Origin of the sequence: Lunatimonas sp., assembly GCF_020832325.1 — a bacterium.
Classification (GTDB): Bacteria; Bacteroidota; Bacteroidia; order Cytophagales; family Cyclobacteriaceae; genus Lunatimonas.
The window spans coordinates 173,015-230,685 of the sequence record NZ_JAFIEU010000045.1 but is presented as its reverse complement, the minus strand read 5'-3'; the positions used below and the strand labels follow the sequence as shown (position 1 = coordinate 230,685).

The 57,671-nt window shown below is 47.1% G+C and carries 48 protein-coding genes and 1 tRNA gene (2 of these 49 running past the window's edge); 30 read left to right on the top strand and 19 right to left on the bottom strand.

Annotation, left to right across the window (positions count from 1 at the left end; all coding sequences use genetic code 11):
* Positions 1 to 1,778, bottom strand: partial view of a DUF5686 and carboxypeptidase regulatory-like domain-containing protein gene (locus JJU34_RS17700; protein ID WP_228693739.1) — the 5' portion only. 835 nt of this gene lie to the left of the window's left edge; only the first 1,778 of its 2,613 coding nucleotides appear in the window; it begins with the start codon at positions 1,776 to 1,778; its stop codon lies off the left edge, out of view.
* A 380-nt stretch (positions 1,779 to 2,158) separates the two neighbouring features.
* On the opposite strand from JJU34_RS17700, the gene JJU34_RS17695 reads away from it, so the two are divergent.
* On the top strand, positions 2,159 to 2,611 hold the full coding sequence (locus JJU34_RS17695) for a fasciclin domain-containing protein (RefSeq protein ID WP_228693759.1): 453 nt from the start codon (positions 2,159 to 2,161) through the stop codon (positions 2,609 to 2,611).
* 38 nt (positions 2,612 to 2,649) lie between these two features.
* On the opposite strand, the gene JJU34_RS17690 is transcribed toward JJU34_RS17695, so the two are convergent.
* The 3 genes from JJU34_RS17690 to JJU34_RS17680 all read right to left on the bottom strand — a co-directional run bounded on the left by JJU34_RS17690 (position 2,650) and on the right by JJU34_RS17680 (position 4,976).
* Positions 2,650 to 3,369: a 2-phosphosulfolactate phosphatase gene (locus JJU34_RS17690; protein ID WP_228693738.1), complete on the bottom strand. Its 720-nt coding sequence runs from the start codon at positions 3,367 to 3,369 to the stop codon at positions 2,650 to 2,652.
* 17 nt (positions 3,370 to 3,386) lie between these two features.
* Positions 3,387 to 4,481, bottom strand: coding sequence for a glycine cleavage system aminomethyltransferase GcvT (gene gcvT, locus JJU34_RS17685; RefSeq protein WP_228693737.1), 1,095 nt, complete (start codon positions 4,479 to 4,481; stop codon positions 3,387 to 3,389).
* Positions 4,482 to 4,649: 168 nt separating this feature from the next.
* Positions 4,650 to 4,976, bottom strand: a complete 327-nt coding sequence (locus JJU34_RS17680; RefSeq protein WP_228693736.1) for an iron-sulfur cluster assembly accessory protein — start codon at positions 4,974 to 4,976, stop codon at positions 4,650 to 4,652.
* A 272-nt stretch (positions 4,977 to 5,248) separates the two neighbouring features.
* On the opposite strand from JJU34_RS17680, the gene JJU34_RS17675 reads away from it, so the two are divergent.
* From JJU34_RS17675 to thiL, 3 genes are all read left to right on the top strand, one after another.
* Entirely contained in the window at positions 5,249 to 6,634 is a 1,386-nt protein-coding gene (locus tag JJU34_RS17675) for an SEC-C metal-binding domain-containing protein (protein ID WP_228693735.1), read from the top strand.
* A gap of 374 nt (positions 6,635 to 7,008) precedes the next feature.
* The gene (gene mce, locus JJU34_RS17670; protein ID WP_228693734.1) at positions 7,009 to 7,425 is read left to right on the top strand and encodes a methylmalonyl-CoA epimerase; all 417 of its coding nucleotides are present in this window, start codon (positions 7,009 to 7,011) and stop codon (positions 7,423 to 7,425) included.
* Positions 7,418 to 8,443 (top strand): thiamine-phosphate kinase, encoded by a 1,026-nt coding sequence (gene thiL, locus JJU34_RS17665; protein WP_228693733.1) that lies wholly within the window; start codon positions 7,418 to 7,420, stop codon positions 8,441 to 8,443. Before mce ends, thiL begins: the two co-directional genes overlap by 8 nt.
* Before the next feature lie 26 nt (positions 8,444 to 8,469).
* On the opposite strand, the gene JJU34_RS17660 is transcribed toward thiL, so the two are convergent.
* Positions 8,470 to 8,844, bottom strand: a complete 375-nt coding sequence (locus tag JJU34_RS17660; protein ID WP_228693732.1) for a hypothetical protein — start codon at positions 8,842 to 8,844, stop codon at positions 8,470 to 8,472.
* On the bottom strand, positions 8,841 to 10,253 hold the full coding sequence (gene rlmD, locus JJU34_RS17655) for a 23S rRNA (uracil(1939)-C(5))-methyltransferase RlmD (RefSeq protein ID WP_228693731.1): 1,413 nt from the start codon (positions 10,251 to 10,253) through the stop codon (positions 8,841 to 8,843). The genes JJU34_RS17660 and rlmD overlap by 4 nt, the downstream gene beginning before the upstream one ends.
* 105 nt (positions 10,254 to 10,358) lie before the next feature.
* On the opposite strand from rlmD, the gene JJU34_RS17650 reads away from it, so the two are divergent.
* From JJU34_RS17650 to JJU34_RS17640, 3 genes are all read left to right on the top strand, one after another.
* On the top strand, positions 10,359 to 10,535 hold the full coding sequence (locus tag JJU34_RS17650; protein ID WP_228693730.1) for a hypothetical protein: 177 nt from the start codon (positions 10,359 to 10,361) through the stop codon (positions 10,533 to 10,535).
* Positions 10,536 to 10,698: 163 nt separating this feature from the next.
* Positions 10,699 to 11,511, top strand: a complete 813-nt coding sequence (locus JJU34_RS17645) for an SDR family oxidoreductase (protein ID WP_228693729.1) — start codon at positions 10,699 to 10,701, stop codon at positions 11,509 to 11,511.
* A gap of 6 nt (positions 11,512 to 11,517) precedes the next feature.
* Positions 11,518 to 15,489, top strand: a complete 3,972-nt coding sequence (locus tag JJU34_RS17640; RefSeq protein ID WP_228693728.1) for an AAA domain-containing protein — start codon at positions 11,518 to 11,520, stop codon at positions 15,487 to 15,489.
* A 19-nt stretch (positions 15,490 to 15,508) separates the two neighbouring features.
* On the opposite strand, the gene JJU34_RS17635 is transcribed toward JJU34_RS17640, so the two are convergent.
* The 4 genes from JJU34_RS17635 to recQ are packed head-to-tail and all read right to left on the bottom strand — an operon-like array spanning position 15,509 to position 20,882.
* Positions 15,509 to 15,985 carry a gliding motility lipoprotein GldH gene (locus JJU34_RS17635; protein ID WP_228693727.1) on the bottom strand — a complete coding sequence of 159 codons (477 nt, stop codon included), beginning with the start codon at positions 15,983 to 15,985 and terminating at the stop codon, positions 15,509 to 15,511.
* A complete protein-coding gene (ricT, locus tag JJU34_RS17630; RefSeq protein WP_228693726.1) occupies positions 15,978 to 17,351 on the bottom strand; it encodes a regulatory iron-sulfur-containing complex subunit RicT in 1,374 nt (457 codons plus the stop codon). The genes JJU34_RS17635 and ricT overlap by 8 nt, the downstream gene beginning before the upstream one ends.
* Before the next feature lie 43 nt (positions 17,352 to 17,394).
* Complete coding sequence (gene purD, locus JJU34_RS17625; protein ID WP_228693725.1) at positions 17,395 to 18,693, bottom strand: phosphoribosylamine--glycine ligase; 1,299 nt, start codon at positions 18,691 to 18,693, stop codon at positions 17,395 to 17,397.
* 11 nt (positions 18,694 to 18,704) lie between these two features.
* A complete protein-coding gene (gene recQ, locus JJU34_RS17620) occupies positions 18,705 to 20,882 on the bottom strand; it encodes a DNA helicase RecQ (protein ID WP_228693758.1) in 2,178 nt (725 codons plus the stop codon).
* Between the two features lie 98 nt (positions 20,883 to 20,980).
* Between recQ and JJU34_RS17615 the strand changes: the two genes are divergently transcribed.
* On the top strand, positions 20,981 to 21,949 hold the full coding sequence (locus JJU34_RS17615; protein ID WP_228693724.1) for a KpsF/GutQ family sugar-phosphate isomerase: 969 nt from the start codon (positions 20,981 to 20,983) through the stop codon (positions 21,947 to 21,949).
* Between the two features lie 4 nt (positions 21,950 to 21,953).
* Positions 21,954 to 23,027, top strand: a complete 1,074-nt coding sequence (locus tag JJU34_RS17610; protein ID WP_228693723.1) for a mannose-1-phosphate guanylyltransferase — start codon at positions 21,954 to 21,956, stop codon at positions 23,025 to 23,027.
* Between the two features lie 16 nt (positions 23,028 to 23,043).
* Here JJU34_RS17610 and rmuC read toward each other — a convergent pair whose 3' ends face one another.
* The 3 genes from rmuC to JJU34_RS17595 are packed head-to-tail and all read right to left on the bottom strand — an operon-like array spanning position 23,044 to position 26,276.
* On the bottom strand, positions 23,044 to 24,294 hold the full coding sequence (gene rmuC, locus JJU34_RS17605; RefSeq protein ID WP_228693722.1) for a DNA recombination protein RmuC: 1,251 nt from the start codon (positions 24,292 to 24,294) through the stop codon (positions 23,044 to 23,046).
* 12 nt (positions 24,295 to 24,306) lie between these two features.
* Complete coding sequence (rlmB, locus tag JJU34_RS17600) at positions 24,307 to 25,080, bottom strand: 23S rRNA (guanosine(2251)-2'-O)-methyltransferase RlmB (protein ID WP_228693721.1); 774 nt, start codon at positions 25,078 to 25,080, stop codon at positions 24,307 to 24,309.
* On the bottom strand, positions 25,053 to 26,276 hold the full coding sequence (locus JJU34_RS17595; RefSeq protein WP_228693720.1) for a GWxTD domain-containing protein: 1,224 nt from the start codon (positions 26,274 to 26,276) through the stop codon (positions 25,053 to 25,055). Before JJU34_RS17595 ends, rlmB begins: the two co-directional genes overlap by 28 nt.
* 74 nt (positions 26,277 to 26,350) lie before the next feature.
* Here JJU34_RS17595 and JJU34_RS17590 point away from each other — a divergent pair, with 74 nt between their 5' ends.
* On the top strand, positions 26,351 to 27,124 hold the full coding sequence (locus JJU34_RS17590) for a class I SAM-dependent methyltransferase (protein ID WP_228693719.1): 774 nt from the start codon (positions 26,351 to 26,353) through the stop codon (positions 27,122 to 27,124).
* 60 nt (positions 27,125 to 27,184) lie between these two features.
* Here JJU34_RS17590 and JJU34_RS17585 read toward each other — a convergent pair whose 3' ends face one another.
* Positions 27,185 to 30,160 (bottom strand): DUF2723 domain-containing protein, encoded by a 2,976-nt coding sequence (locus JJU34_RS17585; protein ID WP_228693718.1) that lies wholly within the window; start codon positions 30,158 to 30,160, stop codon positions 27,185 to 27,187.
* A gap of 425 nt (positions 30,161 to 30,585) precedes the next feature.
* On the opposite strand from JJU34_RS17585, the gene JJU34_RS17580 reads away from it, so the two are divergent.
* The 6 genes from JJU34_RS17580 to JJU34_RS17555 all read left to right on the top strand — a co-directional run bounded on the left by JJU34_RS17580 (position 30,586) and on the right by JJU34_RS17555 (position 36,795).
* The gene (locus JJU34_RS17580; protein ID WP_228693717.1) at positions 30,586 to 31,776 is read left to right on the top strand and encodes an NAD(P)-dependent oxidoreductase; all 1,191 of its coding nucleotides are present in this window, start codon (positions 30,586 to 30,588) and stop codon (positions 31,774 to 31,776) included.
* 332 nt (positions 31,777 to 32,108) lie between these two features.
* On the top strand, positions 32,109 to 33,242 hold the full coding sequence (locus JJU34_RS17575) for a tol-pal system protein YbgF (RefSeq protein ID WP_228693757.1): 1,134 nt from the start codon (positions 32,109 to 32,111) through the stop codon (positions 33,240 to 33,242).
* Between the two features lie 210 nt (positions 33,243 to 33,452).
* Positions 33,453 to 33,935, top strand: a complete 483-nt coding sequence (locus tag JJU34_RS17570; protein WP_209330476.1) for an Lrp/AsnC family transcriptional regulator — start codon at positions 33,453 to 33,455, stop codon at positions 33,933 to 33,935.
* Between the two features lie 130 nt (positions 33,936 to 34,065).
* On the top strand, positions 34,066 to 34,617 hold the full coding sequence (locus JJU34_RS17565; RefSeq protein WP_228693716.1) for an NUDIX hydrolase: 552 nt from the start codon (positions 34,066 to 34,068) through the stop codon (positions 34,615 to 34,617).
* A 19-nt stretch (positions 34,618 to 34,636) separates the two neighbouring features.
* Positions 34,637 to 36,025 carry an MATE family efflux transporter gene (locus JJU34_RS17560; RefSeq protein WP_228693715.1) on the top strand — a complete coding sequence of 463 codons (1,389 nt, stop codon included), beginning with the start codon at positions 34,637 to 34,639 and terminating at the stop codon, positions 36,023 to 36,025.
* A gap of 41 nt (positions 36,026 to 36,066) precedes the next feature.
* Positions 36,067 to 36,795: an SDR family NAD(P)-dependent oxidoreductase gene (locus JJU34_RS17555; protein ID WP_228693714.1), complete on the top strand. Its 729-nt coding sequence runs from the start codon at positions 36,067 to 36,069 to the stop codon at positions 36,793 to 36,795.
* Here JJU34_RS17555 and JJU34_RS17550 read toward each other — a convergent pair.
* Complete coding sequence (locus tag JJU34_RS17550) at positions 36,775 to 37,275, bottom strand: histidine phosphatase family protein (RefSeq protein ID WP_228693713.1); 501 nt, start codon at positions 37,273 to 37,275, stop codon at positions 36,775 to 36,777. The genes JJU34_RS17555 and JJU34_RS17550 overlap by 21 nt on opposite strands.
* Before the next feature lie 188 nt (positions 37,276 to 37,463).
* On the opposite strand from JJU34_RS17550, the gene JJU34_RS17545 reads away from it, so the two are divergent.
* The 3 genes from JJU34_RS17545 (at position 37,464) to pgi (ending at position 42,910) form a co-directional block, all read left to right on the top strand.
* Positions 37,464 to 39,602, top strand: coding sequence for a PQQ-binding-like beta-propeller repeat protein (locus JJU34_RS17545; protein ID WP_228693712.1), 2,139 nt, complete (start codon positions 37,464 to 37,466; stop codon positions 39,600 to 39,602).
* A gap of 16 nt (positions 39,603 to 39,618) precedes the next feature.
* Entirely contained in the window at positions 39,619 to 40,974 is a 1,356-nt protein-coding gene (locus JJU34_RS17540) for an HTTM domain-containing protein (protein WP_228693711.1), read from the top strand.
* Between the two features lie 289 nt (positions 40,975 to 41,263).
* Positions 41,264 to 42,910, top strand: a complete 1,647-nt coding sequence (gene pgi, locus JJU34_RS17535) for a glucose-6-phosphate isomerase (RefSeq protein WP_228693710.1) — start codon at positions 41,264 to 41,266, stop codon at positions 42,908 to 42,910.
* Positions 42,911 to 42,971: 61 nt separating this feature from the next.
* Here pgi and JJU34_RS17530 read toward each other — a convergent pair whose 3' ends face one another.
* The 4 genes from JJU34_RS17530 to JJU34_RS17515 form a co-directional block, all read right to left on the bottom strand.
* Positions 42,972 to 43,664 carry a LytTR family DNA-binding domain-containing protein gene (locus JJU34_RS17530; RefSeq protein ID WP_228693709.1) on the bottom strand — a complete coding sequence of 231 codons (693 nt, stop codon included), beginning with the start codon at positions 43,662 to 43,664 and terminating at the stop codon, positions 42,972 to 42,974.
* Positions 43,665 to 43,678: 14 nt separating this feature from the next.
* On the bottom strand, positions 43,679 to 45,085 hold the full coding sequence (locus tag JJU34_RS17525; RefSeq protein WP_228693708.1) for a histidine kinase: 1,407 nt from the start codon (positions 45,083 to 45,085) through the stop codon (positions 43,679 to 43,681).
* A gap of 841 nt (positions 45,086 to 45,926) precedes the next feature.
* Positions 45,927 to 46,010 (bottom strand) — tRNA-Leu (locus tag JJU34_RS17520).
* A 215-nt stretch (positions 46,011 to 46,225) separates the two neighbouring features.
* A complete protein-coding gene (locus JJU34_RS17515; RefSeq protein WP_228693707.1) occupies positions 46,226 to 46,996 on the bottom strand; it encodes an SAM-dependent chlorinase/fluorinase in 771 nt (256 codons plus the stop codon).
* A gap of 105 nt (positions 46,997 to 47,101) precedes the next feature.
* On the opposite strand from JJU34_RS17515, the gene JJU34_RS17510 reads away from it, so the two are divergent.
* The 11 genes from JJU34_RS17510 to gldA form a co-directional block, all read left to right on the top strand.
* Positions 47,102 to 48,094: a PhoH family protein gene (locus tag JJU34_RS17510; RefSeq protein WP_228693706.1), complete on the top strand. Its 993-nt coding sequence runs from the start codon at positions 47,102 to 47,104 to the stop codon at positions 48,092 to 48,094.
* A complete protein-coding gene (locus JJU34_RS17505; RefSeq protein WP_228693705.1) occupies positions 48,066 to 48,515 on the top strand; it encodes a GNAT family N-acetyltransferase in 450 nt (149 codons plus the stop codon). The genes JJU34_RS17510 and JJU34_RS17505 overlap by 29 nt, the downstream gene beginning before the upstream one ends.
* Before the next feature lie 64 nt (positions 48,516 to 48,579).
* On the top strand, positions 48,580 to 49,128 hold the full coding sequence (locus tag JJU34_RS17500; RefSeq protein ID WP_228693704.1) for a DUF3575 domain-containing protein: 549 nt from the start codon (positions 48,580 to 48,582) through the stop codon (positions 49,126 to 49,128).
* Between the two features lie 145 nt (positions 49,129 to 49,273).
* Positions 49,274 to 51,208: a ComEC/Rec2 family competence protein gene (locus tag JJU34_RS17495; protein WP_228693703.1), complete on the top strand. Its 1,935-nt coding sequence runs from the start codon at positions 49,274 to 49,276 to the stop codon at positions 51,206 to 51,208.
* A 95-nt stretch (positions 51,209 to 51,303) separates the two neighbouring features.
* Complete coding sequence (locus tag JJU34_RS17490) at positions 51,304 to 53,232, top strand: ATP-dependent DNA helicase RecQ (protein WP_228693702.1); 1,929 nt, start codon at positions 51,304 to 51,306, stop codon at positions 53,230 to 53,232.
* On the top strand, positions 53,229 to 53,813 hold the full coding sequence (locus tag JJU34_RS17485) for a hypothetical protein (protein WP_228693701.1): 585 nt from the start codon (positions 53,229 to 53,231) through the stop codon (positions 53,811 to 53,813). The genes JJU34_RS17490 and JJU34_RS17485 overlap by 4 nt, the downstream gene beginning before the upstream one ends.
* A gap of 7 nt (positions 53,814 to 53,820) precedes the next feature.
* Positions 53,821 to 54,372, top strand: a complete 552-nt coding sequence (locus tag JJU34_RS17480) for an NUDIX hydrolase (protein ID WP_228693700.1) — start codon at positions 53,821 to 53,823, stop codon at positions 54,370 to 54,372.
* An 81-nt stretch (positions 54,373 to 54,453) separates the two neighbouring features.
* Complete coding sequence (locus JJU34_RS17475; RefSeq protein ID WP_228693699.1) at positions 54,454 to 55,167, top strand: tetratricopeptide repeat protein; 714 nt, start codon at positions 54,454 to 54,456, stop codon at positions 55,165 to 55,167.
* Positions 55,167 to 56,129, top strand: coding sequence for an L-threonylcarbamoyladenylate synthase (locus JJU34_RS17470; RefSeq protein ID WP_228693698.1), 963 nt, complete (start codon positions 55,167 to 55,169; stop codon positions 56,127 to 56,129). The genes JJU34_RS17475 and JJU34_RS17470 overlap by 1 nt, the downstream gene beginning before the upstream one ends.
* 35 nt (positions 56,130 to 56,164) lie before the next feature.
* Positions 56,165 to 57,364: a phosphoglycerate kinase gene (locus JJU34_RS17465; RefSeq protein WP_228693697.1), complete on the top strand. Its 1,200-nt coding sequence runs from the start codon at positions 56,165 to 56,167 to the stop codon at positions 57,362 to 57,364.
* Between the two features lie 138 nt (positions 57,365 to 57,502).
* On the top strand, positions 57,503 to 57,671 hold the 5' portion of the coding sequence (gene gldA, locus JJU34_RS17460) for a gliding motility-associated ABC transporter ATP-binding subunit GldA (RefSeq protein ID WP_228693696.1). Its footprint extends 746 nt past the window's final position; the window shows 169 of its 915 coding nt (coding positions 1–169); it begins with the start codon at positions 57,503 to 57,505; its stop codon lies off the right edge, out of view.

Genomic DNA, 57,671 nt, shown 5'->3' with positions numbered 1-57,671 from the left:
GCGTAAAGTTTCATATAGTTCTGCCGTAAAAGCAAGGAATATGCCATATTCACGTGTTCGGAAATGGGGTTGTCCCTGTTGAATTGGAACACATAGGAACCACCCGTGATCCCAAATGTCATTCCCTTTCGTCCCTGTGTGATCGCCCTACGCACGTCTAACGTACCGTATAGCTGTTCGCTGCCAAACCCGTATCGGATTTCAGGGCGGAAATTCCAGGATTTTCGAAGTACCGTGGTGGAGTCAGCCATTTTTTCTGATTTTTCCATACGGTAAAAGCCAGCCAAGCCCACCTTAAATCCTTCTACGGTGTTGAAGGAAAACCGGGAGATATTGTTGTGAAATCCAGCGGAACGCCCATTGCCGAAATGGTATCGTCCACCGCTCAGGATGTCAAAGGGGGAAAATTTACGCTTGGCTTTGGCCGAAACCGAGTCTTCTTTGGCCAGCTTGGCGGCCTCGATCACTGCCAGGCTATCATCCCTCCGGTAACCCCTGATTTCGGCTTCAGTAAGTTTTACCGGGCGTATGCTGTCCCAGTAGGTCAGGCTTCGTTTGGAGGCAAGCGAGTCAATGGAGTAATGCCGTTCTGTAGTGACCTCGGGGTTTTCCTGCTCCTTTAAACTTTCCTTTTCGTAGGCGTTGACCAGTTTTCGGAATTCCTTTCTGGTCATCTTGTCCGCTTCGGCGAGTTGATCGATGGCAGACGCTTTCCGGTCCATTTTTTGGATGTCATCGGGGACCTGATCGATTTTTTCATCGATCAGGGTGGGTTCCGTCGCCAAATCCGGATTCAGTGTCACTTCGTAATCACTCGTCGAAGCCAGGTAGTGATACTCTCCGGCAAACCCGAAGAATTTACCGGAAAAGCGGTAGGTATGGGTAGCGGGCATCCACACCCCTTCGGCTACCGGTCTATAGAGCTGCTTCACGTCGATCTGGAATCCCAGCAGGGAGGTGCGGAGGTCTAGGCTATGAATGGACCATACGTCTTCGATAATGTGTATATATCCCTCAAAAACCCGCTCACCGCGGGATCTGGGAGTGACCCGGATGCGGTTGACAACCACGCCCTCTTCCAGATAAGATCCCTCGTACCGAAACCGGTAATAGGCAAAAGCCGCAGGAGCTAAAGGGGAAATGGCCTCGTTGATCTTAGGTTGGTAAAAGCTTGCCCCGATATAGGGTGCAGGAGAGGTTTGGTTGCTTTCTCCCTGAGATCGTATGCTGATTACCGTTTCCTCCACGTAATTTGGCTGGCGAAAGGTCAGCCGCGATACGGACTCACTGGTATAGGCTTCGTTTGCCTTGATACCGTCTTTTTCCATCTCTTTTTTCAGTAGGAACGGTATGTTGGTAAGTTGTCCAGTGCCTTTGATGTACGCAATGAATGTGTACTCTTGGACCTGCAAGCGGTGAAATTTTGCCTTGGCTATTGCCTTGCGCATGATAGTCAGTGCCGGATCTTCCTGTTTATTACTGACCACCACTTCTCGCAGCGCATAGGTTTGTTCCGCTAGAGAAAAATCGACAGTTGCCCAACCCGAAGGAGGGACTTCGACAGTTTTGACCTCTGTGGCATACCCAAGAAACTGCGCCACGATGTCGTAACGCCCCGGTGCGAGCCGGATTTCAAAGATGCCCAGTTCATTTGCGGGTGCCCCCTCCCCGGTATTACGAATCAGTAGCGAGGCAAAGGGGAGGGGCGACCCTTGCTCAGAAACTACGCTGCCCCGAACACCCTGCGCTTGCAGGTACTGGGTAGCGTTTGGCTCCATCCAAAAAATGATTAAAACGACGAAAAGACCTGTTCGCATGTAATCGTAGAAAACGTTATTCCCTAGTACGCATTTTGGAGTCAAAAGGATTTTTCCAAATTATGGAAAACGCACTGGAAAGGAGATTTTGTTGTTTAACTAACAAATAGAAATCTCTAAACAATTTATATTTTTTTTCGGTTAAAACATACATCAACAGGTCTATAAGCGGGTCTAATGTTTTAATTTTGTTAAACAAATAATTAATTGTGTTTTGGTATTTTTTTAAATCAAACAATTGAATATTACGGTTGTTTAAGGTATTGTAACTATCCAAAACCAATACCATGATAAAATTACTGAGTACATTCGTAGTGGCCTTGTTTACAAGTGTAACATTGATGGCCAATGACGGCATTGACAAGCCCGTCAAAGAAAAACCAGACATGGACATCGTTGACTTGGCAGCAAGTACCGATTTCCTGTCTACGCTAGTAGCTGCCGTCAAGGCAGGCGATTTGGTAGACGTACTGAAAGGCGACGGCCCATTTACCGTCTTTGCGCCAACCAACGAAGCATTTGCAAAACTGCCTGCCGGAACGGTGGAATCGCTGTTAAAGCCTGAAAACAAAGATAAGTTGATAGCCGTTCTGACGTACCATGTGGTGCCAGGGATTGTGAAGTCAACGGACCTGAAAGATGGACAAAAAGCCAAAACGGTGCAGGGTCAAGAAATTACGGTTTCTTTGAGTGGAGGAAAAGCTATGATCGATAACGCCACCGTGACAGCTGCCGATATAGAAGCTACCAATGGAATCGTCCATGTAATCGACTCGGTCATATTGCCGAAGTGATTAGTGATCTAATAAAGTGTCAAAAGCCCTCACCGTGTTTAATTAGCGGTGAGGGTTTTTTTTATACCTATTTCTTCACCAATCAGTTTGGCAACCAAGGGGTATTTGTTCAGGGTAAGGCAAAAGTCAATATCGGCCTCAATTTCGTAATTTTGGAGTCGTTTGGCGTGGGAGGCTTTTTTTAGGAATCCCGACAGGTCATCTTGCACATGTTGGTACAAAGCCTCCATCGCTAGGGTACCGTCACAATCGTACGGAAACCGAAGCAACGAGGCCAAGGCCCCTGCATAGAGTGAATCTTCCAAGTTAAACTTCCCCTTCCAGCCTGCACAAAGGATCAATACCGGCTTTTTTAGTTCGATTAGGTAGGAAGCAGTAGCTTGCAGGTTTAAGAAGGCGCCGATAAGGACCTCGTCGGCGTCGGTTTTGGATCGCTCGATGGCTACAGTGCCATTGGTCGTGGTCATAGCGACCCGTTGACCCTCAAATGCTCGGTTCAAGTAACTGAGAGGCGAATTGCCTAGGTGGAAGCCTTCCGTTTTTTGTCCGTTACGCTCCCCTGCTGTCAGGTATCCTGCATGCCCCAAGGCACGGCAGGTTTCCAAATCTTCTACCGGACGGATACTGCGCACCCCATTGGCCAAGGCGGTGACCATGGTGGAGGTTGCCCTGAAAATGTCAACGACGACCACGGCTTTTCCACGGAGGTCGTGCAGGTGTACCAGTTCGGGGCTGAAACAGATTTCCAATAAATTCATTTTTGCAGCAGAGGTGTTTAGTTTGATAATAGAGGCAGTTTTTGAACGGTGGCTCCGATGGTTTTATTCCGTATGCCAATGGCTACTTGGGTGCCCGGTTTGGCGTAGGCCGTTTCCACATACCCCAATCCAATGCCTATGCCCATGCTGGGGGATTGTGTTCCGGAAGTCACCTCTCCGATTACCTGCCCCTCGGTGTTCAGAATGGGGTAGTGGGAGCGGGGGATTCCTTTTTCGGTTAATTTGAATCCGACTAGTTTTCTGCCGACACCGGATTCCTTTTGCTTTTTGAGTTGATCGGCGTTGATAAAATCTTTGGTGAATTTGGTAATCCATCCCAAACCTGCCTCTATAGGGGATGTCTCGTCCGTAATATCGTTTCCGTAGAGGCAGTATCCCATTTCCAAGCGTAGGGTGTCCCTGGCTCCTAGTCCAATAGGTTTAATTCCTACCTGTTCTCCGGCTGCGAAGACGGCATTCCAGACATCCAACGCGTCCTGATTTTTCACATACAGCTCGAATCCACCCGCGCCAGTATAGCCCGTGGCGGAGATGATGACATCCGTTTTTCCAGCGAGGGTGCCTACAGCGAAATGGTAAAAGGGAATAGCGTTTAGATCCACATCCGTTAGTGGCTGCAGTACTTCCTTGGCCAGGGGCCCTTGCACGGCAAACAGGGAGATTTCGTCCGAGATATTCTCCAGTTGCGCACCCATGGTATTGTGCTTATTGATCCAATCCCAGTCCTTTTCAATGTTAGACGCGTTTACGACAAGCATATAGCTTTCTTCGGCCATTTTATAAACCAGCAAATCATCCACTATGCCGCCGGTTTCATTGGGAAAGCAGGAATATTGGGCTTGGCCGATACGAAGCGTAGAGGCATCATTGGAGGTTACCCGTTGGATGAGGGTCAGGGCTTGGGGACCTGTGACCAAAAACTCTCCCATGTGGGATACATCAAAGACACCTACCTTCTCCCTGACGGTCTTGTGTTCTTCTATGTCAGAGCTATAGCGTACAGGCATATCAAAGCCTGCAAAAGGAACCATTTTAGCTCCCAGTGAGCAATGGGTCTCGTGGAGTGTGATTTTTTTTATTTCTTCTGGCATGTGGATTGGGTGGTTTTTTAAAGTGTGGTAAATGGGAAACGGTGTTGGCATACAAGGAAAAAGGCCAGAATGCCGAAAAAATGGCAAACAGTCTGGCCTTTAACATATACATGCTTGAATATGGGATGGATGTCGCCACGAAATTAGGAAGCGTGGCACGCCGATGTGTCAAACGGAAAAACTCTCGCCACAGCCACAGGTTCGGCTGGCGTTGGGGTTTACGAATTGAAACCCTTTTCCGTTCAAGCCATCTGAAAATTCCAGGATAGTGCCTGCCAAATACAAAAGGCTTTTTCTGTCTACAATGATCTTAACGCCTTTGTCTTCAAATACCTGATCGGTGTCGGAAAGCTGACTGTCAAAACCCAAATCATACATCAGCCCGGAACAGCCACCGCCTTTCACAGACACTCGGATATTGTCTTGGTCGGCTCTATTCTCGATTTGTTTTAATTCCAAGATACGCTCTTTGGCTTTTTCTGAAACGGTAATCATAGATGAGTTGATTGGTTATGTAACACAAAGTTAACGGTTACGCTCCTTTTTAACCGAAATACCGGTTGAAAAATTCATTTCATCCAAGTGGAATCGGTTTTTTTTTCTGGATAGACCTCCCTGAGCGGTTTGGAATTCTCACCTTCTCTTGTAGCGTAATTGCAAAGTAGTAGATTTGTAAAAGGGATGAAGGAGTACGGGTGCGGAATACCTGAAAAGACTTTTCTTCGATGGCATTTGTGCAAAATAACAGGGAAAAAATAAATTCGAATATGAAATCCTATGAAGCGATAAATTGGTATGAAAAAGATACTGATGAGGTCTATGACTACCTATTTGAAGAACTTGAAGAGAATGAACAGTACCCTTTCTTCTCTTGGCTGACACAGCATTTTCCGGATTTGGAAATTGATTGGCTTGAAACCTTTGAGGATTTGAAAGAAGCATTGATCCTAAATGAGCAGATTGACGAGGTCCTTTCTTTTGTAGCATGGTATAGGCAAAAATACCCCGAAGATTACAGCGAACGATATGAATTCATTGAAAAGGATTTATGCGACTATTTTTTCTTCAAGAAAGATATAAATAGATTGCAGGAAAGGATTGCCTTTATACAGCAACATCCTGTGCCTGCCATAGATACCTTAACGGTTAGGCTGCTTTTTCAACTGATTTATCATGGTTACTATGATCTGGCAGTGAGTTATGCCGAAGCTGTTTGGAAGCCTGTTGATGAATCAGAAGAACTGATTGGGTTTGCAGCATACCCTTTTATACATACCATTTATGTAAGCCAACTTCAAATATATCATGAGGCACACCTCAATGGAATTAATTTGGATGAAAACAAACTGTTTACTCAAATGGTATCCATGGGTTATAGTGAGGATAGGGCCATTTTTAACGAGGTAATGCGGGCTTTGAAGGGAGATTTTTCCAGAGAAGAGGTTGAGGAGAGTATTAACAATGGAAAGGATGGCCACATGTTGGCACTAAATATCCATTTTTTAAAGTACATGCTACATACCTATCAGCTTCCTTTTGTTTTTTCTGAATGGATATGGGATTTTATTTCCACTACAGAAATATTCGGCAAGCAAAAGGGCGTTGAAAACTGGTTTTATATAGAGGCGATAACGTTGGACAAGTATATTGCAAAGAAATATGATGCCTTCATGGGTTCGAACGAGTTGGAGGTATTTGGAAAAGTTTGGGGACTCGATTTTGTCTTTGATTTTTTCCATCAGCGGAATTTACTGTCAACCCAGCATTATACCAATGGAATAGAAAACCTGGCCTATTTCAGAAATGAATTGATGCGCATTGCAAATGAAAGTCTTTGGCAAATGACGTTTGTATTTGAGTGGCCTAGGACCGACACCGTTGTTGTTGACCCATCGGAGAAACTCCTCTTTAGTCAAACCTTTGGCAAGTACCCTTCAGAGGCAAGGGAAATCGTGGGTCGATACGTGTCTATGTATCAAACTCCTTTTCGGATAAGAAAGGAATTGAAGTTAAATGATGCCAGGAAAAACAAGCCTACATCCATATGGTCGGAATATGCATCTTACGTGAAAGAGGAGCCCAAAGTCGGTAGAAACGATTTGTGTCCATGTGGTAGTGGCAAGAAATTTAAAAAATGTTGCATGGATACATAAGGCACAAACGAAGTAACCCGCAAAAATGGAACTCAAAAATAGGAGACCTTCGGATCGGCAATTCTATTTTCGCAGGGATGAACATATCATCCACAATATTGGGGGTAAAGGTGGGGTTTTAAATGAACCTATTTGCGGTATTGTTTTGGTCAATAGTGCTTATGTGGTCCATGATCAGGTGAAACTCATTTTCTCACCCTTTTAGACCGAAAATCCAAAACTCCCACGAAGCAAAGCCATTTGGGTGTTAACTTAAACACGGAAATTCCAAAATCAACTTTTGAAATGCTAAGTTAAACCTCTGGTCCCGTTTTAGGGGAGTATTAAAACAATGAATAATCCTTTACCTTTAAAGATCATAACGTTCCGAACGCATGCAAATTGAACATATCGGTATCGCCGTAAAGGACCTCGAGGCCTCCAATGCATTATTTGAGAAGTTGCTCGGGGAAGGCCCCTACAAGCAGGAAACCGTGGAGGCCGAAGGGGTGATCACCTCGTTTTTTCGGGTGGGAGAGAGCAAGGTGGAACTGCTGCAGGCTACCCGTGAAGACAGCCCCATCGCCAAGTTTCTTCAGCGTAGTAAGGAGGGAATGCATCACATAGCCTTTGCCGTGGAAGATATTTATGCGGAAATGGAGCGCTTGCGGAAAGAGGGCTTTACCTTGCTTTCAGAGCAGCCCAAGAGAGGTGCCGATAATAAATTAGTTGTATTTTTGCACCCAGCCAGTGCCAATGGCGTGCTGGTGGAGCTATGTCAAGAGATAAAATCGAGCGAAGAAGATGTCTAAACGTACAGAAATCAGTGAATTGGGGGAATTTGGTTTGATCGAAAAGCTGCAGCAGCAGATCGAAATTTACCATGACACGACGATCTTGGGAGTAGGCGATGACGCCGCTGTCATAGACTGTGGAGCAAATTATCGGGTGGTTACCACCGATCTCTTGGTAGAAGGGGTGCATTTTGATCTTTCGTACTGTCCATTAAAGCATTTGGGATTCAAAGCAGTGGCGGTAAACGTGAGCGATGTAGCTGCCATGAATGCCCTACCCAAAGAGATCACGGTCAGCATAGCCCTTTCCAACCGGTTTTCTGTGGAGGCTGTCGAGGAACTGTATGAAGGGATTCAATTGGCGGCCAAACATTACAACGTGGATTTGGTGGGAGGTGATACCACAGCCTCCCGGTCAGGATTGGTTATTTCTGTCACTGCGTTGGGCGAAACCACCAAAGATAGGGTAGTCTATCGCTCTGGCGCAAAGGTCAACGACATCATTTGCGTTACCGGGGATTTGGGAGGGGCTTTGATGGGATTGCAGGTGCTGGAACGGGAGAAGCAGGTTTTTTTGGCCAATCCGGAAATGCGCCCAGACCTGGAGAAGTATGCCTACATCACCAGCCGGCAACTAAGACCGGATGCGCGTATGGACATCGTCCACGAATTGAGGGACTTGGATGTAGTGCCCAGCAGCATGATGGATATTTCTGATGGTCTGGCATCCGAACTATTTCACATTTCAAAAGCATCCGGGGTGGGAGTCACCATTTACGAGGACAAACTTCCTATAGACAAGGAAACCTACGATGTGGCGGTGGAATTCAATATGGATCCCGTCACTGCGGTGCTTAACGGGGGCGAGGATTACGAATTACTGTTTACCATTTCCCAAAGCGACTATGCGAAACTGGAAAAACACCCGGACATTCACTTCATCGGCCACGTGAATGCCGCTGAAGAAGGAAAACACTTGGTCACCAAAAGCGGTACGGCTGTACCCCTGAAGGCCCAGGGCTGGAAGCACTTTTGATGGCATTGCCTCCGGACCCGTGAGGCTTAGTCGTTGGGATAGGGTATATAGAGAAAACTCGTAAATTCTTCGTCTACTACAAAAAGGCAACAATATTCATCCGGATCCTTGTAAGTGCTTTTAAAATGTTCCAAGGCGTCCTCTTTGATCAGTTTTCGCTGCACAAACTCATCCACGTACGTGATGTAATAGTTCCACACGGTTTTTGCCTGTTGTTGATCCAGCAAGAGCTGCCCAATGGGTTGGGCGACTTTGCTGATCGGAAAAATGGGGTAGTCGGAAAATTTCCGGGACCTCACCTGATAGGAGGCCTCCTTGAGCGTGTCGCAAATTTTCACAAAGTCGGAACTGATCGTACCAAGGTATTTGCCATTTAGTTCGGGATCGTTTTCGTCTCTCATAGATTAGGCTTTTTAGTTAAAAGGACAACGTTTTCCACGTGATAGGTTTGTGGAAACATATCCACAGGTTGTACAGCGCGCACATCGTATTTTTCCGATAGCAGGGCTACGTCCCTTGCCTGTGTAGCAGGGTTGCAGCTTACATACACGATCTTAGGAGCGGCTAATTGCAGCAGGGTTTGGATCACATCATTGTGCATACCGGCTCTAGGTGGATCTGTGATCACCACATCCGGAGCCGCATGTCGCTCCATAAAATCCGCGGTTAACAAGTCTTTCATGTCGCCGCCATAAAACAAGGTGTTTGTCAACCCGTTTTCGGCGGCGTTGATTTTCGCATCAGCGATTGCCTCTTCCACGTACTCGATACCAATTACCTGCTTGGCCTTTCTGGCTACAAAATTCGCGATGGTTCCCGTACCGGTATACAAGTCGTACACGATCTCATCACCACTTAGCCCTGCAAACTCTCGCGCGACTTCATAAAGCCGATGTGCTTGGGCAGGATTGGTCTGGTAAAAGGATTTGGGACCTACCCGAAAGGTCAATCCCTCCATCTCTTCCTCGATGTAGGGCTTACCCGCAAAGGTATGCACCTCCAAATCATGAAAGGTTTCGTTCTTTTTCTGGTTGATGATGTATAAGAGCGAGGTGATTTCCGGAAACTCCTCTTGTAGAAAAGTCATCACTTCCCGAATGGCTTCCGGGTTTTCCTCGCCGAATTGAACAATCACCATCGTTTGACCGCTCAAGGTATTGCGGATGATCAGGTTTCGGAGCAGTCCTTGTTGCTGAATAAGGTCGTAAAAGCTGAACTCTTTTTCCAGGGCATAATCCCGGAGTTTGTTACGCACCTCATTGGAGATTCCTCCCTGTAGGTAGCAATGGTCGATGTCAACGATTTTGTCAAAACGCTTGGGAACGTGGAAACCCAAGGCATAACGCTCAAATTCCTCGCCACTGGCGATTTCCTCGCTGGTAAGCCAACGGTTACTGGAAAAGGTGAAATCGAGCTTGTTTCGGTAATAGGTACTTTCGGAGGCACCGATGATGGGCAAGACATCCGGAATGGGTACTTTGGCTATGCGTTGAAATTGATCGATGACCTGCTGCCTTTTGTAACTAAGCTGCAGTGGGTAAGAAATATGCTGCCACTTGCAGCCCCCGCACACACCAAAATGACTGCAAAAGGGTTCGGACCTATCAGGGGAATAGTGCTGTATGTGGATGGCTTCCCCTTCGAGGTAGCTGTTTCGTCCTTTGGTTACCCGCACATCTACAATGTCTCCCGGTGCCACTTGGGGTACGAAAACCACTTTGCCCTCATAGTGTGCCACACATTTGCCCTCGGCTGCAATCCGTTCAATAGTCAGGCCTTTGAGGACCTGGTTTTTCATTTTTCGCGACATAGGCTGCAAAATTATGGAATTTAGGCGAGGGGGTACGTGCTGTTCCAGATAAATTCTTATTTTTGACGGGATAGAGATCTCTTTTTTCAATTTTTAAGTCTGCTTATGAAGCTAATTTTGATTGCGAATTTTGGTGAAACGGAAAGTGTAATTGCGGAGGAGGCAACTTTGGCAGAGGTTGAAGCTTTGATGGATTCCCTTGATTGGCAGAATTTTCATCAGGTGGTGTTACAGAGAAATCCGGAACTTAATGCCTACAAAGCACGGATAGTGAAGAAGTAGCGGTTCGGACAACTATTCACTGATACGATCATTGGAATACCTACAGTTTATCGCCGATACCAAAATATAGGCAAGTTGAGGCGGTCCTTTCCTAAATGGGAAGCTGAAAAGGGTATCTTTCCACTGATTTTTTCCTACTTTAGCTATATACTCGAACGCGTTTATGAAATTAAAAGACAAAGTAGTCATTGTGACAGGGGCCACCTCCGGTATTGGCAAGGCATGTGCTTTTGCCTTTGGCAAGGCAGGGGCCAAAGTGGTTATTACGGGTAGAAGCCAAGCTCGGCTAGATAATTCCTTGATTCAGCTGCAGCAGGCAGGAATAGACGTGTATGGTGTAATGGCCGATGCAGCAAAGAGGGAGGAAAATGAGCGCGTGGCACAAGAGGCAATCCACCACTTTGGTCGGATCGATGTACTGATCAACAATGCAGGAATCTCCATGCGAGCCTTGTTTGAGGAGCTGGATTTAAGCGTATTTCATCAAGTGATGGACACAAATTTTTGGAGTTCGGTGTACCTGACAAAGGCCTGTTTACCGGAGATTTTGAAACGCAAAGGCTCCATCATTGCGGTTTCCTCCATCAATGGGTTTCGGGGAACCCCTGCTAGAACGGCCTATACGGCCAGTAAATTTGCGATGAACGGCTTTTTTGAGTCGCTTCGTACGGAGGTGATGAAAAGGGGAGTGCACGTGCTCGTAGCTTGCCCGGGCTTCACAGCTTCCAATATCCGAAACAAGGCATTGACCGCAGACGGATCCGCCCAGCAGGAATCCCCCCGCGATGAAACCAAAATGATGAGTGCAGAAGAAGTGGCCCAAGCCATCCTAGCAGCCACTCTAAAACGAAAGAGGGACCTGGTATTGACCAAGGAAGGAAAGTTGGCACATTTTCTGAACAAATGGGTTCCAGGTATCATGGACACCGTCGTCTATAACCACATGGCTAAGGAAAAGGACTCCCCGTTTAAGTAATTGCCCATGTTGCAGGATATTTTTCAGGTATACAAAAACAGACTGATTGACCTCTCGTCAAACAACCGCTCTATTTTTTTACCCCGGTTGGTACAGCAACAAATGATAGATCTAAAGGATTTTCATTTTCTGAACAATCACCCTGCATTCTATTACATTGCCGAGCTCCTCGGACGGAAGCGAAACATCCCGTTGATCTTGGGAGTTGACGCCCGTGACCAAAACGTGAACCGGCTTTCCCAAAGGCTAAAGCGCCTGTACCATCAGGTGAAGTTTATGGAGGAGGAAAGTGGTGAGCGTAGCCTGTTTGTTGGCTGGCCCTTTGTGGAGGGAAAGTTTTCGAATGACCAATTGGTGCGCTGTCCGCTTATTTTCTTCCCGGTCACATTAGAGATGGAGGATGGTGTATGGTACATGCGGAAGCATGTGGGCGAGCAACCCTTCATCAATCCGGCATTTTTGTTGGCCTACAGCCAGGCAGAAGGCAAGGCCTTGGATAAGGATTGGTTGGACCAGTCGCTGGAGGACTTCTCCAAAGATCCCAGAGGGTTCCGGACAGACCTGTATCACCACCTACACAAGGAACTTGTTTTAAACTTCAACCGGGAGATCTACCAGGATAAGTTGGAGATCTTTCTAGAAGAGTCGCGGTCCTTCTTCGAAGGGATTTTTCAAACAGGAATGCTCAAATTACAGCCCTATGCGGTATTGGGTCAGTTTTCCCAGAAGAGCTCCTTTTTGATGGATGATTATGCACAACTCATCGCGAGTACGGTACACCACAGTTTAGATGCTTTGTTGGAGGATCGGTTTGGTAGGGTGGAGGGCGCACCTATCCCGGTTAGGGAAGATACCACCTACAACACACTACCCTTGGACGCTTCCCAAGAGCAGGTCCTGCTTGCGGTTAAACAGGGGGAATCCTGTGTCGTTCAAGGTCCACCGGGAACGGGCAAGTCCCAACTTATCTGTAATCTGGTGGCTGATTTTGCGTCCAGAGGAAAGAAGGTGCTCGTAGTATCCCAAAAGCGAGCAGCGTTAGATGTGGTCTACGCCCGACTGGCAGGCCAAGGCTTTGGCAATTTTGCGGCCTTGATCCACGATTTTAGGGGGGACCGAAAGGCTCTTTACAAGAAGATTGCGCATCAGATTGGTTCCCTGGATAATTACCAGGAGCTTAACCGTTCGATAAACGCCATTCACTTGGAGCGGGGTTTTAGCCAGCATGCTCGCATGATCGAGAAGCATCGGGAGTTCTTTGATGAATACAGAGAAGCATTGTACGACATGCAGGAATGTGGGGTCCCCATAAAGGAATTGTATATACATTCTTCACCGGATCGGGAAACCATTGGTTTGGGGGCTCATTTTCGGGGGTTTACCTTTGACGATTTGGACGGTTTCCTGCGAGACTTCCGCGTCTTTCATCCGAGCTACAAGAAATATGACTACCATTCATCCTTTTGGTTTCATCGGGTAGACTTTGCGGGGGTTAAGCTGGCAGATCTTGGGGCTTTTCAAACGACACTTCAGGAAATCATCGAGGTGAAGCGGGCGGCGGAGCGAGATTTGTTTGAATTGTTGGGAGAGCGCTTCGATTTCAGCTTGATTTATCAGTCATTTGAGCATCGGGAGCGTCTGGTAGAACTGACAAAGCTTCTCGAAGATAAGGAAGTCTTCGATCGGATGCAGCAGCTTCTGGAATTTCCGAAAACGGATTTTGATTTGCTTTGGTTGGACAATAAATCAGATACGATACATAAGCTGTTTCAGTCTACCGGCATCGAATGGCACAGTAGAGACGGGGAGGTGGAAGCCATATTCCGGAGGGCCATACAGCTGCAAGCGCTGATGGCTAACTGGTGGGGGCGCGTACGGATCCGGTGGGAGTCGAAGAAATTTTGGGATATATTAAGCCTGTTGGAGCTCAACGACCTCAAGAAGAATCAAGAGGGGATAGGTGTTTTGGTGGAAATGCTGGAAACCCGCCTAAACCTCAATCACCAATATACCTTGTTGCAGCAAAAGCCCTGGATCAACCTTCCAAATAAACCGTTTACACTCAAAGCCTTCGATGCTGAGATTCATTTATTGGTTCGTGCAGTAAAAGCCAGGTTTCTGATGGCGGACCTAGGAATACTGCCTTCCTACATACATAGTCCACGTACCAGCTACGGTCGGTTTTATTCCACGCTGAAGGAGCTGGTTCGACTGAATGAGTGGGGTTTGCAGCAGGTTCCCAAGTGGAGGGCTTATTTTTCGGATGTGCAATTGAAGCATTTGCTGGGCACGCCGGATGAGGATAGGCTACTGCCATTGACGGGAAGTCTTCGACAGGATTTGGATGCCCTTACTCGGTACGACCTGTTGAAAAGCCGGCTTTCTACGAGCCATCTGGAACTGATGAAAAGGCTGGTTGACACTTTTCCGGACTATTCGGCGGAAAAGCTGGAAGCTGTTTTTGTAGACAGCCTTAAGATTGCGTGGATAGATTATATAGAAACCAAGTTTCCCCTGCTAAAGGAAATCAACGGACCCCATGGGAGGAGCTTCATTGAGGAGTTTCAGCAGGCGGTAGAGGAAAAAGATAAGATTGCCCGCTTCATCGTCGAGTTGAGGCTGAGGGAGGAAGTTTGTAGAAATCTGGAGTATAACCGGCTCAATAACCTCGTCACCTATCGGGACCTGAACCATCAGGTAACCAAGAAAAAAGCTGTTTGGCCGGTCAAAAAATTGGTAGAGGCATACCACACCGAGTTGTTTAAATTGATGCCCTGTTGGTTAACTTCTCCCGAGACTGCGTCTGCCTTATTTCCGATGCGGCAGTATTTTGACTTGGTAATCTTTGACGAAGCTTCTCAGTGTTATTTTGAACGTGCCCTGCCAGCTATGCTGCGTGGACGGCAGGTGGTGATTGCAGGAGATAACAAGCAGCTTCAGCCGATCGACTTGTATAAGGTACGGCTGGAAGCAGAGGAGGACCTTCCGGAATTGGAGCTGGATTCTCTGTTGGAAATGGCAGAGCGTTACTTTCCAGCGTATTGGCTCACCACCCATTATCGCAGCAAATATTTGCCTTTGATATATTTTTCCAATCAAGCCTTTTACGAAGATAAGCTGGCCATGATTCCTGAAATGGAATCGCTGAATACACCGGAACTTCCTTTTCGCTTGGTAAGGTGCCAAGGTGTATGGCAAAACCAAACCAACCGGATGGAAGCAGAGGAGGTGGTCGTGCAGGTCAGACACCTCATAGACGAACAGTCCGGTAGCCGCATTGGAGTGATTACGTTCAATTATTTCCAGATGGTACTCATCTTGGAATTGCTGGAGGAGGAGGGATTGTTGGGAGAGATGGTGACAGTGCGAAACATTGAAAATGTGCAGGGGGATGAGTTCGATTACGTCGTTTTTTCGGTCGGATATGCAGTGAATCCCCAAGGAAAGTTCACGGCGAATTTTGGACTGTTGGCTAGGAAGGGTGGAGAAAATCGGCTAAATGTAGCGATTACGCGGGCAAGGAAACAAATCATCCTGATCACTAGCATCGATTCCTCGGACTTCAAGGAGAGTCAAGTGGCCAATCGCGGTATTGGGTTGCTCCGTGATTACATTCGGTATGTGGAGTTACGCTGCGAAGCAGGCAGCTTGGAGGTTTCTCCGCTGTCCCCCCCGCAGTTCAACATGCGCTGGGCATTGAAAGATCAGCTAAAGGGGCATTATGGTAGCCACACGGTTAAAGAGAATCACTATCCCAAAGTAATGGATTTGGAGGTGGCAGATGGGGGGCGGGTAAATGCCGCCATCCTGACCGATGATCAGCGGTTTTTTGATGCCATAGGTGCGAAGGAATCCCTGGTATACCAGCCCCGTCTACTTCGTGAAAAAGGCTGGAATCTTATCTACCTGTTCAGTAGACAGTACTGGGTGGATAGGGAGGATGTATTGCAGACCAAATTGGGCCACCGATCTTCCTGAGGGCATATGAACAACGATCCTAATTGGGTATACGGATCAACTTCAACCCAATCGATTCGATACCCTCAATGGATTCCTGCCGCATGTACTGAATGAATTGGACTTTTCTGGCATTCGTCAAAGCAGGATCGGCGCTAGTTAACGTATCGTATTTGGTAAAGCGGTTGCCAAAACCTTTTCCCAGTGGCTTTCCGCTTTTCGAGTCAAATAGGTTTATATTAACCAGTGTGTCCTTGATCAACTGCTCGGTGCTGTCTTTGATTACCATCTTTAGGTACAAATTGTGGAACTCATAGCGATCGGTAAATCGGACCGAAACGACCTGATGGAACGGGGATTCCGGCAGCCGATCAAGCTGAAAAGTCACCGAGTCTTCCAAGTGCCAGTTTGGATTGGGGAAATCGTGGTAGGACTCGTACAGACGGTCGCTGTCGCACCCTACCAACCCTCCTGTCACCAGTAGGAACAATCCTAAAAGAAAAAACCTGTCAATCATTCGCATTGTCTTTGCTAGACGGACCGGAGTTGCCCCGCTTTCGGTTCGGATTGTTTCTTCGTTTCTTACGCCGCGCCTCACCCCCCTGCGGAGCAGCACCTGCGGGTGTCTGTGGAGAGCCTGCTTGGACGTTGTCGGGCTTGGGTCTGTTTTGGTTTCGACCTGGTTTTCTAGATCGTGGAGGTCGTTCCCGGGGTTGGGTTTTGTCGCTAGGAACAGGGGCAGTTTTGGCTTGGGCAGGTTCACCGGTGCCGGCTTTTTTAGGTTTTCGTTTTTTCTTCTTTTTGGGCTGGCTAAATTTTTTGTCTAGCATCTCCAGATCTTTGTTGGAGTTCTCGTAGGTATCTGCGCTTTCCGTGGCTGTGTCCTGCTTTAGGCTGAAGGGTGTTTTACCCTGAGCGTTCATTTCGATAATTACGGCTACGCGTTCACAATCGATGGAATGCCAGTTGTTTTCGTCGTTGTAGCTGAACCACATGAGTTTCCGGAAGATATCCGTTTTTTGGAGCTTTGCGTTGCCTGATTCGGTTAGAAGGGGTTTATCTACCTGTGGGATATCTTTCAGGGCGCTCATGTAGCTGTCTAGCTCATAGTTAAGGCAACACTTCAGCCGACCGCATTGTCCGGAGAGTTTGCTGGGATTCAGCGAAAGGTTTTGGTACCTCGCGGCGGCGGTGGTGACACTTTTAAAATCATGTATCCAAGTAGAGCAGCAAAGTTCCCTGCCACAGACACCGATGCCTCCCAGTCTGCCAGCCTCTTGCCTAAGGCTGATTTGGCGCATTTCCACGCGAATTTTAAATTCCGATGCTAGCATTTTTATTAATTCGCGGAAATCCACCCGATCTTCGGCGGAATAATAGAAGGTAGCTTTGGAGTTGTCTGCCTGATACTCCACATCCGAAAGTTTCATTTTCAGGCCCAGCTCATCGATGATCTGTTTGCTACGGTACAACGTGGGCAGTTCGCGGTTTTTCGCCTCCTGCCATTTGTCTATATCTTTTTGATTAGCTACGCGGTAGATTCGAAGGATATTGTCGTCGTTTTTTATTTTTCGCTTTTGCATCTGCAACCGTACCAGTTCACCCTGAAGCGACACATAACCGATGTGGTGCCCATTCGGGACGTCCACTACTACCGGGTCGCCCGTAGTCATGTGCAGGTAATCTACATTCCGAAAATATTCCTTTCTGCCGCCTTTAAACTTTACCTCTACGATATCAAATCGATCAACTTCCGGCAGTCCCATGTGAGAAAGCCAGTCGAATGAGTTCATTTTATTGCATTCGCTCGTACCGCAGGAGCCGTTGTTTTGACAGCCTCCCACTTTATCAGTTCCGGTAGAGCAGTTACTACATCCTGCCATATATCTATGTTTTGGGGATTCTTCCCCGATTACTCGTTTATATTCATTTTTCTCCCCACTTGAGGATATCCTGACCGATATCCCGTCGGAAGGTTACACCCTCCCAGTGGATCTGATTCACGCGCCGATAAGCGCAGTCCAACGCTTCGTTTAGGTGCTTGCCCTTGCCGGTGATACCCAATACCCGTCCACCATTGCTAATGACCTCGCCCGAATCGCTTAGGGCTGTGCCCGCATGAAATACCAAGGCCCCTTCTAGCGTTTTGTCCTCCAGTCCGGTAATTGTCCTTCCTTTTTCGTAGGTGCCAGGGTATCCACCTGCCACCATCACAACTGTGGATGTAACGTAGTCCTCAAGCTCGAGCGAATAGGCAGCGAGCTTAGAATTTGCGATGCCGTCCAGCAAGGCTACAAAGTCACTTTTGATCCGAGGCAACACGGCTTGGGTTTCGGGATCACCCATCCGTACATTGTATTCAATGACAAATGGATCTCCGTCCTGATTCATCAGACCGATGAAGATAAATCCTTTATAATCAATACCTTCTTTTTTCAAACCCGAAAGTGTCGGGGATACGATCCTTTCGGATACTTTTTGCATAAATGCAGCGTCTGCAAAAGGTACAGGACTTACTGCACCCATACCGCCGGTATTTGGTCCAGTGTCGCCATCGCCAATGCGCTTGTAGTCCTTTGCTTCCGGAAGGATGACATAATCGGAGCCGTCCAAGGCTACAAATACCGACAGTTCAATGCCGCTAAGAAACGCTTCGACGACAACCTTATGCGAGGCAGCCCCAAATTTTTCTTCCAACAGCATGGATTTGAACTCAGATTCCGCTTCTTCGTGACTGGGGCAGATCAAAACGCCTTTTCCTGCTGCCAGGCCGTCTGCTTTGAGCACCACGGGTAGCTGTTGCTTACGGATATAGGACACCCCCTCTTCCACCGTTTCTTTGGTAAAGGTTTCGTAAGCTGCTGTGGGAATGCCATATTTTTTCATGAACTTTTTAGAAAAGTCCTTGCTGCCTTCCAATTCCGCTCCGGCCTTACCGGGGCCAACTATGCCGATGTGCTTGGTTCTGTCGTCTGCTTGGAACAAATCCCGGAGACCTTTTACCAAGGGCTCTTCCGGTCCCACCACTACCAAATCCACTCGATTTGTCAAGCAAAAATCCTGCATTTTCGCAAAATCACTGACTTGAATCGCAATGTTTTCGCCGAAGGCTTGTGTACCGGCATTGCCGGGCGCAATGTATAATTTTTCGCAAAGGGGACTTTGCGCAATCTTCCAAGCAAAGGTGTGTTCTCTTCCACCGCTGCCAATCAGTAAAATGTTCATGTTTCTTTGGTTTAGTTTGCGTGGTCAGAGATGAATTTGATCCGATAGACCCTGATTTCCTCTTCGGAAAAATCTTCGTCTTCTAACTCTCTCAACGCTTCCTTGATGTGGTCTGACTCAGCCGTCATAAAATAATCATGGAGAATATCCTCTCGTTCATCGTCCATGATGTTGTGTATGTAGTAGTTAATGTTGAGCTTGGTGCCACTGTAGATAATTTGCTCTACCTCATGCAGCAACTCTCCCATTCCAATGTTCAGGTTGTTGGCGATTTCATCTAGGTCGATTTTACGGTCAATCTGCTGGATGATGGATATCTTTACTTTCGATCGTGTGCCGGACGATTTTACCACCACGTCAGAGGCAGTGATGATTTCATTTTCGTCCACGTAATTTTCAATCAGCTTTAAAAAGCTTGCCCCAAACTTGGTGACCTTGCCCATGCCCACGCCATTGATCTGTGCAAGTTCCTCGCGGGTAGTCGGATATACCGTAGCCATTTCCTCCAAGGAGGGGTCTTGAAATATCACATAGGGTGGCAAGCCCTTTTGCTTGGCTACCTTTTTTCGTTCAGCCTTCAGCAGTTCAAACAGCTTCTCGTCATAGGCTTTGCCCAGATTACTCATCTCTTCCGAAGATACCGTTTCTGCAATTTCCTCGAAATTATGATTCTTGCTGATCATCACAGGATAGGGCTTTTTATAAAAAGCCTCACTCTCTGGTGAAAGCAGGATAACACCGTAATTTTCGATGTCTTTTTCCAACAGACCAAAGATCATCGCTTGCCGGATGACCGTCTTGAGGTGTATGTCATCCTTTTCTTTTCCCTGACCAAATACAGCCAGTTTATCGTGTCCGTAGCTACGTACATAGTCGTTCAGTTCACCCCGAAGTACACTCACGATGTGATCCAAACTGAAGCGTTGCTGTGTTTCGCGCACGGCTTCGATGACCATCAGGATATCCTCTTGTCCATCAAAGGTTTCCTTAGGTTTTTTACAGTTGTCGCAGAATCCACAGTCTTTGTCAAGCTTCTCTCCAAAGTAATGAAGGAGAAAACGTCTACGGCACACCGAACTTTCGGCGTAGGCGGCCATTTCTTGTAGGAGGATTTTTGCATTTTCCCGTTCGTTGACCGGTTTGTCTTTGTTAAATTTCTCCAGCTTCACGATGTCTTCGTACCGGTAGAACATCAAACAATGCCCCTCCAGACCATCTCTTCCTGCTCTTCCCGTTTCTTGGTAGTATCCTTCCAGGGATTTGGGAACGTCGTAGTGGATCACGTACCTGACATCCGGTTTGTCTATACCCATTCCAAACGCAATGGTGGCCACGATGACATCCACTTCCTCATTCAGGAAGTCGTCTTGATTTTTTATGCGCACATGTCCATCCAATCCCGCGTGATAAGGAGCGGCATTGATGCCGTTTACCTTCAGCAGTTCTGCGATTTCCTCTACTTTTTTGCGGCTTAGGCAGTAGATGATGCCGGACTTACCTTTGTGCGATTTGATGTACTTGATGATAGCCTTTTTGGTCTCATTCTTTATTTTCGGCTTCACCTCGTAGTAGAGGTTGGTCCTGTTGAACGAGGACTTAAATAGGTCAGCTTCCTCCATCTGCAGGTTTTTTTGGATGTCCTGCTGTACTTTAGGTGTAGCTGTTGCCGTGAGGGCAATCACGGGTAGGTTATCACCTACTTGGCTAATGATAGATTTGATCTTGCGGTATTCCGGACGAAAGTCATGGCCCCACTCCGAGATACAGTGGGCCTCATCAATGGCAACAAAACTGATGTTTGAATTGCTCAAAAACTGGATGTTCTCCTCTTTGGTTAGCGATTCGGGAGCCACATAGAGTAGCTTGGTTTTGCCGGCGGTGACTTCACTCTTTACTTTGTTAGTTTCCGATTTACTCAGCGTGGAGTTTAGGAAATGGGCGTTGATGCCAAATGAATTCAGTTGGTCAACTTGATTTTTCATCAAAGCAATCAGCGGGGATATCACGATAGCCGTGCCTCCTTTGATTACTGCGGGAAGTTGGTAGCATAGCGATTTGCCTGCCCCAGTGGGCATTATCACAAAAGTGTTGTTCCCTTTCAGGATATTATCGACGATAGCTTCTTGGTTTCCCCTAAACTGGTTAAAACCAAAAATCTTCTTTAAATTTTCTTTTACAGTAGAATCCACTCCATCACTCATTTAAGGATTTGCACCGTTATTACCATGTCGGCATGTAGGAATTCTTTCCTACTTTTGTACAAATTTAATGATAAACAACAGCAAAATTGAAGTTAACAAAAAATATTAAATTTAGTGCTATAAAAGTTCTTCAAAACGAGGCAGAGGCAATCAATGGGCTGATTGACCACATCGACGAGCAGTTTGAGGAAGTGATTGGCGTGCTTTTGGGAAGTTCCGGGAGGGTAGTAGTCACCGGAATTGGTAAAAGTGCCATCATCGCCAGTAAGATTGTCGCCACGCTGAATTCTACAGGAACGCCTTCTTTATTTTTACATGCTGCAGATGCCATCCATGGAGATTTGGGTATGATAAAACAGGAAGATGTTGTAATTTGTATTTCGAAAAGTGGTAACACACCTGAAATAAAGGTTTTGGTACCACTTTTGAAGCAGTTAGGTTCTAAATTGATTGCATTGGTATCTCAACGGGAGAGTTATTTGGCCGAACATGCCGATTACGTCCTCTTTGCTGGCTTTAAGCAGGAAGCATGCCCCAATAACCTAGCCCCTACTACCAGCACAGCGGTGCATATGGCCCTGGGGGATGCATTGGCCGTTTGCTTGCTGGAAGCCAGGGGATTTACCGCAGATGATTTTGCCAGGTATCATCCAGGTGGCTCCTTAGGAAAGCAGCTATACATGACGGTGGGAGATTTGGTGGCTAAAAACCAACGTCCCTCGGTAGGGCTCGAGGCAGATCTGAGGGAGGTGATTGTAGAAATCAGCAGTAAGCTTCTGGGAGCTACTGTGGTAGTAGATCAGGAAAATACGGTAAGAGGAATCATCACGGATGGCGATCTCAGGCGTATGTTAGTTCAGAACCCGGACTTGCGGAATGTGAAGGCGAAAGATATCATGACCATAAACCCAAAAACCATAGCCGTGTCGGATTACGCTATCCGGTCATTGAACAAGATGAAAGATTTTAATATTACTCAATTGGTCGCATTGGAAGACGGTAACTACAAAGGGTTCGTACATATTCATGATCTGATGAAAGAGGGCATTGTTTAAACCTATGGATAGGCAGCCATATATCGTTATTCTAGCCGGAGGGTTGGGCGTTAAGCTTTGGCCTCAAAGCCGACACAATAAACCTAAGCAGTTTTTGGATCTACTGGGAACGGGGAGAACTCTTCTACAGATGACCTATGACAGGTATGCGGTAAAGTTTTCCAAGGACCGCTTTCTAGTGGTAACCAGCAAAAAATATTCTCAGCTTGTGCAGGAGCAGCTGCCTGATCTGGAAGAGCAGCAAATCATTTCGGAGCCCATCCGGAGGAATACTGCTGCATCTTTGTGTTTGGCCAGTTATATCATACAGCAGCTAGATGCTGAGGCAACGGTAATTGTAAGTCCTTCAGACCAGGTGATATTCAACGAGGCAGCGTTTTTTGAGGTGCTGGATGTGGCCCTTGAAGCATCGGTACTGGATCACAGGCTGGTAACGGTGGGAATTCAACCGCACAGTCCAGATACTGGATTTGGTTATATTCAGTACATAGATGGGACTCCGGATCGGGTTAAGAAGGTGAAGACATTTACCGAAAAGCCGGATTTGGCCCTAGCCCAGACGTTTTTGGAGAGCGGAGATTTTCTGTGGAATTCCGGGATTTTTGTTTGGAAAAACCAGAGCTTTATTCGTGCCTTGGAGACTCACCAGCCCGAGATGTCGGAAGTGTTTGAAGAAGGAGATGCGTACTACGGTACTTCGGAAGAAGCAGGGTTTTTGCGGAAGGCCTACAGCATGATCAAAAACGTGTCTGTCAATGCGGGGGTCTTGGTGAAATCAGACGCCGTGTATGTGGTGTTGGGCAACTTTGGTTGGTCAGATTTGGGGTCTTGGCGTACGCTGTATGATTTTAAGAACAAAACTACGTTCGGCAATGTAACTGAGGGCAACGCCTTGTTATTTGAGGCCGAAAACTGCTATGTGAAGAGTAGTCCCGAACGCCTTGTTGTCATTCAAGGACTGAAGGATTATCTTATTGCAGATAATGAGAATGTGCTCCTGATCTGCAAACTTGGTGATGAGCATAAGTTCAGGGAGTTTCTGAATGGAGCAAAGGAAAAAGGGACGGAGTTTTTGTAAACCAGCGCACGCTGGTTCAGGTGTCTCCTTCTTGGTTTCCGTGAAACTTCTCCGGAAGGGGTGTTTTGGAGGAAACTCCCAGCTTGCGTAATTTCTCTGCTTGGCTGATTAGATTTCCTTTGCCCGATCCCAATTGCTTCATGGCTTGTTCGTAGGCATCGGAAGACCGTTCGAGATTCTTGCCCAGGTCTTCCAGGGTTCCCAAGAAATTTGAAAATTTATCGTAGAGCAGCCCGCCCCGTCGGGCAATTTCCAAGGCATTTTTCGTTTGATCGTCCCGCACCCACAGGTCTTTGATCATTTTTAACACGGCTATTAAGTTGCTGCTGCTGATCATCAATACCCGCTTTTTGTAGGCATATTCCCACAGCTGGGGATCTGCCTGTACTGCTGTCATGTAGGCTGCCTCCATGGGAATAAACATGATCACAAAGTCCAACACCTTGGAGTACGATTCGTATTGTTTTCCAGACAGCTGGTCTATGTGGGTTTTAACGGCCCGAAGGTGGCCCCGCAAAGCTTGGTCTCTATCACTGTCCTTTTCCGCACTGAAATACCGCTCGTAGTCTACTAGAGACACTTTGGAGTCGATTAGCACTTTCCGTTGATCTGGATACACGATGGTGACGTCGGGTTGCATGCGTTTGCCATCCGGGCCCAGCAGGTAGCTTCCTGCGTCGTCTTTCAAGAATTCTTGGAGGAAGTAATGCCTGCCAGGCTCTAGCCCGGAATTTTGAAGGATGGTTTCCAGAATAGCTTCGCCCCAATTGCCGCGGACTTTGGCGTTCCCTTTCAGCGCGTTGGTAAGATTTCGGGCTTCATCGCTGATCTGCTGGTTCAGTTCCGCCAATTCTTTCACCTTTCGCTCGAGAGAAAAGCGCTCTTTGGATTCCTTATCGTAGGTCTCTTGTACTTTGTTACGAAAAGATTCTAGTTCCTTGCCAAAGGGTTGTAGGATGCGCTCCATGTTTTCTTGGTTTTGCAAGGAAAATTTTCGGGATTTCTCCTCCAGTATTCGGTTGGCCAAGTGTTCAAAAGCAAGCGCGTTTTTTTCGTTCAGCCGAAGGGATTCTGCCTGCTGCGTACGCAACTTTTCTTCAAGTTGTCTTTTTTCCTGATCCAAGATGGAGTTTTGTACCAGTAATTCCTGCACTTGGGCTTGTAACCGATCTGCTTTTGCCCATTGCTGCCGTTGCGATCTAACTAGCCAAAGAACAATCCCTAGCAGCAGTAAAAAGGACATGACGGCCAAGTACTCCATGTGCATCTGGGGAAACGGCTATTTTCGTTGCCTCATGGCTTCGTAAATTACAACACCGGTAGCCACTGATACATTCAGACTATCTACACGGCCCTGCATGGGGATTTTGACAAATTCGTCGCTGATGCTCATCAAATCCTGAGAAATGCCATCTTCCTCGGAGCCCATCACCAATGCAGTGGGCGCAGAAAAATCCGCCTGATACATCTCACGGTCGGTTTTTTCGGTGACACTTACCACGTTTAACCCCATTTTTTTAAGGTCCTTCACCGTGTAGTAGAGGTTTCTGGACCTACAGACGGGTAGGAAATTCAATGCCCCCGCAGAGGTCTTTACTGCATCGGAGTTAATTTGTGCGCTGCCTTTTTCCGGAATCACCACCGCATGCACGCCGGCTACCTCCGCAGTACGACAGATCGCACCAAAATTTCTGACATCGGTTATGCGGTCAAGAATGAGAATCAGAGGTGATACTCCCTTGGAAAAACACCCGTCAACCACATTGTCCAGCGAAGCATAAGCGATGGAAGAAATATAGGCTACTACCCCCTGATGGTTTTTGCGGGTGATTCGGTTTAGTTTACCATCCGGTACACGGGATACTGGCACCCGGTGTTCTTTGGCTAATTGGATCAACTCATCTGTCAGCTCGTTTTTCTGCTCTTTTAGAATCAGTATTTTATCGATATCCTGCCCGGCATGGAGGGCTTCCATGACCGCCCGTATGCCAAAAATATAATCTTTCTGGCTTTCCTGCTTGTTAATTAAAAAGCCACTATTCCGTTTCTCCATGCTGTTATATTTCTAAACCATTCCGGCTGATAAGCCCTGGATCGGTTTAAGGTGTAGTAATGCGGGGTCAAATTATTTTTGATCCGCGCAAAGGTAAAGGATATTTTTGAATTAGAATTGCTGGAGAGGTAATTCCAGACCTCCCGGTCTGCCTGGAAAAACACTTCCTGTGGAGGGCCCATAATGATGTAGACCATGCCCCGGTCCGTGGCCCAGCCCTCCTTAAAGTCGGTAAATAGGATATTGGCAAATTCCACCTGCCGAAAGTACTCCCGTATCAGATCTTTCGCTTTTTCCTCGTTTTTGGTCATCCTGATCCAGTATTCATCCAGTGCGAGCTTCTTGTTTTCTGCCTGGAGCAAGGTTTCGTGTTCTCTGCGGGTGGAGATATAGGTGACCATCTGAACCATTTCCTCCCAAGTGGAGACACGAGGGAACGATTTATGGACAGTCTTGACTAAGAGGCCCGTGGAAGATGCGGTGTCTGCCTGTACAAAATAGTAGCCCTTATCGTTGAAAGGCTGGGGAACATTCATCAAAAACTCCCCTTTGTAATCTACCTCCAACTCCATCTGAACGGGTGCGGGTTTCGTTTCCATGGGGGGAAGGGGTACTGGAAACTCCTGCGGATAGTAAAAATGATGCAGGTTGATGCTACCGATACCCTTGAACAATAGGGATTCGCCCACATTGAGGTAAGGCTGGTCAAAGGGGACATCGTTACCAAAATATGCGCCGAACTCAGGATGTTCGGACACAAAGGGACTGATTAAATCTACGTGGTAGATATATTCATCCCCTTGGCGTGTATCCTTAGCAATAAAAACCGCATAGGCTGCGTTTTGGCTCGCCGGAACCGTCACATCCTCCTCAAAAACAAAATGCCGGTTGCTGTCCTTCTTCAGGGATTCCGCATCAAGGGCAACAATCATGTCATCCGAAATTTCTTCCTGAAATCCCGAAACGACCGCATAGGAAAACAGGTAGTTTTCGAAATCGAGATTCTCTTCAATTTTATCGGCGATCAACTGTAAGCGGAATGCCCTTTCGCCAGTCCGTAAAGGGATGATTTTCAGTGATATTCTCGAATATCGGGAATATCGCAGGTTTTGGTTCATCTCTCCAAGCGTGACCTGACCTACCGCTTGCGTGCAGGTCAGTAGTGCCAAAAACAGCCCTGGAATAATGTGTCTCATAGTCAACGTCTTTGTTTTTTATGTCGTCGGTGTTAAAAATAACCTTAATTTTGCTGAAAATAACAAAATTTTGAATGGCTACCTATACAACGGAAATCGCCTCCGATAAGTTGGTCAGTGATAACCCTATTCACCAACGCCTTTTGAAGGCCTACATTGCCGCTGTACCGTGGGTAAAAGGCAGGCTTTTAGAGATAGGCTGTGGCGAGGGCAGGGGAATAGAGGTCTTGGCACCGAGGGCAGATGCCTACCTCGGACTGGATAAGATTCACGAGGTCATCGAGCGCTTGAAACTGAAATACCCGCAGTATTCGTTCGAGCAATCGGTGATTCCCCCCTTGAGTTCCCTAGAGACCAACACGTTTGACTGCATTGTTAGCTTTCAGGTGATAGAGCATATCGAGGAAGATAGGTTATTTTTAGAGGAGATCAACAGGGTGCTTAAGCCGGGGGGCAAAGCGATAATTTCCACACCCAATATCCGGTACAGCCTTTCCCGAAATCCATGGCATATCCGGGAATATACTCCCGAAGAATTAAAAGATCTTTGCACCTCTATTTTCCGGGAAGTAGATACCAAGGGGATTGGTGGAAACGAAAAAGTAATGGCCTACCACGAGGCCAATCGCGCCTCGGTTGAGAAAATCACGAGATGGGATGTGCTAAACCTGCAGTACAGGCTGCCCGCAGGCCTGCTAAAGATCCCGTATGAGATCCTCAATAGAATGAACCGCAACAAGCTGCACAAAGAGCAAGGGGATAGGGTGACAGAAATAGGACACGAAGATTATCTGCTTTTAGATAGTCCGGAGCACGCCCTCGATCTGTTTTATATCCTGGAGAAATAAAAAAGGCTGTCTCAAGTCCAAGTGGATAGACAGCCTTTTGTATGGCAAGTACAGGGAACACTATCTTCGGTTGAGGCCGGGTATTCCTCCGGAGGGTCCGAGCAGACGGTCAAATTCATTTTGAATGCGGGTAGATAGCTCGGTATAGCCTCGCTCACGAAGGACCGGAATGAAATACCGCAACATTTCTACAGAAATACTGGCTTCTCTATCCATGGTCCGGCCAGTACGGTCGTAGAAGTCTAACAACTGAACGGCCTTGTCAGACATCTTTTCTATGATATCCAGTGCCTGCTCGTCTTTACCCAGTTCAAACAGAAGCGGTACCGATTGGCCACTTGCCAAGTCGTAAGGAATTGCCTCGTGGGGAAATTTTTCGAGGCTCAAATCCATGATTTCAGCTGCCCTAACGGTATCTTCTTCATCTATTAGCGCAATGGTGATGCTGTTTAGAACACTTCGATGGTTGGAAGTAAACCGCCTGTATTCGTCATCGTAGTAGTTTTCCGGCTTGTTCATGTTCCGGTAGGCAAACTCGTTCATTGCATTGTGATAAGCCAGATCCGTATTGACCAATTCGTCCTGATTATCCGGTTTTTGGACCGGTAGTAGGCGGTAGGTAAGTCCTTCCATCACTACATGGCTACTTAGATCAAAGCCGATGGTTGCCAGTGAAGTATTGTTGAAGTAGATCGGCCGCTTCCAGTCGTTGGTGGCGATGAGATCCAGGAGCATCAGGCTGCCTTTTGTGATGTAATTTCCCCGTATCCGAATGTTCATCTGAGGGATGATCAGGTCTTCAAATTGGGGGGGTACTAAGCCTGATGCGGCTATAGCCTCCATATCGATATTCAGTGTCAAATTTCTGGAAGGAACTGTATATAGGCTGCTAGAGTAACTGGAGCTAAGCCTCAACAAATCGCTGTTACTCTTTAATAGCCTGAGGTAATCCCGAAGCGGAATGGATTCCAGGTTCCGGTCTACCACATACAGCACATCGTTTGTGCCTTTCTTATAGTTTTCGAATTCAAGTGTAAAGTCCAAGGCCGCAGATTCATTGACCGGACGTTCCATTTGTCTTACATACCAATCGGTGTCAAAGTAGCTAAGTACGATCACCCTTACATCCGTACGGAATCCTTCCACCTCCTGCACGTACCATAACGGGAAGGTGTCGTTGTCTCCACCGGTAAACAAGATTGCATTTGGCTCGCAGGAGGCCAGAAAGTTTCTGGCTGAATCTACGGAGAAAAAGCGGTCGCTTCGGTCGTGGTCGTTCCAGTTTTGGAATGCCATGATTGCGGGCACGGGGAGGCAGATCAGCGTGGCAATAAAAGCAGCGCTGACAGCATTTTTGTTGATTTGTTTTAGTTGGTTTGCCAAAGCCATGGCACCGAACCCGATCCAAATGGCAAAAGCATAGAACGAACCAACGTATATATAGTCCCTTTCCCTCGGTTCAACCGGAGGTGAGTTTAGATAGAGCACCAAGATCACCCCCATCATCAAAAAGAGCATCAGCGTGACCCAAAAGGATTTGCTGTCGTACCTAGCCTGAAAGAACATGCCAATTAGCCCCAATATCAGTGGGAGCATGTAATAGTTGTTGTGCGCTTTATTTTCGGTAATGTAGGCGGGAAATTCAGTAGTTACGGTATTCCAAAGGCTGAGGTACGGTGAATCACTGAAGTCACTCTCTCTACCGGAGAAGTTCCACATAAAGTACCTCCAGTACATATGCCCTAGCTGATGGGAAAACATAAAGTAGAGGTTGTCTGCAAAAGTGGGCTCTTCGCCCTCCCTCAGGCCTAGTTTTGATCGGTATATTTGGCGGTGCCGCTCTTGAGTGGAATAGATGCGTGGGAGGATGGTGGTCTTATTGGGGTCGTATATGCTGACTAACTGGTAGTCTACAATTTCGTATTTGTCTTTTCCTTTGGCATAAACCGGCGCCCCCTCTTTCTGGTCGATAACGTCCGCGGTAAAGTACTGACCGTGCATCAGCGGACGGTATCCGTATTGTTCCCGTTTCAGGTAGCTGACAAAGCTGATGACATCCCTGGGGTCGTTTTCGTTGATGACCGGATCGGCATTGGCACGGATAACTATCAGCGCGTAAGAACCATAGCCAATAAGAATAAATGTCAGGCAAAGAAGAACGGTGTTTAAGATGATCTTCCGGTGATTGATGGAATAGATGATCGCTGCGATCAATGCAGCTAAAAACACGATCACGAAGAAAATGATACCAGACCCGAAAGGTAGCCCGAGACTGTTAACAAAGAATATTTCCAGAGACCCCGCTACGCTGGGTAATCCGGGTATGATGATATTATTGATAATGACCAATGCTATTCCGCCTAACAGAAAGGCGATTACTCCGCCCTGTAGCGTAGGGGTAGGATACTTCTTGAAATAAACCACCAGTGCAAGCGCTGGAAGGGTTACCAAATTAAGCAAGTGCACACCAATCGATAAACCGACTAGGTACGCAATGAACACCATGTATTGGTTTTCCTTTTGCGGGTCTTCTATCACATCCCACTTTAAGAACGCCCAAATGACGATGGCAGTGAAAAAGGAGGACATGGCATAAACCTCCGCTTCCACAGCAGAAAACCAAAAGCTGTCTGAAAAGGTGTATGCCAGGGATCCAATGATTCCAGCACCCATCAGCATGGCAGTTTGCCCCAATGTTTCCTCGTCCTTCTTTACCTGCATTAATTTTCTGCCCAATAGCGTGATGGTCCAAAAAAGAAACAAAATGGTAAAGCTTGAAAACAAGGCACTCGCTATATTCATCCAATAGGCCACCTGAAGCCCATCACCCAGAGCCAGGAAGCTAAACATCCGGTAGACCAACAAGAAAAAAGGTGCTCCGGGGGGGTGAGGGACCTGCAACTTATACGAAACGGCAATGAATTCACCTGGGTCCCAAAAGCTGGCAGTCTCTTCCACCGTCAATACATAGGTCAATGTTGCAATAAAAAATATGGTCCAGCCAGTCAGGTTGTTTACCTTGGAATATGAATACATGTGATTCTGCTTTATTAAGGAAAAGCGAAAATAAAAAAATATTCAGGAATAACGGTTTTTTTAACCTATTTTAAACCTTGCACGCCCAAAGCAGGGGGTTAGGGGTAGTTTTCTCCGGTGATTTTGAGCCGGTAGATAAGCGGGATTAATGTTGTTTCGCTTCTGGAGTCAAGAATGATTCTTTTGAGCAAAAAAATTTTGTATTAGTTTTTGTTTTTTTTACATATTTAAAATTTCGTATTTTACTATAATTTTCAAAAATAATTTTTATTTTTCTTTGTATTTCGTAATGAATTTGGATGGCGAAATAAATTTTAAATTATTTTTTTTGCATTTTAAATGCAGGAAATTGGTGTTTGAAAAAATATTTTCTTTACCTTTACAACGGTGATTTTACAGAGATATTTTTAAAAAACACAACAGCTATGAAAAACAATTTCGGAAAATTAATCAGGGTTGGAATCGTTGGTACGGGAGGTATCAGCAGGGGTTTGGCAAAGTTGATCGCAAGGCGAAAGGACATGGTCATTTCGAAGATTCTAACGAGAAGAAAGGGTACCATTGAGGATTTGGGCGTTAGCCAAGAGTATTTGACTAACGACATGGATAGGGTGTTGGAACTATCCGACGTTTTAGTGGTGAGTACAGGGGATGCCATTTACTCTACCAAGGTTATTGAGCATGCGTTTACTTATGGGGTACCTGTAGTGACCATGGATGCCGATACGCAGGTTTTGACGGGTTCTTGGTTGTCTAAGCGGGGCGTAATTACAGAGGCTAACGGCGATCAGCCGGGCGTACTGGCTGCGTTAAATAAAGAGGTTATTCAAATGGGCTTTAAACCGCTCGTTTATGGAAATATCAAAGGGTTTTTGAATCAAAACCCTTCCTTGGAAGATATGCTCTTTTGGGCACAGAAGCAGGGGTATAGCTTGAGTTCTGTGACCTCCTTTACGGACGGAACCAAACTTCAGATTGAGCAGGCCCTAGTTGCCAATGGACTTGGCGTTGATATCCTGAAGCGGGGCATGATTGGGTATGAAACCCATGATTTTCAAGAGGGAGCTTTTGCGCTGGCCAAAGAAGCAGCAGCGGCGGGAAAGGTGATTAGTGATTACATCATTTCCCGCGAGTCGCCTCCGGGCGTGTTCATCACGGCCACTCATCAGGAGGATTTAGCCCCAGAATTGAAAACATACAAATTGGGTGACGGTCCGTATTATTTGTTGTACAAACCTACCCACTTGTGTTTCTTTGAAATTCCGGGCACGATTTTAGATTTACTCCATAGAGATGAAATCCTGCTAGACAACGGCAGTGTACCGCATGCCTCGGTAGCTACAATCGCAAAGCGAAAATTGGAGGCAGGTTCGTTGATTTCAAAAGGTATTGGAAGCATGGACGTGAGGGGCGAGGCGATTACCATTTTGGATGAACCTAACCATGTTCCTATCGGATTGATGAGCGAAGCGTATCTGAAGCGCACGGTAGAACCGGGAGAATTGATCACGTTCGATGATATTGAGATTCCACATTCTTTGGCTTTCGATGCTTGGAAGGAGACATTGGTAAACGTGGGTCAATCTCCCCCTGTGAAGGAAACAATTAAGAAATAAAAGGTAAGCTGTTAATTTTTTTATATAATTGCCAATCAAGTCTATTTACTTGGGTTTCTGCAACGAAATCCGGGTAGGTAGGCTTGTTTTTCTTTAATCTTAAGCGAGTGTTTGATTGGTTTTTCGGTCCGCTGAGGCAAAAAAGCCGGTTGTTCTGAAATTTATTGGATTCCACTTTTGTTAGAGGAGTTGATCAAGTAAAAATACCAAGTATGTGTGTAAAGGCTGGTTTTGCCAAAATATGGTGTCAACTATCTGCCGGGGCGGTTTCGGTGAGATTGGCTGGAGCGTTCATGTTGGTGTTCGGATTGACTTTCAGCACCTCAGCTCAGATGCAGCGAGATAGCGTCTTTACCAATATAGGGGCTGCCGAAAACTACCTGCTTTTAGACCGCTCCTTGCAATTTCGCATAACAGATGCTGTCAATAGCATGTATAACTTCGATTTTGAAATGGCTGAGCGTGGATTTTCGGTGCTCCGATATACGTACCCCGAACATCCGTTACCGTATTTCCTGATGGGTCTTAGCCAATGGTGGAAGATTGCTGTTGATACGGAAAATGGAACGCATGATGTTTCCTTTTTGAATTATATGGACATGGCCATCGAAAAGGCAAAGGCCATGTATGACAAAGATCCCTTGAACAAGGAAGCGGCCTTTTTCTTAGCAGGTGCCTATGGCTTCCAAGGGAGGTTGCACAGTGAACGTCAAAACTGGACCAAGGCTACTTTTGCCGGAAAAAATGCGCTAAAGTACTTGGAGTTAAGCAAGGGCGAAGACGAGTTGAACCCGGAACTATTGTTAGGTGACGCGCTGTTTAATTATTTCTCGGTTTGGATACCAAAGAACTATCCCCTCCTCCGGCCTGTTATGGTGCTGTTTCCAAAAGGAGATAAGGATCTGGGGTTGAGACAATTGGAGGATGTCGCGGAGAATGCCTTCTACGCGAGGGTGGAGGCACAGTATTTTCTCTTTAGGTTGTATGCTTCGGAGGAAAAACAGCCATTCAAGGCGCTTAGTATTACTTCATACCTGCATTCCAAATATCCAAATAACCCGTACTTTCATCGGTTTTTTGCTAGGCAGCTATACGTAGTGGGGCGTGGCGAGGAGGCCAAAGAAGTTTCGCTGGAAATTCTGCGCAGGATCGACGAAGGATGGACGGGCTATGAGGCAAACAGCGGTAGGTATGCGGCTTTCTTTGCTGCTCAATATTTTGAACGAGTTGGGCAAACGAATGTAGCCAAAAGCTATTACTTGAAAACTATTTCCTACGGGGAAGAATCAGAGAGTCAGGAGAGTGGGTATCATTTGTACGCATTAATACAGCTTGGCAAAATAGCGGTTGCCGAAAACGACAAAAAAAAAGCCAAGGGTTACTTCGATCAGGTAAAGAGTTACGCCAAGAGAAAACATCCGGCCCATAAAGAAGCAAGGGATTTTATCAAAAAGAATAAGTTATAGGTTGGGATTTGAGTGCTATGATTCTTTAAATCAGCAGGAAATTTGACTTTTGTATATAAATATAAGGCCTTGGCGCTGTTTTTTTTGATTAAATAGCTAAATATGTAACAATATTTCGTCCGTGACGTCGTTTTTTTCGTAAATACCTTTAAAATAAATTTAAAATAGATTAATTTTGCACCGCATATAATTCGGTAAATTCTTTAAAACATGGATAATTACGTAAAAGTAAAATTTGACAAGATAGATCGTAAAATTCTGGAGATCTTGCAAGCGAATGCAAAAATCACGAATGCCCAATTGTCAAAAGACATCGGTCTATCCCCGGCGCCTACATTGGAAAGGGTGAAGAAGTTGGAGCAAAGCGGCATCATCAAGAGCTACCATGCCAAGTTGGATCCCGAAAAAATCGGGCTGGGCGTGAGTACTTTTGTACTTGTGGGTTTGGTTGGTCACAACAAGTCAAACATCGAGGCTTTTATGAAAGAAATCGACCAAATTCCTGAAGTGATCGAATGTCATCATATCACCGGTACGGGTGATTTTATTTTAAAAATCATCTCTAAGGACATTACTTCCTACCAGAAGCTTATGCTGGAAAAGGTAAGTGAAATCAAAGAGGTGGATTCTATGCAGTCCATGGTGATTCTGTCTACTTTTAAAGACAGCAAGGTGCTGCCCATTCCGGCATAATTTTCAACGAACATTTGAAACATTGAAGGGAGGTGGCCAAATGGTCACCTTTTTTTACTGCCCAAAAAGCTCAATTTCTCGTTATCCCTCCTTAGGTTTGCTATGACCGCTAAAAAGTAAGCAGTAACCTATGAAGAATCCTTGGACCACACTCTCGAAAACGCAAGTTTATTCAAACCCCTGGATCACGGTGGAAGAACATCAGGTAATCAACCCCAAGGGAGGTTCGGGTATCTACGGACAAGTCCATTTCAAAAACATCGCCATTGGCATTATTCCATTGGATGAGGATTTGAATACTTGGCTGATAGGTCAATACAGGTACACCCTAGACGAATATTCTTGGGAAATACCTATGGGAGGCAGTCCGATTACCGACACCTTGGAGGCTGGCGCGCAGCGGGAACTGAAGGAGGAAACGGGCCTATCCGCTAAGAAGTGGCGAAATATTTTGAGGATCCATACCTCTAATTCGGTGACCGATGAGGTGGGTTTTGTGTTTTTAGCCGAGGACCTCACGGAGGGTGAGACGGCATTTGACGAAACAGAGGATTTGCAAATCCGTCAGCTTCCCTTTGGGGAGGTGGTGCAGATGGTAATGTCCGGACAGATTACCGATGCCATTAGCATCGCGGGAATATTAAAGACAGAAAGAATATTGAAAGAGGAAGGCAGGCTTTAGGTCTAGCCATTTAAATAACATGGCATTACAGAATTATACAAAACACTTTAGTGTCACCGTAAAGCTGGCCTATCCCGTAATGCTCAGTCAATTGGGACAAGTTCTGGTGGGTGTTGCGGACAATATCATGGTAGGCCGCTTGGGTGCGGAGACGTTGGCTGCTGCTTCTTTGGCAAACAGTATTTTCTTTTTGATTCTCATGTTTGGTACCGGGATATCCATGGCGATCACCCCATTGGTGGCCGTAGCGGATGGAGAGGGTAAGAAGCGTAAAATCTCTAGGATTTTCCAACACGGTTTTTGGATCAACATTGTATCGGGGATCTTATTATTTCTGTTGGTTTTGGGGCTTTCACCTGGGCTAAACCACCTAGGACAACCTGAAGAAGTGGTGGTATTGGCAGTTCCTTACCTGTTGATCATCACCTTTTCGTTGGTGCCACTCATGTTTTTCCAAACATTCAAACAATTCATCGAGGGGCTTTCTCAGACAAGGCAGGCCATGACCATCACACTGGCCTGCAATGCAGTCAATGTATTTCTAAATTGGGTGTTGATTTACGGCAAACTGGGTTTCCCAGCAATGGGTTTGAACGGAGCCGGCTGGGCGACGTTGATTTCCCGGGTGCTTATGGCGGGTATCATTTATTATTACATCCGTAGATCCCAACGATACAGAGCGTACAGCCTGCTATATGGATTTACCAGCATGAGCAGAAATATGGTGAGCCGGATGTTGAAAATTGGGATACCTACCGGCTTTCAATTTGTATTTGAGGTGGGGGCGTTTAGCACTGCCGCCATTATGATGGGTTGGCTGGGTGTTCACGCACTGGCAGCCCATCAGATAGCTATCAATCTTGCCTCGGTCAGCTACATGATGGCTTCGGGGCTAGCAGCTGCTGCCATGGTCCGAGTCGGCAATCAACTGGGAAGAAAGGATATCCTTACGCTACGTCAGGTCGGATTTTCGATTTTTGGCATGGTTGCGGTGTTTATGTCTTTTTTTGCCGTGGTGTTTGTAGGTTTACGCAATTACCTCCCGTTAATTTACATTGACGATCCGGGGGTAGTACAAACGGCTGCCGTGCTGTTGGTGATTGCAGGGATATTTCAGTTATCGGATGGCCTGCAAGTGGTGGGGTTGGGAGCCCTTAGGGGACTTTCCGACTTGAAAATACCAACCTTGGTAACGCTCGTCGCCTATTGGGTGGTGGGGTTGCCTTTGGGTTATGTATTGGCTTTCCCCTTTGGTATGGAGGAGGTTGGCATCTGGATTGGTCTGCTTACGGGTTTGACCGCAACGGCCATATTGTTAATCTGGCGCTTTCACCGAATCAGTAAACGGCTGCTAAAGACGCACCATAGCCCTGCCTCGGATAAGAAAGGTCAAGTGTTGGTACTGTAATGCCAAGACTGGTCATATAGGAAAACCAAAATTGAGTTAGTATGCAATCGAGCTTATACATTGTTACGGGAAGCAGCAAAGGACTGGGTAGGGCTTTGGTGGAAATACTGCTAGAGCGTCCGGGTGTGCGGGTGGTGGGTGTTTCCAGATCCGAGGAGAAAACGACCGACCGTTTTTTTCCAGTTCAGGTAGACTTGAAAGATACACAATCCCTGATAGGGAAATTGGATCAGCTATTTCCCTCCGGTGATTTTCAACGAATCGCTTTGATCAATAATGCAGGATGGATCGGTGAAATTGGCCCGATGGGCGATTTGTCTCCACAAGGGATTGCAGATATTCACCTTATCAATACGGTGGCGCCTGCCATTTTGACCAATGCGTTTATTCAAAAATACCGGGAATGCACGGCAGAAAAGGTAGTAATCAACGTGAGTTCCGGGGCTGCAAAAAAGGCCGTAGATGGCTGGTCGGGTTACTGTTCTTCCAAGGCTGCACTGAACCAGTTTACGCTAGTAGCGCAGGAGGAGTCCGACCAGAAAGGGTACGGCATCCGGTACATCGCACTTTCTCCGGGGATTATCGATACTCCCATGCAAGGGGAAATCCGATCTGCAGCACCTGAAAAATTCAGTCAGCTGGAGAAATTTAAGTCGTTCAAGGCAACCAATCAGTTGAGTACCCCTTCCGAAACAGCCGCGAAGGTCAGTTACCTATTAGACCATTTGGATGAGCTGAAAGGGGTGTTGTTAGATGTCCGCGAGTTTTGATTTTGGAAAGTCGTAGAACCAAAATTGGGTATTGTCAGGCGAAATATCCCTCCAAGAGGCCGCAGATGAGCGAAATCCATACTGTCCGCAAGTAGGTAAGTTGTCCAGTTCTCCCCCCAAAAGAATCACCAGGTCGGTCATGCCGGGATTGTGGCCGAAGAAAAAAACGGTTTCAAACACATCTTCCGTTTGCCGAATGGCCCGTAACAGTGCTTGAGGGCCTGCATGATACATGGATGCCATGGTCAGGATGTTTTTTTCCGGGAAGTGGAAAGACACCGCCGCCAACTTGGCCGTGGCCAATGCCCGATTGGCATCCGAACTCACTAGGAGGTCGGGTTTTATGCCCTGTTTCAGTAATCTATCGGCCATTTCGGGAGTGTCCCTAATACCCCTGCTGGCAAGGGGCCGTTCGTGGTCGCTCAGGAAAGCATCTTCCCACGAGGATTTGGCATGACGCCAGATAACGAATTTTTTCATCTTTTTTAGCGGTCAGAGGTTCTGGGAGATCGCTTGGTCAGGCTCCCGAAGGAATTACTCGTGTGTGTCAACTTTAGGATCTTTTCTGGTCGACTTCATAAAAATGGACGATTTGTCAAAAGGAATCAACTTTTTCTTAAATTAACCTGTCAAAAAAACAAAGACCCTTTTCATTTACCTTCCTATTTATGAAGCATATTTTCCGTTTCTACGCTGTCTGCGTGTTATTCTCCTCGCTGTTTTTGGGTTGTGCCTCTCCCACGGAGGAGAAAATCGGTGCCCACGATAATTGGGAAGTCAGCCTGGGAGACAAATTCAGTTCACAATATTCCCACTTGGATCAGATTAACCGGGAAAATGTCGATCGTCTGGAGTTAGCGTGGACTTTTCGTTCCGGTGATCTGACAGAACGAAGAAACACGCAGATCCAATGCAACCCCATCATCGTAGAAGGGATACTCTATGGCAGCACTCCTACCATGAAGGCAGTCGCGCTAGAGGCGGGCACAGGGAAACTACTGTGGGAGTTTGACCCCAAGAAGGATTTTGAGGTTCCTATAACTGTAAACCGAGGGCTCACGTTTTTTCGTGACGGATCTGGGGGCAGGGTATTCTTTTCGGCGGGTTCCTTGCTGTTTGCGTTGGATGCACAGACCGGTCAGTTGGTGCAAGATTTTGGGGATTCGGGCACGGTTTCACTGAAGGAGGGGCTGGGTGATTGGGCCAAAGACCTGTATGTTATTTCTACCTCTCCGGGAATCATCTTTGAGGATAAAATCATCGTTGGAACCAGGGTTTCCGAAAACAACGACGCAGCACCGGGGTATGTGAGGGCTTTTAACGCGCTAACTGGCGCACTGGACTGGGTATTTCATACGATCCCAAAGCCAGGGGAGTATGGATATGAGACTTGGCCTGCTGACGCCTATCAGCGTGCAGGTGGTGCCAATAGCTGGGCTGGCTTTAGCCTAGATGAAAGGCGCGGAATGGTGTTTGTCCCCACGGGATCGGCCTCTTTCGACTTCTGGGGAGGAAATCGCTTGGGGGATAACCTGTTTGCCAATTCGGTGATTGCGCTCAATGCTGCCACGGGGGAACGAATCTGGCATTATCAGACCATCCGGCATGACATGTGGGACAGGGATCTTCCAGCGCCACCTAATTTGGTTCGAGTGGTTCACGGTGGCGAGACGATCGATGCGGTGGCACAGATAACCAAGACTGGAAGGGTATTCGTTTTTAACCGAGAGACCGGTGAGCCTCTCTTTCCCATCGAAGAGCTGGATGTTCCACTTTCGGATTTGATGGGAGAAGTGGCTGCGGCCACGCAGCCAGTTCCTGTACTGCCTCCTCCCTTTGCCCGGCAGGTATTTACCGATGGGGAGGTGACGGATATATCACCCGAATCGGAGGCCTATGTAAAGGAGGTGCTCAAAGGGAAGCGCTACGGACACATGTTCATGCCTCCAAGTACGGAGGGCACGGTTGTTTTTCCGGGGTTTGATGGGGGAGGTGAATGGGGAGGTGCCGCATTTGACCCCAGTTCCGGTTGGCTATACGTGAATGCAAACGAGATGCCCTGGATTCACACCATGGTACCTACCTACGATCAGACAGGTGCGGGCCTCGGCAGATCGGTTTATGCGGTCAACTGTGGCATGTGTCATGGTCCGTCCATGGCCGGTGACCCCACCGGAGATTATCCTTCGCTGATCGGTGTGGCAGATAGGTTGAAACCCAGTGAATTGGAAGATATTATCGCCAAGGGAAAGGGGAGAATGCCTGGATTTCAGCACCTCAAGCCCGCAGAAAGGGAGGCGGTTTTAGCTTATATCACTAAGCCGGAAGCCTCCGAGCAAGATGCCCACGAGGAGGGCATGGAATCGAATCTCGGGGCAGTCCCCTATACCCATACCGGGTATCACCGGTTTTTTGATCAGGATGGATACCCGGCCGTCAAACCACCTTGGGGAACCCTAAACGCCATTGATTTAAACAAAGGAGAAATTGTATGGCAGGTGCCTCTCGGAGAGTTTACGGAACTCACGGAGCGGGGCATTCCAAAGACCGGTACCGAGAACTATGGCGGGCCTGTAGTCACAGCGGGAGGCTTGGTATTTATTGGCGCATCTAAGGACGAGTACTTCCGCGTGTTTGACAAAGATACCGGAGAGGAACTGTGGAAATACAAACTGCCGGCCGCGGGCTATGCCACTCCAGCCGTATATGCGGTCAATGGCAAACAGTATGTGGTCATCGCTGCAGGTGGGGGAAAAATAGGGACCGATCCAGGAGACTATTACTTGGCATTTACGCTTAAGGATTAGCGCAGATAGCAACGGCATGGCGGCAGAGTTTTTGAGAAAGCGGTTGTTTGAGCCCATATCCATAGTGCCCTTGGCGGTGTTTCGGGTAGCCTTCGGGTTGTTGTTGGCGGCGGAGGCAATTGGTGCGGTTTTTACAGGCTGGGTGAGGGAGGTGTTCTTGGAGCCGGAGATTGCGTTTCCCTTTATTCCGTTTTATCCTTGGCTTCAACCTTTACCTGGGGAGGGGATGATCTATTACTATTTTGTGATGGGTGGTCTTGGGATTTTGGTGATGACAGGACTTTGGTACAGGCCCACCATCATCGGCTACTTTTTGATGTGGACGATCGTGTATTGGATGCAAAAATCCCATTATAATAACCACTATTACCTGTTGATTCCACTGACCGGGATATCCATCTTTCTACCGGCCAACCGCTTCTTTTCTCTTGATGTGCGGTGGGGCTATGTGAAACAGGCGCTCTTTGTGCCCCGTTGGACCTCGCTGGTGTTTATAGGCTTGCTGTGGGTAGTCTATACAGCGGCTGCTATGGCCAAGGTACAGCCGGATTGGATACAGGCCAAACCCCTGCAACTGTGGTTTGCAGCAAAGCAGCATTACTGGCTAATTGGTGATTTTTTGCAGCTTAGGTGGCTACAGTTGCTATTGGCCTACGGAGGTATCTTCTTTGATGGCCTGATTATACCCGCCTTATTGTGGAAGCGAACCCGCTGGGTAGCGATCGTATTCGCGCTTTTTTTTCATCTGTTTAACAGCGTTGTCTTTCAAATCGGGATCTTCCCCTACTTGATGCTTTTTATGTCCGTATTTTTCTTTCCACCTGCGCAGGTGTGTCGGCTTTTCTTTCCAAAAGCAGCCAATATAGCCCTTGGGGAAGGATATACGTGGCCTTCACTCAGGATTCAAAACCTTCTCCTCGGTAGTATGGCACTGTTTTTTGCCATCATGATTGCATTGCCACTGCGGCATCATCGCTATGAAGGAGATGTAAATTGGACGGAATCCGGCCACCGGATGGCTTGGAGGATGATGCTGAGAAGCAAGTCCGGAACGGCGAATTTTGAGGTGGTATTGCCCGATGGAAAGCGCATCGTTCATGATCCCCGAATCGACCTGACGCCGAAGCAAATCTCGATGGTAACCACCAAGCCCGATGTGATCTGGCAATACGCGCAGCACCTGAAACGAGCCTATGCGGCGCAAGGCCTGGGAGAAGTGGAAGTTTATGCCGACGTGCTAAGCAGCCTCAATGGCAGGCCGTTGAAAAGGCTGGCCGATAAGGAAGTGAACCTGGCGCAGCAGTCGTGGCGCTTCTTTGAAACCCAACCTTGGATCTTGCTGTACGAGGACACGGGCTTCTGGTATCGCTAGCCCCGGTAGAGGATGTTTCGGCAAGTTTGTAAAAAGTTTTTCGCAGCCCTGTTTTTTTTATAGTTTTACGGTTTAAACCGGTCTATTCCCAAGTGTCAACTCGCGTTGTCGTGGCAAGGAGAAATGATGCGGAGGGGACGGGGAATGACGAGCAGATCCCGCCGGCCTGTCGAAACACGGTGGGTATCCTTGACCAAAGGAAAGGCAGGTTACCAAGATTAACCGGAACCAGCAAAAAAAGCTTCCCGGACAAAATACGTGATGAACTTTGTGACGAAAAAAGATAAACATGCAATCTATAAACCCCACCGAAACCAATGCCTGGAAGGCTCTTGGTCAGTTATCAAAAAAACCAATCAATATACGGAGTCTCTTTCAGGAGGATACGTCCCGGTTTGAAAAATACCATGTGCGTTTTAAGGATATCCTGCTGGATTTCTCTAAAAACCGGGTTGACGATGAAGTTTGGCAGGGACTGATTCAGCTTGCAAAAGAAACTTCCCTCGCTGAGGCGATAGAATCCATGTTTTCGGGCAAGGTCATCAACGGGACTGAAAACCGCGCCGTGTTACACACAGCCTTGCGCAACCGAAGCAATAGCCCGGTTTATGTAGACGACAGGGATATCATGCCCGATGTAAATCAAGTGCTTGGCAAGATGAAGATCTTTGCCGACAAGGTGTCTAAGGGCGTTTGGAAGGGGTACACTGGCAAGTCTATCCGTTCTCTGGTAAATATAGGTATTGGAGGTAGTGATTTGGGACCGGTGATGGTTACGGAGGCACTGAAACCCTATCAGAACCCCAATCTAGAGGTGTTTTTTGTGTCCAACGTAGACGGAACGCATATTACCGAGGTGTTGAAAAAGGTAAACCCGGAAACTACCCTGTTTTTTATCGCCTCCAAGACGTTTACAACGCAGGAAACCATGACCAACGCACATACGGCCCGGGAGTGGTTTTTGGAAAATGCGTCTAGCGAGGAGGAGATCGCAAAGCATTTTGTAGCCCTATCTACGAATTCAAACGCTGTAATGGAGTTTGGTATTGATATCGATAACATGTTTGGTTTCTGGGATTGGGTTGGCGGTCGCTATTCCCTTTGGTCGGCCATTGGGCTTACCATTGCCTGTGCCATTGGATTTGATAACTTCCGGAAATTGCTGGAGGGTGCCCACGACATGGATAATCATTTTCGACAGGCGCCCTTTGAGCAAAATTTACCAGTGATTCTTGCCTTGATCGGAATCTGGAACACCAATTTTCTAGGTGCTGCCACCGAAACCATTTTACCTTATGACCAATACATGCACCGATTCCCGGCCTATTTTCAGCAGGGGAACATGGAGAGCAATGGCAAGTGCATAGACCGAAAGGGAAACCGTGTTAACTACAGCACTGGTCCGGTCATTTGGGGTGAGCCTGGAACGAACGGACAGCATGCCTTTTACCAGCTTATTCATCAGGGTACGCAGTTGGTTCCCTGTGATTTTATCGCACCGTCAGTTAGCCACAACCCCGTTGGCGACCACCATGTGAAGCTGATGTCCAACTTTTTTGCACAGGCAGAGGCCCTGATGAACGGTAAGTCGCTCGAAGAGGTGAAGGAGGAAATGCGTCGGGAGGGCAAGTCACCCGCAACCATCGAAAGGATCGCTCCTCACCGTGTGTTTGAAGGAAACCGGCCTACCAATTCCATTCTCGTGAAAAAGATCAATCCATCCACCTTGGGGGCATTGATTGCCCTATACGAGCACAAGATTTTCGTTCAAGGTGCGATTTGGAATATCTTTAGTTTCGATCAATGGGGGGTGGAATTGGGCAAGGTACTGGCGAAGTCCATCCTGCCGGAGTTAGAGCACGAGGAACCGATAGCTTCCCACGATGGATCTACCAATGGCCTGATTAATGCCTTTAAGGCCTTTCGGAGGGACTAAAGGAACAGGCACAAAGCAATACTAACCAAACCTGTGGGTCCTGTTGGCTCACAGGTTTTCTCTATCCTGCTGGATTCCATTTGTTGAGTTCGGCCGCCAAAAGATCCTGAAAGGTACTGCTGATGGGTACCACCTTGTCGGCCACTGTAAGCTGATGCCGTTCTACCCTGCGTACTTGGGTCAGGTTGGCAATGAAGGAGCGATGGGTCTTGACAAAGGTTGCGGGTAGTTGCTTTTCGATCTCTGCCAGTGTCGTCCTGCCGACCACCTTTTCTTGTAAAAGGTGAAAGGTCACGTAGTTTCCCTGTGCTTCGCAGTAAAGGAGGTCTTCGAACCGTATTTTTACCTGATCGGATCCGGTTTTCACAAACAGAAACGCTTGTTCTGGGGCATGCTTGAGGTCGTGCCATTCACGTGCGCGCTGGCAGGCCTGAAGGAAACGGGCCAGCGAAAAGGGTTTGAGCAGGTAGTCGGTGGCATCCAGTTCGAAGCCTTTTACCGCATGTTCCGAGTAGGCCGTGGTAAAGATAACCAGGGTCCTTTTGGGCAGCAGTGCTGCGACTTCCATACCGGATATGTCGGGCATCTTGATATCCAGAAATACCAGATCTACCGGTTCCTCCTTTACATACTCCAATGCCTTGATGGCATCGGTAAATACCTCTGTGAGGTGTAGAAAAGGCACTTTGGAAGCGTGGGATTTGATCACTTCCAAGGCCATGTATTCGTCGTCAATGGCTACGGCCGACAGCATGGGAGTACGGTGGATTAAAGTTGAACACTCAAATGTACGAAAAACTCCAGATCGTTTTCCCGAATGACCAATTCGTGCTTGCCGGGGTATAGTAGTTGCAGGCGCTGCCGGACATTTTCTAGGCCAATGCCGGAGGATTTGTATTCGGGATCGTCCGTTTTGCTTCGGTGGATGCTGTTGGTGACGTCCAAGTGAATCGACCCCGCTAGGCAGCGTAGACTGATGTTTACCCAGGATGTGTGCTGCATACTGATGCCATGCTTGAAGGCGTTTTCGATAAAGGGTATTAAAAGCATGGGAGCGATTTGACCTTTGCAGCTGTCTACCGATCGGTTAAAGGTGATGGAGGTGGTTTCCTGTCCGTTAAATCGCAGCTCTTGGAGATCTACGTAATTGATCAGGTATTCCTTCTCCCTTTCTACAGGGATTTTTTCCTGGTTGTTCTCATGGAGCATAAAGCGCATCATATCTCCCAATTTTTGGATGCCGGTAGCGGTATGCTCTGAACCCTCCTGGAGGGCAGTGCCATAGAGGGTGTTCAGGGCATTGAAGAGAAAGTGGGGGTTTATCTGAGAGCGGAGAAAGGAAAGGTTGGCGGTGGATTGATCTGCTTTGGCAGTCAAGGAGTGTATTTTGCCCAGGTAGTTCTCGTATTTGTCGAAGACCATGGTAGATAGGGGAATAACGATGATCACGGATACGAGCGCCAGGCCGATGCCAAAAAACACCATGTCAGGACCCAAGTGAAACGTCGCGGAAATAGCTGCGCTCAATAGGATGATTCCAAAGGGAAGGATCCAATGGTAGATCCGTGCCTCCCGGAGATTGCCCGATCGTCTGTTTCGGTAGATCAATAGGAAATGATATACGATGGTAAAACCAATACTTGGGATGGCTACGGCATAGCAGAAAACGATAAACGGAGCTACCAGTTCCTTGAATTGTAGCAGAAAGAGCAGTACAAACAAGTATATAATTCCAATTCTAGTGGAGTTATAGAGGGAGTAATCCTTAGGCGGCGGGGAGAGAAAAATTTTGTCCGCCATGTAGGCAAATGCCAGGTACCCAAAGTAAGTGATGATGGCACCAAAGTAGGCCGGTAGAAAAATGCGTTCGCTTACATCAAACCCTGTCCCAATGATGGCAGTCAGTGCCAAAGAAAGCACAAATAGGAGTAAGGATAGCAGGATCGGTTTGGTCTTTTTTCTGGTTTGACGGTACTTGGGAATCAGCCAAAAGTGCATCAGGGACACCGAGGCGAACAGCACCAGCGGTATCAGGATTTTGGCGAAGTAAAGGGATAGATCCGACCAAGGGTTCAGGTTGGATGAGCTGAGTACATTGCTGAGGATAATCGTTACAAAGACGAAGATCAACACCCATCGTTCAATTTGAGGGAACTGGAGCTTATTGTGTTGCATGGCTACATGAATTGGTACCTGGGAACACCCGGTCCCTGTTGGGAGTCTTGGGGGGTATTTCCACGGAAAGGTAGGAAAAGGGGCGGAAAGACAACATCGTGCAAAGACCGGATTTTGTCCATGGGCGGCATTCTTGCATCCACTGTACGAGCAAAAGAAGCACCAACACCTTCAGGTAAGGGGTACGGGGATTGGCTTGGTATCGCTGTTTTCGTTTCACGCTACAAGGATACAGCGCGGCAGGGCCAATGCCAATTAGCAGGGACGAAATCCTTGTTTGGGGGGATGGAAAGGTAGTTTAAAAAAAGATATACTCGCAGGTAACTTACACTACTCGCACGGCCTTTGATCAGGTCCAATATTTTGATCGGTACAGCTATATCAGCTTAACACAAATGCTTACTTGGTGTCGAAAGAATTGAGTAAAATAGTTAACAACTAAAGATTCTGAAATAATTTTTTTTGAAAAAATATTTGTTATATTGATTATTTATTTTTATTAATTGGTACAATATAATAGTATATTAGTACAATTTTGGTTAGTTTTTGGTGTATCCAAGTGGTTTTCTTTAGGTATCTGATGGTCGGTTTTTAGCGGACCTCTTTCAGTTAGGAACTAGACGTTTTCGGCATAAACCAGCGGTTCGATGTCCCATGGTGGCGTATTTGAAAAAATTAATTTTATGAAACTAGCGGAAGGTGGTACAAATTCTATCAAGCTAATATAAATGCAAGGTTCTTGGTATGCACTTGTACCTTGATCCACAATGCCCTTGCCTACAACATTTAAACACAAAAAAAGCTCCATCAATAGAATTGAAGGAGCTTTTAGAACTTCGTGTACCCAGGGCCGGAGTCGAACCGGCACGAGTGTAACCTCATTGGTGTTTGAGACCAACGCGTCTACCAATTCCGCCACCTGGGCTTGGTACAATGAAGGGATTTGTGTTCAAATCTTATTCAAATTTTAGGACCTGCAAACAGCGATGTCTACCGGCCTTTTTAAATATCCCATTCCTTGCTGAACGGGATGCAAATATGGCGAATGATTTTTTTCTTTACAACAATTAATCTACTCCCTCTTAAATATTTTTTTTGTCGTTTGGAGGGTTTTCCCGCATCTATTTGCCTACCAGTCCGTTAGTTTTCAAACTGAATATAGACTGGGCTGTCGTATCGCAGGCCTAGAAGGTTGGAGCCGTGACCATGATTGATACCGATCTCCAGCAAACCCAAACTATTGAAGAAGGCAAAGCAGTCTCCAGGTTCCACTTCGTGGTAACTGTGCTGTAGGGTGTCTAGCGTTTCTCTACCAAATTCGATGACAAACCTACCGGGGTTTAGCTTGTCAAATACCTCCTTGGGAATGTTGGTGATGAGGTTTCCATAGTGGTCGACCCGTAGCACGTAGCCGACAATTTCTTTTTTACTGGCTTTGAACTGACGGGACATTACCTTGCGGATGGATTGAAGGGGCCCTCCGAAATCGTGTATGGCCGCTCCGCTTGCAACTTTCGCAGCAATGGGAGCCAAAATGTCCTTCGTAGGAAAGGTGCTTTCCTTCAGATGGGCATTGGAGAACTTCACAATGATGCCCGGATCGTGGTCGGCAAGCATGCTGAGCACCCCGTTATTGGGTCCAATGAAAATGTGTTCGTTGAGTTTGATGCCAATGAATCCGTCTGTTTGCGCACTGGTACTATTTAGCGCAACCAAATGAACCGAACCTTTCGGGAAATCATTGTATACGGCGCGTAACACAAAAGAGGCGTGGGCAATGTCATACAGACCCAGCTGATGGGTGATGTCCACAATGATGAGCTGTGGGTTTATGGAAAGCATCTTCGCTTTGACCGCAGGAACGTAGTAGTCCTCGAGACCAAAGTCGGAAGTGAATGTTATTAAAGCCATAGAAGCAAATCATTTAAAAATTATTACTTTTGTATCAAGCGCTAAACAAAAATAGGAATTTTATCCTTGTTAGAGTAGGCTGAACGAAAATAGAAAAAATCAGGATTGGTAGAAAAAGTAATTACACTGGAAAATGTCTCGCTGTTGGATTTTTTAGGGTCTGACAATGAGAACATACGTCAAATTGCTTCGGCGTTTCCACAGAGCAAGATTATTTCCCGGGGAAACGAAATCCGAATCAAGGGGCAGGCACCGGAAATCCTCCGCATAAATGATATCCTCAATATGCTGTTGGAACATTTTAACCGCTTCGGTCAGGTTACTCCTGAGAACGTGAGGGATTACATTTCCTTGGAAAATACCCCCATCGATACGGCTCAAAGCAAAAATGAGACAATTCTCTATGGAAATAAGGGATTGGTCATCAAACCCAAATCAGCCAACCAAAAAAAGTTGGTGGAATCGTCCTTCAAGAATGACCTGGTGTTTGCACTGGGACCGGCGGGAAGTGGAAAGACCTACATCGCTGTGGCATTGGCAGTGAGGGCCTTGAAAAACAGAGAGGTAAAGCGCATTATTATTACCCGTCCGGCGGTGGAGGCAGGCGAAAATCTGGGCTTTTTGCCAGGAGACCTACAGGAAAAGCTAGATCCATACCTGAGACCTATCTACGACGCACTGGGAGATATGGTGCCCGCAGAGAAGTTGAAATTCTACCAGGAAACACGTGTTATTGAGATTGCACCACTCGCCTACATGCGTGGCAGAACCCTTCACGATGCATTTATTCTGCTTGATGAAGCTCAAAACACTACGAGTGAGCAAATTAAAATGTTCCTTACCAGAATGGGGCCTAATTCCAAAGTCATCATTACCGGTGATCAATCACAGGTGGATTTGCCACGGAGGCAAAAGTCCGGGTTGACCGAATCGCTGAAAATACTGAAAGAAGTAAAAGGTATAGGGGTGGTGCAGTTGACCGGAAAGGATGTGGTAAGGCACCGATTAGTCAAATCCATCATAGACGCTTACGAAAAGCATGAAAGCGTCGAAGAAAAGGAGCGGTTCTATGGCGATAGAAGTAAGCAAAGTCAATAATACCGACGAGCTGGAAGTACTTTTTCGAATTCGAGAAGAAGTGTTTGTAGTAGAGCAGCAAGTAGCACCGGAAGAAGAATACGATGAATACGAGGAGCGTTCTACCCACTTCTTGGCCAAATACGATGGTCAGCCGGTCGCCACTGCTAGGTGGCGTTTTACGGAAAAGGGGGTTAAGTTAGAACGTTTTGCTGTGCTTAAGCCCTACCGGGGAAAGGGAGTAGGGAAGGCGTTGGTTGGTGCTGTATTGGCAGACATTGACCAAAATCCAGCAGCTGCCAGCAAGGTACGTTACCTGCATGCCCAAGTTACCGCTCTTGGTCTGTATGAGAAGTTTGGGTTTGAAAAAGTGGGGGACTTATTTGAAGAGTGTAAAATTCTTCATTACAAAATGCAACTAGAGCCTCCGGTTGCAGGTTGATTCAGTAAAAACAAAGCCCATAAATAGATGAAGGGCTCTTTCTTTTTAACTAAAATAACAGTCGATGAAAAAGTATGTGGTTTTGATGTTTGCGGTGTGGGGTGTTTCGGTTTCTTCTTTTGGACAATCCAGTGCCGATATCCCCCGAAATGAGGTGAAGTTGAATATATTAAACACCATTGTTGTGGGTTCGTTGGAACTGGGCTACGAGAGCTTTATTGACCGAAACCAATCGATCAGTGCAGAGATCCACTTTTTTGACCGTTTTGGGTATGTTTCGGCCAACAGCAACGATGTTTCCTTTGACGCTACCAGTTTTATGGTTGGGTATAATTATTATTTTGTTTCGGAAAGTCAGCCCTCAGGCCTATTCGTTTCGCCTTTTTTGAAGTATCGTTCCGGAAACTTCACGGAGCTGGTTAATTCGCAAGTGCAGGAGACTAACCTGAACAGCTTTATCATTGGCATAGGCGGTGGTTATAAATGGGTCCACAACGATAAATTTGCCCTCGGCCCCTACGTCAATATAGCACGTGGTTTCAATAACGACGCGTCAGACCGTTTCTCAGCCGTAGAATTCAATGCTGGCTTTAGTATAGGTTTTAGGTTTTAAGTAGCTAGTTCCTATCTTGGATTTTCCTATAAGGAATGTCCCTTTGTGTTTTCTTAGAACACGAAGGGATTTTCTTTGTTATCTCGTTGGTAGTTAGCTTGATCGGTTTTCCCATTTTTCGTATATTCGGGAAATTCCGCTGCGTATGCCGTTTAATCAGTATCCTTTTTTGCGGTATGTACTTTTTTTCTTTTTGGGGGTATGGGTGTACCCACACACCCTTTTTTTGCCCGGGTATTTTTGGTTTGGTGCTGCATTTACGTTGTTGCTAGTCTATGCGGGCTTGATGTACTGCGATCTTCGCCTTCGGACGTATTTCTACATCCATTTGATGCCACTATCAGCTTATGGGATTTTGGCCTTCGCGGGAATTGCTTTTGCCCATCAGAAAGACGTTCAAAACGATCCAGCCCACCTCCTTTTTCAGGGAGAACTCGAAGGTTACGTGGCTGCTGTGAAGGAGATGGATGATCCAAAGGCAAAGTGGGTAGCCAATCGGGTGGAGCTGTTGGCAGTGAGGCGAAAGGGGCAGTTTTATCCCGCAAAAGGAATCGTCATGCTGTACCATTCAGGTGAAAGTGCCTTATCGCCCGGCGATGTAGTGTACCTGCCGGGAACACCGGGTCGGATAGCACCACCAGAAAATCCCGGCGAGTTTGATTACCGCCGGTTTATGGAGCGGCAGCAGGTCTATCACAGGCATTTTGTAAACGGACCTGTAAATCTGTTAAAAGAGAAGCAGCCCCTTCGATTGACCCAGCAAATGGCCGTGCTGAGGGAGCGGCTTTCGAGAAGAATGGATCTATACCTCCAACGTTCAGAGGCCAATCAAATCGCCAAAGCCCTTCTTTTGGGACAGAAGAGCTCCATGGAATCAGACATGAAGGAAGCCTATGCTACAGCGGGAGCCATGCACGTATTGGCTGTTTCAGGTTTGCACGTAGGGATCGTGTATGGGTTTTTCTTTCTTTTTTGGAAGCCTCAGCGACTTAATTTCTTTCGTAGGGTGCTCCTGTTGTCGTTGGTGATCTGCTTAATATGGAGCTATGCGATGATCACGGGTATGTCGCCATCTGTTATGCGTGCGGCTACCATGTTCACCTTTGTAGCCCTGGCTCAAATGAGGTCTCGAAGCCCTTCAATTTTCAATCCCCTAGCTCTATCGGCGCTTCTACTGGTGTTGTACGATCCCTTTATCTTTTATGCCGTAGGGTTTCAGCTTTCTTATGCTGCATTACTCGGTATTTTGGTATTTCAACCCGTGATCGTCAGCTGGTGGACACCTTCGTCTAAGATGGTTGATTATTTCTGGCAGATTGCCAGCGTGAGTATGGCCGCTCAATTGGCAACTTTTCCACTAACGTTACACTATTTTCACAGTTTCCCGACCTATTTTTTGCTGTCCAATCTGGTGGCTATTCCGGGTGCCTTTGCGATCATGGCACTTGGGATCCCTTTTTTGCTTTTGTCCTTCATCCCGATACTTGGGTTGTGGCTGGGGACGCTGTTGGAGTGGACCGTGTACCTGTTTAATGGATTGATCTATGCCGTGCAATACTTGCCCAAGGCAAAGCTCGAACACCTATATTTGGACACGGTGGAAATGGCTCTAACCTGGATCGTGCTGGCTATGTTGTTTTGGTGGCTAGGCGAGAGGGGGATGCGCGCCTACCGCCTGACAATGGTGGCTATTATTATACTGGTAGGCTATCGATTTTGGATCCTTGCAGGTGGTTATTACAGCGAGGATCAGGTGGTATATCGTCTCAAGAAGGGGACAGCGGTAGACTGGTATCACCAAGGGTCCTTGTATGCTTACCAAAAGGGTGTTTCCGAGGATGAGTTTCGGTATATGATACTTCCCAATCGCATTCGACGCGGTCATTCCAAGCCGATTCCGCTTCGGGCCTTTGAGGTAAATGGAGAAACCTATCTGCTATCTCCCAACGGTGATCTCGTATGGTTGGATCTGGAAAGGGGCTCGTTAATGCCGAAAAGGTATGAGTATCTACAAAGCATCCAAGAGGGGCCGTATACTCAGTCGGGTGTTTCGGGGGAGCAAAAGGAATTTGTGGATTAATTTGCCAACCGACACGCAGTCCCTTATCTTGACCAAAAAAACCGATACAGGCGGATAGTAATCGAAGTCACCGTTTTGTACCGGAAATTTATCCCATGGATACATTGAAAGCAACTGCATTAAAGGTGTTAAAGTCTTCCTTCGGATTTGCGGATTTTCGTCCGCTACAGGAGGAGATTGTGCTCTCTGTGGCAGGGGGAAGGGATACCCTTGCGATTCTGCCTACTGGTGGGGGTAAGTCCTTGTGCTTTCAGGTTCCCGCTTTGATGCAAGAAGGGATCTGCCTAGTGGTAAGTCCGTTGATCGCTTTGATGAAAGATCAGGTAGATAACCTGAAAAAGAAAGGTGTCAAAGCCGTAGCAGTGTATTCGGGGATGCGGGCACGTGAGATTGATGTGTTGCTAGATAACTGTATTTATGGAGAAGTCAAGTTTTTATATGTTTCTCCCGAACGGCTCAAAACAGAGCTTTTTTTAGCGCGGTTCAAACAAATGGACGTCTGTCTCATAGCGGTAGATGAAGCCCACTGCATTTCTCAGTGGGGGTATGATTTCAGACCACCCTATCTGGAAATCGCAGCACTACGGGAGATTCACCCACAGGTCCCTTTCATAGCCCTCACAGCCTCCGCCACCCAAGATGTACGGAGAGATATCATGGAAAAGCTGGAAATGAAGGACTGTGCCGTATTTGCACAGTCTGCCAAGCGAGGGAATCTTTCCTTTGTCGCTAGAGAGGCTGAAAATAAATTTGAAAAAGCGTGGGAGGTGCTCAAGAAAGTGCAGGGTTCTGCTATCCTGTATCTTAGAAACCGAAAAGGCACAAAGGAAATTTCCGATCAGCTTAACCGGCTGGGGATTTCCGCAACCTACTATCATGCTGGTCTGCGTGGCGAGGAGCGTTCTATCCGGCAGGCTGCTTGGATCGGTGGCAAGGTGCGGGTGATGGTAGCGACCAACGCGTTTGGAATGGGTATAGACAAGCCAGATGTCCGCCTAGTGATTCACCTGGATCTACCCGAAAATTTGGAAAACTATTACCAGGAAGCCGGAAGAGCCGGAAGGGATGGCCTGAAGGCTTTTGCGGTATTGTATTACAGTCAGCATGATCTGGCACAGTTGCAGGAGCGGGCCGCACAGACCTATCCCCCTATGGAGTTTATTCGAAAGGTATACCAGTGCCTAGCAAATCAATACCGGATAGCGGTGGGCAGTAGCGAAATGAGTAGCTTTGATTTTGACCTACACTCCTTTACCCAGAATTACCAGTTGGATGTCTTGTTGACCTACAACGCGCTAAAAGTGATGCAGGAAGAATCATTGCTACTACTCAGTGAGGGGCTTACAACACCGTCTACGATTCATATTCCTGTTTCGCAGTCCCAGTTATACGAAGTTCAGGTTCGCTATGCTACCCTAGATCCCTTGATTAAGCTTTTGCTAAGGATGTACGGGGGAGAGTTGTTTTCAGGCTATGTCAAGGTGCAGGAAGGAAGATTGGGCCAGGCGATGGGATTGCCGGAAGGCCAGGTGGTCAAAATGCTTCAACAGCTGGATTCTTTGGAAGTAGTGGCCTATAATCCACGGAAGGATCAACCGCAGGTGACCTTTCTGACACCGCGTTTTGATGCAGGGAAGTTGCCATTGAACAGCAAGCGGATTGCCCACCGCAGAGATTTGGCTATTAGCAAAGCGGCCTCTATGGCAGCCTATGCAGAGAATAACCAGTTTTGCCGTACGTCGATCCTACTGGATTACTTCGGGGAGGATAAGGAAGAGTCCTGTGGCATTTGTGATGTGTGCCTGCAAAAAAAGAAGCTTGCAATGGGCAAAGATAGGGAAGAAGCCATCCGTGAGAAAATCTTGATAACATTGTCGGGGGGTAAAGCGTTTTCCTTACGAAAGCTCTTGGCTGAAGCAGGTTACTCGGATAGTTTAGACGCTGCCGAGGTGGTGCGGATCATGGAAGATGAAGAAGTGATCAAAACCTTGTCAGATGGCAGCATTAAATTGACGATGGAATGACCTATTTAGAAGATCTGTTTGGGAGGCTTTTTCCCGCAAAGAATAGGAGGGTTTCCTATAAGGAGAACTTTCTGGAGACTCCCGAGGAGCTCTCCGATACCCTCGCGTGGATGGATTCGGATGCGGGGCAGGGCGTATTAAATTTGATCTACAATAACTATCACTTGAAGACGATAGGGATCAATAAGAAGCCGGCGGTACACATTTTAAACAGCCCCTATGCCAATGGACTCGCAATCAGCTTCGAAAAACCCTTGTCTGCGACGGATTTCCAGCATTTATTCTTTGCGTTTGGCGATCGTTTGTTAGCTTTGGGATACCATCGGGTTAGTTTGGATCGAAAGATGGAGGAGTTGTCGGAGCAGGTACGCATCACGGAAAAGCTCTATTACAAGCCGCCATTTTCAACAGCTGCGCCTGATGAGCCAATCGATCAGCTTTTCGGTAACGTAAGTATAGAAAAGGTTTCCATTGACAATAAGCCCAGTTTCTTAAAAGTATTGGTCACGGTGTATTCTGACCGGATGTACCTGCCTGCACAACCTTTCAGTGAGTTTATTGAACAGGTATTTAAACGATAAGTCAGTTATGAACAGAGGGCAATTGAAGTTTTTACTTGAACATTATAAGACGGTATTTGAAGAAGAGCAGCATTTCGTTCGTGATTTTTTGGAATTGGTAGACCATCCGCTAGCCTTTAGTAGAGATCGGAAAGCGGGACATTTTACGGCTTCTGCATGGATTGTAAATAAAACCCGAACACATACCTTGCTCACCCTTCACAGAAAACTGAACAAGTGGCTTCAGCTAGGAGGTCACGCAGATGGTAACGATAACCTCTTGGAAGTAAGCCTTGTAGAAGCCAGGGAAGAAAGCGGGTTGACCTCGCTTCGGTTGGTAGATCGAACAATTTTTGACATAGACAGGCACCTGATTCCCGCTAGGGGAGAGGTTGCTGAGCATTTTCATTATGATGTACGCTTTTTGATAGAGGCTGAGATGGACGAGCCGCTCACCATGAGTGAAGAAAGCAAGGAGCTGGCTTGGGTGGGGTTTGACATGGTAGATGCCTTTGTGAACGGCAATCAGTCCATTCTCCGCATGTTAGAGAAAACCAGTCGCTCGGAGATATTTACCTAGAGCCAGCGAAGCATTCTAGCAAACTCGGCGGATAGCCGTGGTATACACGCCAAGAATCCTTATCTTTGCCAAAAAAACGACATGCGCAATATATTTTGGCTTTCTGCCGTTTCACTCTTGTGGTTGTTTTCCTGTAGTCCGTCCCCAGATAAACTCTTTAACGAGGGAGTGAAAGCGCTGGAGGCTGGTGATTTTGAAAAGGCAGTCAGTTTCCTGGGTAGATCGGTGGAGGCCGATGACTCTCAGTCTCGAGCCTGGAATGCCATGGGCGTCGCGTATTTTGAGCAGCAAGAGTGGGATCGTGCCATTGGTGCGTTTGACAAAGCAATATCCTTGGACAGCACGTCCTACAAGCCTTTCTTTAACCGAGGCAATGCGCAACTGGAGAAAAAGGATTTCCGAAATGCCGTAGTGGACTACAACACGGCCAGTGCACTGGACCCCAACCAAACCGACATATATTACAACCGTGGATTGGCGCTTTTGGGCATGGAAGCCTATGAAGATGCCCTCTTTGAGTTTGATATGGCCCTGCAGGTAAACCCCAATCAGGCGATTGTGCACTTCAATAAAGCGAAAGCTCAACTAGGCAATAACGACCCGTTGGGTGCCATGTCTTCGCTGACAGAGGTGATTAACTTGGACAAGCGAAATGCTGCGGCATTTTATTTAAAAGGCGTCACCGAGATGAGCGCCATTGGCGATAGAGACGGCGGCTGTGCCAACCTGAAGATGGCGTTGAGCTTGGGTTATACAGCAGCTAAAGAATGGATCGATGAATTTTGCGCAGACTGATGGCAGAGATCGGAATTGACATTCATAAGGCTTCGGCGATTTTACAGGCCGGCAATCTGGTCGCTATCCCGACAGAGACAGTGTATGGGCTAGCGGGAAATGCCCTGGATCCGGTAGCGGTAACCAAGATTTTTGAAACCAAGAACCGTCCCAGTTTTGATCCGTTGATTGTGCATGTGGCAGGTGTTGATCAGGTTGCTCGCTATACCCGGGAGTTTCCCGAGGAATTGAGAAAGCTGGCGGTGGCTTTTTGGCCGGGCCCGCTTACCTTGTTGTTACCTAAAAAAGATATTGTACCGGATTTGGTTACAAGTGGCTTGGATACGGTAGCAGTTCGGGTGCCCTCCCATCCGGTGACCAGTGCCCTATTACAGGCGGTGGATTTCCCGCTTGCCGCTCCCAGTGCAAACCCTTTTGGGTACATTAGCCCCACTCAGGCTGTTCATGTTCAGGATCAGTTAGGCGAGAAAATAGCGTATATCTTGGATGGAGGAGACTGTTCGGTGGGTTTGGAAAGCACCATCGTAGGATTGGAACATGGACAACTTATCGTTTACCGCTTGGGAGGATTGTCTGTTTCTGCTATTGAAGAGGTGGTAGGGCCTGTATTGATCTTGCCTCAGTCCAGCAGCAATCCCAAATCTCCCGGTATGTTAAAGAGTCATTATGCTCCCCGAACTCCCGTCGTCTTGGGTGATTTAGACCAGTTGATGGAGAATTATCGCCAAAAGGGAGAGGAATTTGCCATATTGTCGTTTTCGAAAGATTACGACGAAATCGGTAAAGAAAAGAAGGTGGTGCTTAGTCCCCAAGGAGATTTTGGCGAAGCGGCGAGAAATTTATTTTCTGGAATGAGGTTTTTGGATAAGGCCGGGGTTTCTGTAATTTTGGCGGAGGAGTTGCCGGAAAAGCATTTAGGCAAAGCCATAAATGACCGCCTGAGAAGGGCAGCTGCAAAATAAATTGCTTATTTTTGACTAACCAATCGTTTTTACCTATGAACAAAAGAATCAAAACCGTAGATAATGTTGATTTTAAAGGGAAAAGGGCACTTGTCCGCGTTGATTTTAACGTTCCCTTGGACAGTCATTTCAATGTTACCGATGACACCCGTATCGTGGCAGCAGTACCCACCATCAAAAAAATCCTGAAGGACGGAGGTTCGGCTATACTGATGTCCCATTTGGGAAGGCCTAAAGGAGGGCCCGAAGACAAGTTTTCGCTGCGACACATCGTGGTAGAGCTGAACAAGGCGTTGGACCTGAAGGTAAAAGTAGCCGCTGATTGCATAGGCACGGAGGTCAGTCAGCTTGCGGCTGGACTGAATCCCGGAGAGGTGTTATTGCTCGAGAACTTGCGTTTTTACAAAGAAGAGGAAAAGGGTGACGAGGGATTTGCGGAAAAGCTTTCCAAACTCGGTGATATCTATGTAAATGATGCCTTTGGCACTGCGCACAGGGCTCACGCTTCCACCGCGGTGATCGCCAAGTTTTTCACTGACAAGGCAGCCGGGTACTTGCTTCAGGCAGAACTTGAAAATGCTGACAAGGTCATGAGCAGTGCAGAGCGACCCTTTACAGCAATCATGGGCGGAGCAAAGATTTCCGATAAAATACTGATTATCGAACGCCTTTTAGATAAAGTGGACAATCTGATTATCGGAGGAGGGATGTCCTACACGTTTGCCAAAGCGCTAGGAGGTACAATCGGCGACTCCTTATTGGAGGCAGATAAGATGGATCTGGCCTTGGAGCTTATGGAAAAAGCGAAGGCAAAGGGAGTCAATTTGGTGCTGCCTCTGGATACGGTTATTTCTAGGGCCTTTGCCAACGATGCAGAGCAGGGTTTGGCTCAGCGTGGTCAAATTCCTGACGGGTGGATGGGGTTGGACATCGGTCCTGATACTGCCGTTTCTTTCGGTGAAATTATCCGTAATTCAAAAACCATTCTCTGGAATGGTCCTATGGGGGTATTTGAAATGAGTAGTTTTCAGCAAGGAACCAAGGCCGTGGCAGAGGCTATTGCAGCCGCGACCGAGGCAGGCGCATTCTCACTTATCGGAGGAGGAGACTCCGCGGCAGCCGTGAATATTTTCGGCTATGGCGAGAAGGTCTCCTATGTATCCACTGGGGGTGGGGCGTTGCTGGAACTTATGGAAGGCAAGGAGCTACCGGGTGTGACCGCACTGGAGCCCTGATAGGCTTCACTTTAAGTGACATACAGACCTTGCTCTCAAAAGGGAGCGAGGTCTTTTTTCTTCCATTCTGTTCTGGGGTTTTACCCATTTTTTAAAATGATATGGTTAATTTTATCGTTATACCGTGGAATCTTAGAGATGTCAATAGAAGTCAATCAACTAACAAAATCATACGGTAGGCAAAAAGCCTTAGATCAGGTAACCTTTCAGGCAAAGCCGGGGCAGATATTAGGTTTTTTGGGCCCCAATGGTGCCGGCAAGTCTACCACCATGAAAATTGCTACAGGTTACCTGTCTGCTGATCACG

What these genes read in the sequence shown, in the direction of transcription:
- JJU34_RS17695 (WP_228693759.1), top strand. Translation starts at nt 2,159, where the DNA reads ATGGCCAATGACGGCATTGACAAGCCCGTCAAAGAAAAACCAGACATG.
- JJU34_RS17690 (WP_228693738.1), bottom strand. Translation starts at nt 3,369, where the DNA reads ATGAATTTATTGGAAATCTGTTTCAGCCCCGAACTGGTACACCTGCAC.
- gcvT (WP_228693737.1), bottom strand. Translation starts at nt 4,481, where the DNA reads ATGCCAGAAGAAATAAAAAAAATCACACTCCACGAGACCCATTGCTCA.
- JJU34_RS17680 (WP_228693736.1), bottom strand. Translation starts at nt 4,976, where the DNA reads ATGATTACCGTTTCAGAAAAAGCCAAAGAGCGTATCTTGGAATTAAAA.
- JJU34_RS17675 (WP_228693735.1), top strand. Translation starts at nt 5,249, where the DNA reads ATGAAATCCTATGAAGCGATAAATTGGTATGAAAAAGATACTGATGAG.
- mce (WP_228693734.1), top strand. Translation starts at nt 7,009, where the DNA reads ATGCAAATTGAACATATCGGTATCGCCGTAAAGGACCTCGAGGCCTCC.
- thiL (WP_228693733.1), top strand. Translation starts at nt 7,418, where the DNA reads ATGTCTAAACGTACAGAAATCAGTGAATTGGGGGAATTTGGTTTGATC.
- JJU34_RS17660 (WP_228693732.1), bottom strand. Translation starts at nt 8,844, where the DNA reads ATGAGAGACGAAAACGATCCCGAACTAAATGGCAAATACCTTGGTACG.
- rlmD (WP_228693731.1), bottom strand. Translation starts at nt 10,253, where the DNA reads ATGTCGCGAAAAATGAAAAACCAGGTCCTCAAAGGCCTGACTATTGAA.
- JJU34_RS17650 (WP_228693730.1), top strand. Translation starts at nt 10,359, where the DNA reads ATGAAGCTAATTTTGATTGCGAATTTTGGTGAAACGGAAAGTGTAATT.
- JJU34_RS17645 (WP_228693729.1), top strand. Translation starts at nt 10,699, where the DNA reads ATGAAATTAAAAGACAAAGTAGTCATTGTGACAGGGGCCACCTCCGGT.
- JJU34_RS17640 (WP_228693728.1), top strand. Translation starts at nt 11,518, where the DNA reads ATGTTGCAGGATATTTTTCAGGTATACAAAAACAGACTGATTGACCTC.
- JJU34_RS17635 (WP_228693727.1), bottom strand. Translation starts at nt 15,985, where the DNA reads ATGATTGACAGGTTTTTTCTTTTAGGATTGTTCCTACTGGTGACAGGA.
- ricT (WP_228693726.1), bottom strand. Translation starts at nt 17,351, where the DNA reads ATGGCAGGATGTAGTAACTGCTCTACCGGAACTGATAAAGTGGGAGGC.
- purD (WP_228693725.1), bottom strand. Translation starts at nt 18,693, where the DNA reads ATGAACATTTTACTGATTGGCAGCGGTGGAAGAGAACACACCTTTGCT.
- JJU34_RS17610 (WP_228693723.1), top strand. Translation starts at nt 21,954, where the DNA reads ATGGATAGGCAGCCATATATCGTTATTCTAGCCGGAGGGTTGGGCGTT.
- rmuC (WP_228693722.1), bottom strand. Translation starts at nt 24,294, where the DNA reads ATGCACATGGAGTACTTGGCCGTCATGTCCTTTTTACTGCTGCTAGGG.
- rlmB (WP_228693721.1), bottom strand. Translation starts at nt 25,080, where the DNA reads ATGGAGAAACGGAATAGTGGCTTTTTAATTAACAAGCAGGAAAGCCAG.
- JJU34_RS17595 (WP_228693720.1), bottom strand. Translation starts at nt 26,276, where the DNA reads ATGAGACACATTATTCCAGGGCTGTTTTTGGCACTACTGACCTGCACG.
- JJU34_RS17590 (WP_228693719.1), top strand. Translation starts at nt 26,351, where the DNA reads ATGGCTACCTATACAACGGAAATCGCCTCCGATAAGTTGGTCAGTGAT.
- JJU34_RS17585 (WP_228693718.1), bottom strand. Translation starts at nt 30,160, where the DNA reads ATGTATTCATATTCCAAGGTAAACAACCTGACTGGCTGGACCATATTT.
- JJU34_RS17580 (WP_228693717.1), top strand. Translation starts at nt 30,586, where the DNA reads ATGAAAAACAATTTCGGAAAATTAATCAGGGTTGGAATCGTTGGTACG.
- JJU34_RS17575 (WP_228693757.1), top strand. Translation starts at nt 32,109, where the DNA reads ATGCAGCGAGATAGCGTCTTTACCAATATAGGGGCTGCCGAAAACTAC.
- JJU34_RS17570 (WP_209330476.1), top strand. Translation starts at nt 33,453, where the DNA reads ATGGATAATTACGTAAAAGTAAAATTTGACAAGATAGATCGTAAAATT.
- JJU34_RS17565 (WP_228693716.1), top strand. Translation starts at nt 34,066, where the DNA reads ATGAAGAATCCTTGGACCACACTCTCGAAAACGCAAGTTTATTCAAAC.
- JJU34_RS17560 (WP_228693715.1), top strand. Translation starts at nt 34,637, where the DNA reads ATGGCATTACAGAATTATACAAAACACTTTAGTGTCACCGTAAAGCTG.
- JJU34_RS17555 (WP_228693714.1), top strand. Translation starts at nt 36,067, where the DNA reads ATGCAATCGAGCTTATACATTGTTACGGGAAGCAGCAAAGGACTGGGT.
- JJU34_RS17550 (WP_228693713.1), bottom strand. Translation starts at nt 37,275, where the DNA reads ATGAAAAAATTCGTTATCTGGCGTCATGCCAAATCCTCGTGGGAAGAT.
- JJU34_RS17545 (WP_228693712.1), top strand. Translation starts at nt 37,464, where the DNA reads ATGAAGCATATTTTCCGTTTCTACGCTGTCTGCGTGTTATTCTCCTCG.
- JJU34_RS17540 (WP_228693711.1), top strand. Translation starts at nt 39,619, where the DNA reads ATGGCGGCAGAGTTTTTGAGAAAGCGGTTGTTTGAGCCCATATCCATA.
- pgi (WP_228693710.1), top strand. Translation starts at nt 41,264, where the DNA reads ATGCAATCTATAAACCCCACCGAAACCAATGCCTGGAAGGCTCTTGGT.
- JJU34_RS17530 (WP_228693709.1), bottom strand. Translation starts at nt 43,664, where the DNA reads ATGCTGTCGGCCGTAGCCATTGACGACGAATACATGGCCTTGGAAGTG.
- JJU34_RS17525 (WP_228693708.1), bottom strand. Translation starts at nt 45,085, where the DNA reads ATGCAACACAATAAGCTCCAGTTCCCTCAAATTGAACGATGGGTGTTG.
- JJU34_RS17515 (WP_228693707.1), bottom strand. Translation starts at nt 46,996, where the DNA reads ATGGCTTTAATAACATTCACTTCCGACTTTGGTCTCGAGGACTACTAC.
- JJU34_RS17505 (WP_228693705.1), top strand. Translation starts at nt 48,066, where the DNA reads ATGGCGATAGAAGTAAGCAAAGTCAATAATACCGACGAGCTGGAAGTA.
- JJU34_RS17500 (WP_228693704.1), top strand. Translation starts at nt 48,580, where the DNA reads ATGAAAAAGTATGTGGTTTTGATGTTTGCGGTGTGGGGTGTTTCGGTT.
- JJU34_RS17495 (WP_228693703.1), top strand. Translation starts at nt 49,274, where the DNA reads ATGCCGTTTAATCAGTATCCTTTTTTGCGGTATGTACTTTTTTTCTTT.
- JJU34_RS17490 (WP_228693702.1), top strand. Translation starts at nt 51,304, where the DNA reads ATGGATACATTGAAAGCAACTGCATTAAAGGTGTTAAAGTCTTCCTTC.
- JJU34_RS17485 (WP_228693701.1), top strand. Translation starts at nt 53,229, where the DNA reads ATGACCTATTTAGAAGATCTGTTTGGGAGGCTTTTTCCCGCAAAGAAT.
- JJU34_RS17480 (WP_228693700.1), top strand. Translation starts at nt 53,821, where the DNA reads ATGAACAGAGGGCAATTGAAGTTTTTACTTGAACATTATAAGACGGTA.
- JJU34_RS17475 (WP_228693699.1), top strand. Translation starts at nt 54,454, where the DNA reads ATGCGCAATATATTTTGGCTTTCTGCCGTTTCACTCTTGTGGTTGTTT.
- JJU34_RS17470 (WP_228693698.1), top strand. Translation starts at nt 55,167, where the DNA reads ATGGCAGAGATCGGAATTGACATTCATAAGGCTTCGGCGATTTTACAG.
- JJU34_RS17465 (WP_228693697.1), top strand. Translation starts at nt 56,165, where the DNA reads ATGAACAAAAGAATCAAAACCGTAGATAATGTTGATTTTAAAGGGAAA.